This window comes from Collinsella sp. AF14-35 (assembly GCF_003464565.1).
Classification (GTDB): domain Bacteria; phylum Actinomycetota; class Coriobacteriia; order Coriobacteriales; family Coriobacteriaceae; genus Collinsella.
Genome location: NZ_QRZD01000006.1, coordinates 1 through 57,671, shown reverse-complemented (window position 1 = coordinate 57,671; position 57,671 = coordinate 1). Strand labels below are relative to the sequence as shown.

51 protein-coding genes, 1 other RNA gene and 1 riboswitch (1 of these 53 running past the window's edge) are annotated in these 57,671 nt (G+C 59.7%); of the genes, 10 read left to right on the top strand and 42 right to left on the bottom strand.

The window, feature by feature from the left end:
- Positions 1–196: RNase P RNA component class A (rnpB, locus tag DWW12_RS03400), an RNA gene on the bottom strand; it reaches 166 nt to the left of the window's first position.
- A 326-nt stretch (positions 197–522) separates the two neighbouring features.
- On the bottom strand, positions 523–1,689 hold the full coding sequence (rpsA, locus tag DWW12_RS03395) for a 30S ribosomal protein S1 (protein ID WP_117854986.1): 1,167 nt from the start codon (positions 1,687–1,689) through the stop codon (positions 523–525).
- Between the two features lie 315 nt (positions 1,690–2,004).
- Here rpsA and DWW12_RS03390 point away from each other — a divergent pair, with 315 nt between their 5' ends.
- Positions 2,005–2,763 (top strand): HAD family hydrolase, encoded by a 759-nt coding sequence (locus DWW12_RS03390; RefSeq protein WP_117854984.1) that lies wholly within the window; start codon positions 2,005–2,007, stop codon positions 2,761–2,763.
- On the opposite strand, the gene DWW12_RS03385 is transcribed toward DWW12_RS03390, so the two are convergent.
- Positions 2,760–4,079: a serine dehydratase subunit alpha family protein gene (locus DWW12_RS03385; RefSeq protein ID WP_117854983.1), complete on the bottom strand. Its 1,320-nt coding sequence runs from the start codon at positions 4,077–4,079 to the stop codon at positions 2,760–2,762. The two genes, DWW12_RS03390 and DWW12_RS03385, sit on opposite strands and share 4 nt — an antisense overlap.
- 268 nt (positions 4,080–4,347) lie before the next feature.
- On the opposite strand from DWW12_RS03385, the gene rpiB reads away from it, so the two are divergent.
- On the top strand, positions 4,348–4,815 hold the full coding sequence (rpiB, locus tag DWW12_RS03380; RefSeq protein ID WP_035138007.1) for a ribose 5-phosphate isomerase B: 468 nt from the start codon (positions 4,348–4,350) through the stop codon (positions 4,813–4,815).
- A gap of 153 nt (positions 4,816–4,968) precedes the next feature.
- Here the strand turns inward: rpiB and ndk are convergent, their stop codons facing one another.
- The 4 genes from ndk to DWW12_RS03365 form a co-directional block, all read right to left on the bottom strand.
- On the bottom strand, positions 4,969–5,373 hold the full coding sequence (ndk, locus tag DWW12_RS03375; RefSeq protein WP_117854981.1) for a nucleoside-diphosphate kinase: 405 nt from the start codon (positions 5,371–5,373) through the stop codon (positions 4,969–4,971).
- Between the two features lie 384 nt (positions 5,374–5,757).
- Positions 5,758–7,188: an argininosuccinate lyase gene (argH, locus tag DWW12_RS03370; RefSeq protein WP_117854979.1), complete on the bottom strand. Its 1,431-nt coding sequence runs from the start codon at positions 7,186–7,188 to the stop codon at positions 5,758–5,760.
- A gap of 118 nt (positions 7,189–7,306) precedes the next feature.
- On the bottom strand, positions 7,307–7,477 hold the full coding sequence (locus DWW12_RS09815) for a hypothetical protein (protein ID WP_158564366.1): 171 nt from the start codon (positions 7,475–7,477) through the stop codon (positions 7,307–7,309).
- A 232-nt stretch (positions 7,478–7,709) separates the two neighbouring features.
- Entirely contained in the window at positions 7,710–8,936 is a 1,227-nt protein-coding gene (locus DWW12_RS03365) for an argininosuccinate synthase (RefSeq protein ID WP_117854978.1), read from the bottom strand.
- Between the two features lie 553 nt (positions 8,937–9,489).
- On the opposite strand from DWW12_RS03365, the gene DWW12_RS03360 reads away from it, so the two are divergent.
- Positions 9,490–10,317 (top strand): Cof-type HAD-IIB family hydrolase, encoded by an 828-nt coding sequence (locus tag DWW12_RS03360; protein WP_117854976.1) that lies wholly within the window; start codon positions 9,490–9,492, stop codon positions 10,315–10,317.
- Between the two features lie 275 nt (positions 10,318–10,592).
- Here DWW12_RS03360 and polA read toward each other — a convergent pair whose 3' ends face one another.
- Complete coding sequence (polA, locus tag DWW12_RS03355; protein ID WP_117854975.1) at positions 10,593–13,343, bottom strand: DNA polymerase I; 2,751 nt, start codon at positions 13,341–13,343, stop codon at positions 10,593–10,595.
- 166 nt (positions 13,344–13,509) lie between these two features.
- Here polA and DWW12_RS03350 point away from each other — a divergent pair, with 166 nt between their 5' ends.
- Both DWW12_RS03350 and DWW12_RS03345 read left to right on the top strand, forming a co-directional pair.
- On the top strand, positions 13,510–14,907 hold the full coding sequence (locus DWW12_RS03350) for an aminopeptidase (protein WP_117854973.1): 1,398 nt from the start codon (positions 13,510–13,512) through the stop codon (positions 14,905–14,907).
- A gap of 127 nt (positions 14,908–15,034) precedes the next feature.
- On the top strand, positions 15,035–15,844 hold the full coding sequence (locus DWW12_RS03345; RefSeq protein WP_117854971.1) for a YaaA family protein: 810 nt from the start codon (positions 15,035–15,037) through the stop codon (positions 15,842–15,844).
- A 40-nt stretch (positions 15,845–15,884) separates the two neighbouring features.
- On the opposite strand, the gene DWW12_RS03340 is transcribed toward DWW12_RS03345, so the two are convergent.
- A complete protein-coding gene (locus DWW12_RS03340) occupies positions 15,885–16,406 on the bottom strand; it encodes a hypothetical protein (protein WP_117854970.1) in 522 nt (173 codons plus the stop codon).
- 63 nt (positions 16,407–16,469) lie between these two features.
- Positions 16,470–16,585, top strand: a riboswitch (TPP riboswitch).
- Here DWW12_RS03340 and thiC point away from each other — a divergent pair.
- Both thiC and thiD read left to right on the top strand, forming a co-directional pair.
- A complete protein-coding gene (gene thiC / locus DWW12_RS03335; protein WP_117854968.1) occupies positions 16,578–17,912 on the top strand; it encodes a phosphomethylpyrimidine synthase ThiC in 1,335 nt (444 codons plus the stop codon). Its footprint overlaps the riboswitch before it by 8 nt.
- Positions 17,913–18,090: 178 nt before the next feature.
- A complete protein-coding gene (gene thiD / locus DWW12_RS03330; RefSeq protein ID WP_117854966.1) occupies positions 18,091–18,921 on the top strand; it encodes a bifunctional hydroxymethylpyrimidine kinase/phosphomethylpyrimidine kinase in 831 nt (276 codons plus the stop codon).
- A gap of 340 nt (positions 18,922–19,261) precedes the next feature.
- Here thiD and DWW12_RS03325 read toward each other — a convergent pair whose 3' ends face one another.
- The 4 genes from DWW12_RS03325 to DWW12_RS03310 form a co-directional block, all read right to left on the bottom strand.
- The gene (locus DWW12_RS03325; RefSeq protein ID WP_117584214.1) at positions 19,262–19,921 is read right to left on the bottom strand and encodes an SGNH/GDSL hydrolase family protein; all 660 of its coding nucleotides are present in this window, start codon (positions 19,919–19,921) and stop codon (positions 19,262–19,264) included.
- Between the two features lie 78 nt (positions 19,922–19,999).
- Positions 20,000–21,133, bottom strand: coding sequence for a TIGR02452 family protein (locus DWW12_RS03320; RefSeq protein ID WP_117854965.1), 1,134 nt, complete (start codon positions 21,131–21,133; stop codon positions 20,000–20,002).
- A 140-nt stretch (positions 21,134–21,273) separates the two neighbouring features.
- Positions 21,274–21,969: a Bax inhibitor-1 family protein gene (locus tag DWW12_RS03315; RefSeq protein WP_117854963.1), complete on the bottom strand. Its 696-nt coding sequence runs from the start codon at positions 21,967–21,969 to the stop codon at positions 21,274–21,276.
- An 80-nt stretch (positions 21,970–22,049) separates the two neighbouring features.
- On the bottom strand, positions 22,050–22,388 hold the full coding sequence (locus DWW12_RS03310; RefSeq protein WP_117854961.1) for a hypothetical protein: 339 nt from the start codon (positions 22,386–22,388) through the stop codon (positions 22,050–22,052).
- A 250-nt stretch (positions 22,389–22,638) separates the two neighbouring features.
- Between DWW12_RS03310 and DWW12_RS03305 the strand changes: the two genes are divergently transcribed.
- The 3 genes from DWW12_RS03305 to DWW12_RS03295 all read left to right on the top strand — a co-directional run bounded on the left by DWW12_RS03305 (position 22,639) and on the right by DWW12_RS03295 (position 25,193).
- Positions 22,639–23,688, top strand: a complete 1,050-nt coding sequence (locus DWW12_RS03305; protein WP_055251696.1) for an inorganic phosphate transporter — start codon at positions 22,639–22,641, stop codon at positions 23,686–23,688.
- A gap of 67 nt (positions 23,689–23,755) precedes the next feature.
- Positions 23,756–24,379 (top strand): DUF47 domain-containing protein, encoded by a 624-nt coding sequence (locus tag DWW12_RS03300; protein WP_055251695.1) that lies wholly within the window; start codon positions 23,756–23,758, stop codon positions 24,377–24,379.
- Positions 24,380–24,662: 283 nt separating this feature from the next.
- The gene (locus DWW12_RS03295) at positions 24,663–25,193 is read left to right on the top strand and encodes a nitroreductase family protein (protein ID WP_117854960.1); all 531 of its coding nucleotides are present in this window, start codon (positions 24,663–24,665) and stop codon (positions 25,191–25,193) included.
- Between the two features lie 165 nt (positions 25,194–25,358).
- Here the strand turns inward: DWW12_RS03295 and DWW12_RS03290 are convergent, their stop codons facing one another.
- From DWW12_RS03290 to argF, 29 genes are all read right to left on the bottom strand, one after another.
- Positions 25,359–26,033, bottom strand: a complete 675-nt coding sequence (locus DWW12_RS03290; protein WP_117854958.1) for a DivIVA domain-containing protein — start codon at positions 26,031–26,033, stop codon at positions 25,359–25,361.
- 61 nt (positions 26,034–26,094) lie between these two features.
- Positions 26,095–26,340, bottom strand: coding sequence for a YggT family protein (locus DWW12_RS03285; RefSeq protein WP_227790178.1), 246 nt, complete (start codon positions 26,338–26,340; stop codon positions 26,095–26,097).
- A gap of 57 nt (positions 26,341–26,397) precedes the next feature.
- Entirely contained in the window at positions 26,398–27,120 is a 723-nt protein-coding gene (locus tag DWW12_RS03280) for a cell division protein SepF (protein ID WP_117786667.1), read from the bottom strand.
- 60 nt (positions 27,121–27,180) lie between these two features.
- Positions 27,181–27,918 (bottom strand): YggS family pyridoxal phosphate-dependent enzyme, encoded by a 738-nt coding sequence (locus DWW12_RS03275; RefSeq protein ID WP_117786668.1) that lies wholly within the window; start codon positions 27,916–27,918, stop codon positions 27,181–27,183.
- A gap of 119 nt (positions 27,919–28,037) precedes the next feature.
- Positions 28,038–28,895, bottom strand: a complete 858-nt coding sequence (locus DWW12_RS03270; RefSeq protein WP_117786669.1) for a PhoU domain-containing protein — start codon at positions 28,893–28,895, stop codon at positions 28,038–28,040.
- Between the two features lie 92 nt (positions 28,896–28,987).
- Positions 28,988–29,791, bottom strand: coding sequence for a phosphate ABC transporter ATP-binding protein PstB (pstB, locus tag DWW12_RS03265; protein WP_117786670.1), 804 nt, complete (start codon positions 29,789–29,791; stop codon positions 28,988–28,990).
- 12 nt (positions 29,792–29,803) lie between these two features.
- Entirely contained in the window at positions 29,804–30,709 is a 906-nt protein-coding gene (gene pstA, locus DWW12_RS03260; protein WP_055251684.1) for a phosphate ABC transporter permease PstA, read from the bottom strand.
- Positions 30,710–30,712: 3 nt separating this feature from the next.
- Positions 30,713–31,639, bottom strand: a complete 927-nt coding sequence (gene pstC / locus DWW12_RS03255; protein ID WP_117757006.1) for a phosphate ABC transporter permease subunit PstC — start codon at positions 31,637–31,639, stop codon at positions 30,713–30,715.
- A 1-nt stretch (position 31,640) separates the two neighbouring features.
- Complete coding sequence (locus tag DWW12_RS03250; RefSeq protein WP_117854956.1) at positions 31,641–32,477, bottom strand: phosphate ABC transporter substrate-binding protein; 837 nt, start codon at positions 32,475–32,477, stop codon at positions 31,641–31,643.
- Positions 32,474–33,274, bottom strand: a complete 801-nt coding sequence (locus DWW12_RS03245; RefSeq protein ID WP_117854955.1) for a polyphenol oxidase family protein — start codon at positions 33,272–33,274, stop codon at positions 32,474–32,476. Before DWW12_RS03245 ends, DWW12_RS03250 begins: the two co-directional genes overlap by 4 nt.
- Positions 33,275–33,484: 210 nt before the next feature.
- Positions 33,485–34,639, bottom strand: a complete 1,155-nt coding sequence (gene ftsZ, locus DWW12_RS03240; RefSeq protein WP_055251674.1) for a cell division protein FtsZ — start codon at positions 34,637–34,639, stop codon at positions 33,485–33,487.
- Between the two features lie 199 nt (positions 34,640–34,838).
- Positions 34,839–35,681: a cell division protein FtsQ/DivIB gene (locus DWW12_RS03235; RefSeq protein WP_055251672.1), complete on the bottom strand. Its 843-nt coding sequence runs from the start codon at positions 35,679–35,681 to the stop codon at positions 34,839–34,841.
- A 370-nt stretch (positions 35,682–36,051) separates the two neighbouring features.
- A complete protein-coding gene (gene murB / locus DWW12_RS03230) occupies positions 36,052–36,963 on the bottom strand; it encodes a UDP-N-acetylmuramate dehydrogenase (protein WP_117636007.1) in 912 nt (303 codons plus the stop codon).
- A gap of 5 nt (positions 36,964–36,968) precedes the next feature.
- Positions 36,969–38,387, bottom strand: coding sequence for a UDP-N-acetylmuramate--L-alanine ligase (gene murC, locus DWW12_RS03225; protein ID WP_099431529.1), 1,419 nt, complete (start codon positions 38,385–38,387; stop codon positions 36,969–36,971).
- Between the two features lie 97 nt (positions 38,388–38,484).
- Positions 38,485–39,600 (bottom strand): undecaprenyldiphospho-muramoylpentapeptide beta-N-acetylglucosaminyltransferase, encoded by a 1,116-nt coding sequence (murG, locus tag DWW12_RS03220; protein WP_117854953.1) that lies wholly within the window; start codon positions 39,598–39,600, stop codon positions 38,485–38,487.
- Positions 39,590–41,083: a putative lipid II flippase FtsW gene (ftsW, locus tag DWW12_RS03215; protein WP_117854952.1), complete on the bottom strand. Its 1,494-nt coding sequence runs from the start codon at positions 41,081–41,083 to the stop codon at positions 39,590–39,592. Before ftsW ends, murG begins: the two co-directional genes overlap by 11 nt.
- 35 nt (positions 41,084–41,118) lie before the next feature.
- Positions 41,119–42,525, bottom strand: a complete 1,407-nt coding sequence (gene murD, locus DWW12_RS03210) for a UDP-N-acetylmuramoyl-L-alanine--D-glutamate ligase (RefSeq protein ID WP_117854950.1) — start codon at positions 42,523–42,525, stop codon at positions 41,119–41,121.
- Positions 42,526–42,534: 9 nt separating this feature from the next.
- On the bottom strand, positions 42,535–43,554 hold the full coding sequence (mraY, locus tag DWW12_RS03205) for a phospho-N-acetylmuramoyl-pentapeptide-transferase (protein ID WP_089571579.1): 1,020 nt from the start codon (positions 43,552–43,554) through the stop codon (positions 42,535–42,537).
- A gap of 3 nt (positions 43,555–43,557) precedes the next feature.
- Positions 43,558–44,982: a UDP-N-acetylmuramoyl-tripeptide--D-alanyl-D-alanine ligase gene (gene murF, locus DWW12_RS03200; protein ID WP_117854949.1), complete on the bottom strand. Its 1,425-nt coding sequence runs from the start codon at positions 44,980–44,982 to the stop codon at positions 43,558–43,560.
- 128 nt (positions 44,983–45,110) lie between these two features.
- Positions 45,111–46,811, bottom strand: a complete 1,701-nt coding sequence (locus DWW12_RS03195; protein WP_369832410.1) for a peptidoglycan D,D-transpeptidase FtsI family protein — start codon at positions 46,809–46,811, stop codon at positions 45,111–45,113.
- A gap of 182 nt (positions 46,812–46,993) precedes the next feature.
- Positions 46,994–47,464, bottom strand: coding sequence for a hypothetical protein (locus DWW12_RS03190; RefSeq protein ID WP_022094483.1), 471 nt, complete (start codon positions 47,462–47,464; stop codon positions 46,994–46,996).
- 90 nt (positions 47,465–47,554) lie between these two features.
- Complete coding sequence (rsmH, locus tag DWW12_RS03185) at positions 47,555–48,520, bottom strand: 16S rRNA (cytosine(1402)-N(4))-methyltransferase RsmH (protein WP_006234266.1); 966 nt, start codon at positions 48,518–48,520, stop codon at positions 47,555–47,557.
- A 20-nt stretch (positions 48,521–48,540) separates the two neighbouring features.
- Positions 48,541–48,975 (bottom strand): division/cell wall cluster transcriptional repressor MraZ, encoded by a 435-nt coding sequence (locus tag DWW12_RS03180; RefSeq protein WP_006234269.1) that lies wholly within the window; start codon positions 48,973–48,975, stop codon positions 48,541–48,543.
- A 463-nt stretch (positions 48,976–49,438) separates the two neighbouring features.
- Positions 49,439–50,380, bottom strand: coding sequence for a site-specific tyrosine recombinase XerD (gene xerD, locus DWW12_RS03175; protein WP_187361891.1), 942 nt, complete (start codon positions 50,378–50,380; stop codon positions 49,439–49,441).
- Positions 50,381–50,382: 2 nt separating this feature from the next.
- On the bottom strand, positions 50,383–52,044 hold the full coding sequence (locus tag DWW12_RS03170) for a CTP synthase (protein WP_117854947.1): 1,662 nt from the start codon (positions 52,042–52,044) through the stop codon (positions 50,383–50,385).
- 178 nt (positions 52,045–52,222) lie between these two features.
- Positions 52,223–52,561 carry a hypothetical protein gene (locus DWW12_RS03165; protein WP_040358312.1) on the bottom strand — a complete coding sequence of 113 codons (339 nt, stop codon included), beginning with the start codon at positions 52,559–52,561 and terminating at the stop codon, positions 52,223–52,225.
- Between the two features lie 256 nt (positions 52,562–52,817).
- Positions 52,818–54,299, bottom strand: coding sequence for a DUF1846 domain-containing protein (locus DWW12_RS03160; protein WP_006234276.1), 1,482 nt, complete (start codon positions 54,297–54,299; stop codon positions 52,818–52,820).
- Positions 54,300–54,904: 605 nt separating this feature from the next.
- Positions 54,905–56,392 (bottom strand): YfcC family protein, encoded by a 1,488-nt coding sequence (locus tag DWW12_RS03155; RefSeq protein WP_369832000.1) that lies wholly within the window; start codon positions 56,390–56,392, stop codon positions 54,905–54,907.
- 138 nt (positions 56,393–56,530) lie between these two features.
- Positions 56,531–57,526, bottom strand: a complete 996-nt coding sequence (gene argF / locus DWW12_RS03150) for an ornithine carbamoyltransferase (RefSeq protein ID WP_117854945.1) — start codon at positions 57,524–57,526, stop codon at positions 56,531–56,533.
- Positions 57,527–57,671 lie beyond the last annotated feature (145 nt).

Sequence of the window (57,671 nt, the reverse complement as noted above, 5' to 3'; positions counted from 1 at the left end):
CGACGCTGGTGGTCTCTTACACCACCGTTTCAGCTTTTCCCTTTACGCCTTGCGGCGCAGGTGGGAGTCTTCTTTTCTGCGGCGCTTTCCGTCGGATCACTCCGCCCGGCCGTTAGCCGGCATCCCGCCCTCTGGAGCCCGGACTTTCCTCACGCGTGCTGCAAGCAGCACATCGCGCGACCGTCTGGCCCACTCAGCAGTGCAAGAGTGTAGCACACAGTTGCCGCAAGCAATGGCACAACACAAGCGTTCGACACGATAAACCAAGAACCACGCTATACAGTACAATAGGGTCGTCGATGGGCAACGTCGTCAGTCGAGACGCGACCGCGCTCCGCACCCCTCCGTCTACTCGGTGCGTTCCCGTCTCCTCCCCGAGGCGGGATGTCGGCATTTTTCATGCACCGACAACCCACTAGCCTGTGGACAGCCCGAGAAGCATTGCGCATTTCGGCGCCAAATGCAAAAAGGGACCCGTCCATTGCGGACGGATCCCTTAAAACAAGTGATCGTCAAACCGATTTACTCGGCGTCGGTCTCCTCGTCCTTCTTCTCGGAAGGCAGCGGGGTAACCTCGATCTCGACGCCCAGAGTCTCAGCAGCAGACTTCATGGACAGAGAGATACGACGACGGTCGAGGTCGATCTCCATGACCTTGACCTGAACCTTGTCGCCCACGTGGGTGACCTGAGAAGGCTGGTCGACGTGCTTGTTAGCCATCTCGGAGATGTGCACCAGGCCCTCGATGCCCTCGCCCAGGTCGACGAAAGCGCCGAACGGGACAAGCTTGGTCACAGTGCCCTCGACGATAGCGCCGACGGGGTACTTCTTGACCAGCGCGCGCCACGGATCCTCGGTGGTCTGCTTGAGACCCAGGGAGATGCGCTCGCGGTTGAGATCGACGTCGAGAACCTCGACCTCGACCTCCTGGCCGACCTTGACAACCTCGGAAGGATGGTTGACGTGGTTCCAGGAGAGCTCGGAGATGTGGATGAGGCCGTCGATGCCGCCGAGGTCGACGAAGGCGCCAAAGTCGACGATGGAGGAAACGGTGCCCTGGAGACGCATGCCAGACTTGAGCTTGGACAGGATCTCGGAGCGCTCGGCCTTACGGGACTCCTCGAGCACGACGCGACGGGAGAGGACGACGTTGTTGCGGTTGCGGTCCATCTCGATGACGCGGGCCTCGATGCGGGTGCCCATGTAGGAGGTGAGGTCCTTGACGCGACGGAGGTCGACGAGGGAAGCGGGCAGGAAGCCACGCAGGCCGATGTCGAGGATCAGGCCGCCCTTGACAACCTCGATAACCTCGCCCTCGACGTTCTCACCGGAGTTGAACTTCTCCTCGATGCGGTTCCAAGCACGCTCGTACTCGGCACGCTTCTTGGACAGGACCAGACGACCGTCCTTGTCCTCCTTCTGGAGAACCAGAGCCTCGATGGGATCACCGAGTGCAACGATGTCTGCAGGGTTAGCGTCCTTGCGGATGGACAGCTCGCGGACCGGGATAACGCCCTCGGACTTGAATCCGATGTCAACGAGCACCTCGTCATGCTCGATCTTAACGACAGTGCCGTTAACGAGATCGCCCTCATCAAAGTCGGTAATCGTACCGTCGATGAGGCTGTTCATCTCCTCCTCGTTGACATCGTCAAGAGAGAAAATGGACGAGTTCTGAATCTCACTCAAAGGTGGACCCCTTTCGAACTACGGGGCCCCGATTGCTAGGACCTACAGAAGGGTGCGACAAGCACACAACGTTTAGGAACACTCGGGAGCCGACAGATACTGATGTGACGCTTATGCAATCACGTTCGTATAGATTACGGGGAAATCACTTCGATTTCAAGCGTGAACTGCGATTTTTTACTCGTATGGAGACTTTTTCGCAATCTTGTGAACGACCGTCTCCACAAGTTGACGATAAGCAGCTAGGCATACTGCTTTGGGGTAAAGTATCCCAGACATACGATTCTGGAACGATTTTTCGAGAAAGGTGCCCGCGTGCTCAAAGCAGTCGTTTTCGATATGGACGAGACGCTTCTTAGCATTAACCTCAACGCGTTCATCCTTCGCTATTTTAAGGATGTCTCGTCGATGCTCGCGGATATCGGACGTCGCAGCCGCGGGGGCACTATGGCGCGCCTCGGCACCATCTTGGTCGACCTCAACGCCAATCGCCGCAGCGGCACGGACAATCGCACCAATCTTGAGTTTTACCAGACCGAGGTTGAGCGCCGATGCGGGATTTGCCTCTCCGACCCCCTCATCTACGAGGCCTTTACCTACTACGACCGCGAAGTTCTTCCGCACAAGAATGACGACGCCATCAACGCCCATGCCATGCCGGGCGCACACGACGCGCTCCAGGCCGTACAGGACGCAGGACTGCGTTGCGCGCTCTTTACCAACCCCAGCTTTCCGCAAGGGGCCATCGAGTGCCGCATGGGTTGGGGCGACCTGGCCGACGCCCCCTTTGAGCTCGTCACGCACATGGGTAACGCCACCCGCTGCAAGCCCGATGCCGCCTACTATCTAGAGCAGCTTCAGGTGATGGGGCTCGAGCCACACGAGGTCCTTATGGTGGGCAACGACCCCAAGCGCGACTTCCCCAGCCCCGCCTGCGGCATTCAAACCGCCTATGTTGGCCAGGGAAAACCGGGACGCGCCACCTGGCACGGAACCATGGAAGACTTCGCCCGCGAATTTAACGCCGTAATCGAGGCCTTCTACGAACACCAAGTAGCCGACGAACTGTCCTAACAGACCTGTGTTTTGCCGATCATGATGTTGAGGATCTCGACGTCGGTGTCCTTCATACCCACACGGCCCACGTAGCCCATGCTGGCGATCGTCTGCTCGACAGTATCCTGGATCAGGCCCTCACCGGCGCGGAAACCGCGGCCCTGCATGGCCATATCGTGACCCAGAATTGCCGCATCAACGGCCGCGGAAATCTTGGCGGCGCAGCTCGCCTTGGCGCCGTCGCACACGATGCCGCCCACGTTGCCAAGCGTGTTCGAGACCGTCGCGCCAATCTGCTCGCGCGTGCCACCGCACAGCCAGGTAATCGCAGCGCCGGCACCACACGCGGCGCAAATAGCACCGCAAAACGCCGAGAGCGCACCAATATAGCTCTTGATATGCACGGCAATAAGATCAGACAGCATCACGGCACGCACCAGGCGCTCGTGGTCGCAACGCAGGTACTCGGCATACTCCATGACGGGCAATGCGCAGGTAATGCCCTGATTGCCCGAGCCGCACACAATGGCGACCGGCAGCGCGCAACCGTTCATGCGGGCGTCGGACCCGGCGGCCGCACGGGCACGGGCACGGCAGGCGACGTCATCGGCACGAGCGCCCAGCAGCGTACGGCCCACCTCGGCGCCCCAAGCGTGTGCAAGGCCCTCGGCACTGATTGCGCCATTCAGCTCAATCTGACGCTCAACGGCAGCGCGGGCGTCCTCGATGTCGCCGTCCTCGATAAAGTCGATGATGGACTCAATCGACATGGGCGTGTCGGCGTTATCTGCCGCCCGCTCGGCCACGACGCGCTCGGCGCAGGAGGCGCACTCCCCCGCCGACTTGCCGCACACCGGAATACCGTCGAGCGTATGGCACGTGACGTTCGTGTGGTGGTCGGTAATCTCGACGACCGCGGTATGGCCCCCGGCCGTGGCAGTCACCTTGATATAGAGGTTGGGCACACCCTCGACAAGCGACACATCGCAGTAACCGGCATCGGCGAGGAGCTCGGTCACGCGAGCACGATCTTCGTCGTTAACGCTCTCGAGCACCTCGAGCGCGCTCTTGGCGTCACCGCCCACGGCACCCAGCACGGCCGCCGCTTCAATACCGTGCATACCGCCCGAGTTGGGCACGGTCACGCTCTTAACGTTCTTGATGATGTTGCCCGAACAGGCAACATCCATATGATCGGGTTCGCAACCGAGTGTCTGGCTCGCCAACGCCGCTGCATAGGCAACGGCAATAGGCTCGGTGCAGCCGAGCGCACAGACAAGCTCGCGGTTCAAGACATCGCAAAACGCGGCGTCGCGGATGGAATCGGTGGGCATGGCCATCTCCTACATACATAACGGGTTGCTCTTGCAAGTAATCAACTTCTCTATTTGATAACAAGGCGCCAAAAACCGCAAGACGAGTTCCGGCAGACGGCCGCCAGAAGAAAATTGACGGCATTTTAGTGATGAGTTGATGCTTGTTGTTGCTAAAGCGTTTGACCAAAAAACGCCCGAGTGTTTACGCAAAAGTCGCGCTATCATGCAGTCGAACGCGGTAAACACCTTTAGCAATTCCGCCGCACGGACCAGAGAGGAACCACTCATGAAGATCGGTATCGGTAACGACCACGCCGCCGTCGAGCTCAAGAACATCATTTCCGAGCACCTGAAGGAGCGCGGCTGTGAGGTCGTGAACTTTGGAACCGACACCTCCGAGAGCTTTGATTACCCCATCGCCGGCTACAAGGTGGGTAAGGCCGTTGCCAACGGCGACGTCGACTTGGGCATCCTCATCTGCGGCACCGGCGTCGGGATCAGCCTGGCCGCCAATAAGGTCGAGGGCGTTCGCGCCGTCGTGTGCTCCGAGCCCTTCAGCGCCAAGCTCTCCCGCATGCACAACAACACCAACGTGCTCGCCTTCGGCGCCCGCGTCGTGGGCTCCGAGCTTGCCAAGATGATTGTCGACGAGTGGCTCGACGCCGAGTTTGAGGGCGGTCGTCATGAGCGTCGTGTTAACCTCCTCAACGAGATCGACCACACGCGCGGCCTTAAGATCGTCGACGAGGCCTAAACCACTCAGCGCCACAAGCTAACAGCAGGGGCCCGCTCGGAACACATGTCCGAGCGGGCCCCTTAATAGATTTTGGAATAAAAAAGAGCGCCGCGGATGGAGTTCCGCGGCGCCCAAGCCACACGCTAACAGCTTTAAGGAGTCAAAGCTGGTTTAGCCAAAGAAGCGCTTGATCTCGATCTCGGCGTTCTCCAAGCAGTCGGAGCCGTGAATCACGTTGGCGTTAACATCGACAGCGAAGTCGCCGCGGATGGTGCCGGGGGCAGCATCAAGCGGGTTGGTAGCGCCCATAAGGGTGCGCATCTTGGAGACAGCGGAAAGACCGGAAACGACCATCTTGACGACCGGACCGCTCGTCATAAAGTCGCAGAGACCGCCAAAGAAGGGCTTGTCTGCCAAGTGGGCGTAGTGCTCCTCGACGGTAGCGCGCTCGAGCGTGGTCATCTCCATGCGATCGATGACAAGGCCGCTGCGCTCAATGCGAGCAACAATCTCGCCGATCTTGCGGTCGCGCACGGCGTCGGGCTTAATCATGATGAAGGTCTTCTCGATAGCCATAAGGTAGCCTTTCAAGTAGGTTCGCGCGTGCCCAAGTCCCATTCCGGCACCCGCCTGGACTGCATCGTAACAGAGTTTTAGCTGCAGTTAAACAAAAAGCTGTATATTGAAACGCTACAATTTATTAAAGCGCTCCATATGTGTCACTTCTGTTTCGAAGCCCGATTAGAGTACCATCCGACCGCCCATCAACCGCATCGAACAGAGCAGACGGTCGGTTGCCACCCGCGAACGTACCCCCTTCACAACCTGCCCAAAGGTCCTACAGAAGTTCTCGACAAGCCTCTCCCCCATAGCAACAAAATACGGACGCCCACATCAGCAGACGTCCGTAAAGCAAAACCGATTTATCAATACATGGCCAAAACGGCTTCAGCCAAACCCCTACTTTGCCCCGTGACCCATCTCGACGACCTTGGTCAGCGATCCAAACACGCCCTCGTCGGCCACGAGCTGTGCCTCGGCACGCTGCAGCTGCACGGCAACGGCGGCAGGAGCAGTGCCGCCCTCGGTCGTGCGCGCGGCGACAATCGACGGAATGTCGAGCGCCTCGGTAATGTCGCGCTCAAAGAGCGGGCTTGCCTCTTGGAACACCTCAAACGGCAGGTCCTCAAGATTGCAGCCGCGCTTCTCGCACATCAGGACCAGATGCCCCACCACGGCATGCGCCTCACGGAACGGCAGACCACGCTTGGCCAGGTAATCGGCAACATCGGTGGCGGCAAGATGCCCCACACCACACTCGCGCGCCATGGCATCCTCGTTGACGGTCCAGGTCGAAATCATACCGGCCATAACGGACAGGCACTGCATGAGCGTATGGACAGTATCGAGAACGCCCTCCTTGTCCTCCTGCAAGTCCTTGTTATAAGCAAGCGGCAGGCCCTTCATGGTCACGAGCAGCTGAACCAGGTTGCCATAGACTCGGCCGCTTTTGCCGCGGATAAGCTCGGCAAAGTCGGGATTCTTCTTCTGCGGCATGATGGACGAGCCGGTGGAGTAGGAGTCGGAAAGCGTGATAAAGCCAAATTCAGAGCTCGACCACAGCACGATCTCCTCGGAAAGACGCGACAGGTGCATGGCCATGACGGAGCCGGCGTAATGCAGATCGAGCAGGAAATCACGGTCGGAAACCGCATCGAGCGAGTTGGGAATCACACCCGCAAAGCCAAGTTCGGCAGCCGTCATCTGACGATCGAGCGGATAGCTCGTACCGGCAAGCGCGGCAGCACCCAGCGGACAGTTATCGGCAGCATCAAAGGCGGCCTTCAGGCGTGTAAAGTCGCGCGCGAACATCCAGGAATACGCCAGCAGATGATGCGACAGCAGCACGGGCTGAGCATGCTGCATGTGCGTGTAGCCCGGCAGAATCACCTTTTCGTACTTCTTGGCCGCATCCACCAGCACATGACGCAGCTCAAGATTAGCCTCCATGAGCTCCTTGGCCAGCGCCTTGACGCCCAGACGCGTATCGGTCGCCACCTGGTCGTTGCGCGAACGCCCGGTATGCAAGCGCTTACCGGCCTCGCCGATGCGGCGCGTCAGCTCGCTCTCGATGGACATATGAATGTCCTCATCGTTGATATCGAAGGTGAAGTTGCCGGCATCGATATCCTGTTCGATTCCGGTCAGGCCCTCGGCAATCGCCTGCTCGTCCTCGGCACTGATGATGCCCTGGGCGGCCAGCATCTTGGCATGCGCCTTAGAGCCGGCGATATCCTGCCTATAGAGATGTTTGTCGACCGGCAGCGACGCACCAAACTCCTGCGTGACCTCGGCCACGCCCGCCTCAAAACGACCGCCCCAAAGAGCCATGGAACCGTCTCCTTTCATCAAATTCCAAAACAAGCGCCCAAAGCAATGCGCCCTGTCGCCAAAGCGATTTATCAACCGCTAGTTTTACACATTCCCCACCGTGCGCGGGGCCATGTAGCTAATTTGCAAAGAAGTGACGCGCCAAGCACTTGGCGCCCAACGTCTCCCTCCGGATGTTGCCCTGCGAACCATCGATCCAGGCCTTCAGGCTCATGGGAACGTCCTCGACCTTTGCAGCATCGAACTCGGGTGCAAGGGCAAGTAAAGCATGCGCGATAGCATTGAGCATAATGGATACTCCTCATATATATAGGCACAGAGCCGCCAAATTGATAGAAGGAGCCCCGCCGGACAACCCCGGCGGGGCTCGGACTCAGCCGCAGACGCGGCATCATATATGCGGGCGGTACGTAGGGGCCACCGATGTTAAGAAGTGTCAGCAAGCATAACGAAAGGTAGGGACCCCGTGCGCCCGTTATGTATCACGCGGATGGGCCGCGCGGATACCAAAGAAAGGGCCTTTAAGCCTGGGCGGCAGCAGAGCTGGGACCCTGGACCTTAGCCCACGTCTTGAGCGACAGCGTATCGATCTCGATAAAGCCGGCGCTGGCCTTCTCGTCAAACGTGGTGTCGCGGTCGTAGGTAGCCAGACCGTAGTCGTAGAGGCTGAAGGGGCTCTTGCGGCCGACGACATGGCAGTTGCCCTTAAAGAACTTCAGACGGACGGTACCGGTCACGAACTTCTGGGTATCGGCCATAAAGGCGTCGAGCGCGTTTTTGAGTGGGCTGTACCACTGGCCGTTGTACACGGCGGTAGCCCAATCCTGTTCGAGCTTAATCTTAGTCTTGAGCAGGTCGCCCTCGACACAGATGTCCTCAAGCGCCTTGTGGGCGGTGATGAGCGTCAGGGCGCCGGGAACCTCGTAGCACTCGCGGCTCTTGAGGCCCACCAGACGATCCTCGACCAGGTCCAGACGACCAAAGCCGTTGTCGCCGGAGATCTTGTTGAGGGCGATGACGATCTCAGAGAGCTTCATCTTCTTGCCGTCGACGGCGACGGGCTTGCCGGCCTCAAACTCAATCTCGGTATACGTCGGGGTGTCGGGCGTGTCCTCGGGATTCTTGGTCATAACCCAGGCGTCGTCGAGCGGCTCGTTCCAGGGATCCTCCAGGTGGCCGCACTCAATGGCACGACCCCACAGGTTGTCGTCGATGGAATAGGGGTTGTCGTTGGCACCCTCGGGAACCGGCACGTTGTGGGCGTGGGCATAGGCGACCTCGTCGGGACGGCACTTCAAATCCCACTCGCGAACCGGGGCGATAACCTTCAGCTCGGGGTCGAGGGCCTTGACGGCAGCCTCAAAACGAACCTGGTCGTTACCCTTGCCGGTGCAGCCGTGGGCGACGTAGGTCGCGCCAAACTCATGAGCGGCCTCGACAAGCTTCTTGGCGAGCAGCGGGCGAGACAGGGCGGAGAGCAGCGGGTACTTGTTCTCGTACATGGAGTTGGCAGCGATGGCCTTGGTCAGGAACTCATCGGAGAACTCGTCGCGCAGGTCGAGCACCTGACAATCGAGAACGCCCAGGTCGAGAGCCTTCTGCTTCTTGGCATCCAGGCTGGTCTCCTCCTGGCCCACATTGCCGCAGACACAAACGACATCGAGATTCTTCTCGTCCTGGAGCCACTTGACACATACGGATGTATCAAGACCACCGGAATATGCGAGAACGACTTTTTCCTTGCTCATGGCTGTTTCCTTTCGCCCTTGGTAGCTAGTTAGAACATCGGTCAGTTGCAAGTCATTTCGAGGTCAAAACCGTGCAATATCAGGTTAAAAAGCAAAAATCAGCACATACATGCCCTAGAAACATGCAGCAATGTCGTGCTAAAACCCAACGACCTCAAAATGACTCTGTTGAGGCAATTCGCCCCATGCGAACAGAGACGATTGTTATCGTCGTCGGGAAATTGCGCGCTGGCGTCGGATGGCATTGTCTGCAGTGATGATAATCTTTACGAACTGCATCTGCCTCTCCTTTCACGTATCGCCGGGCGCAATTCAAATATCGCAAACGGTACCTTTTGCTCGGTAAGCGGCTGTTTTCCCGTCTCCGTTTTCGATGGTCGCTATATTACGCTAAAGTGCACACGGCACAAGCGACAAATCCAAATTTCTGAAAAGTTTTTTCATTACTTTGTGAATCATGCTGCAATTACGCGTCAACCCTGCGAAAATACGCTCGATTACCAACCGGAGGGTTATTCCGCCCGAAACAATTTAGAAACGGAAAGGCGCTTTTATGCAAACTTACGAATCGGACGCCGCTATCGGCAACATCAAGATCCTTGCCGTCGACATGGACAAAACGTTGCTGACCGACGAGCGTGTGCTGCCCCAGGGCCTCGATGAGCGCCTGGAAAAGCTCGCCGAGGCTGGCATCGTGTTCTGCCCCGCCAGCGGACGCCCCGCTCCCAAGCTCGAGGAGATGTTCGAGGACATCAAGGGCCGCATCGCCTTTTGCCCCGATAACGGAGCCTGCGTTATCTACCGTGGCAACTATATCTATAAGAGCACTATCGATGTGGCACTGTATCAGCAGGTGCTTGCGCGCGCCTCGGAGGATTCGCGCGCTGTCCCCGTGCTGTGCTGCTTCGACGAGTTTTACGTGCTTGCCCGCGACCATCAATACCACGACGAGATCAGCGTGTACTACAACACGATCAACTACGTCGATACCTTTGAAGGCCTTGACGCCGAGTCCAACAAGATCTCGATCTTCTTCCCCGACTATGATGCTGAGCCCGCATTTCGCGAGGACTATAACCCCGCATTCTCGGACCAACTCTATGTCACCAATGCCGGCCGCGAGTGGATCGACTTTATGAACCTGGGCGTCGACAAGGGTTCGGGCGTCGCGCACCTGTGCGAGCAGCTCGACATCGACATTGCAGACGCCGCAGCCGTGGGCGATACCTACAACGACATCCCCATGCTCGAGCGCGTCGGGCATAGCTATATCGTGGACAATGCCGAGGAGCATATGAACGCGCACGCCAAGTGGCGCATTCCGAGCAACAACGACGGGGGCGTACTGACGCTCATCGACGCCATCTTGGCAGCTCGTTAGCCGTCCCATCGGGCCTGGCCGGGCGGCACGGGTTAACTTTTCGCTCGGTCAAGTCCTGCGCAAGACGAAAGCCACATTAAGTGGCTTTCTTTGCGTGCGGAATCTACGAAAAGTTAGCCCGTGCCGCCCGGCCAGGCCCTAGGTTTACTTACCTGCCGCCAAGATGGCGTCTTGAGTGTCTAGATACTTAGCTGAATATATTTGGATGAAGGGGGCTCCTTGTTGGCAAGGAGCCCCCTTCTGGTTTTGGTTACTTTGGAGTTGTGGGTGTAACCTTACTTGGCGTCGGCCCAGGTTACTCCGGTTGAAGCTTCGGCGATGAGGGGTACGCGTAGGTCTACGACGTGTTCCATGACGTCGCGTACCATCGCGGTCAAGCGCTCTACCTCGTCCACCGGGCACTCAAAGTCTAGTTCGTCGTGCACTTGCAAGATCATGTGGGCGGCAAAGCCTTCTTCTTCCAAACGACGGCTCACGCGGGCCATCGCAATTTTGATGATGTCGGCGGCGGTACCCTGCATGGGGTGGTTCATGGCCGTGCGCTCACCAAAGCCGCGAAGCTGTGGGTTTTTGGCCTTGAGCTCCGGAATATGGCGACGGCGGCCGTACATGGTCTCGGCGTAGCCCGTCTGCTTGGCGCGCGCCACCACGTTGTCGAGGAACGTGCGCACGCCCGGGTAGGCCTCGTAGTAACGGTCGATCATGCCACGCGCCTCGGCCATCGAGATATGCAGCGACTGCGACAGGCCATAGGCCTGCTGGCCGTACACAATGCCAAAGTTCACGGCCTTGGCGCGGCTGCGCAGGTCGGGTGTCACCTCGGACACCGGCACGCCAAATACGCGCGCGGCCGTCTCGGCATGGAAGTCCTCGCCCTCGTTAAAGGCGCGCACCAGGTGCTCGTCACCCGAAAGATGCGCCAGCAGACGCAGCTCGATCTGCGAGTAGTCCACCGCCAAAAAGACGCTGCCCTCGCCTGCCGAAAACGCCGTCTTGACGGTGCGACCCAGCTCAGAGCGCGTCGGGATGTTCTGCAGGTTCGGGTCGCTCGAGGACAGACGACCCGTCGCCGTGATGGTCTGATTGTACGTGGTGTGCACGCGGCCGTCACCACGGCGCAGCGGGCCCAGCGTGTCCAGATAGGTGGACTTGATCTTGGACTTCTCACGCCAGTCCAAGATCAAACGCACGATTTCGTGGTCGCGGGCAAGATCACTCAGTACCTTGGCATTGGTCGAATAGTAGCCGCGCTTGGTCTTTTTGAGACCCTTGGTCGGAAGGCCCATCACATCAAAGAGCACATGCGAGAGCTGCATGGGGCTGCCGATGTTAAAGGTCTCGTCACCGGCAAGGTTGCGAATGCTTCGCTCGACCTCGGTGATCTGGGTCGCCAGGCCCTCGGACAGGCTGCGCAGCCGATCGGGATCCACGAGCATGCCCGCGCGCTCCATCTTGGCAAGCACCGGCACAAGCGGCATCTCGATGCCGTCGAACACGTTGGCGGCGTTCTCACGGGCCATGCGATCGCGCAGCGGCGACACGAGCGTCAGCGTCAAGGCAGCCGTGCGAGCGGCGGGCACAGGAGCGTCCTCGCCGGCACCCTCTGCACCGCGCGCCGCAGGCAGCGCCATCTGCAGATAGGTATCGGCCAAATACGCCTCATCAAACTCGGAGCGGTCGGAATCCAGCAGGTAGGCGGCGACCACGGTATCGAAGATGCACGTAGAATCGACGGCCAGCGGATCCATGAGCTCGGGCTCAGAAGAATCAATGGGCGAAAGCTCATGCAGCAGCGCCTTCATATCCGGGCTCGCCACGCGGCCCTCCATAAACAAGCGCGCGAGCACACCGGCGATCACGCCGTGGGCAAAGTTGAACCCATCAACGGCAGCGGCCACGCCACCGTCGCCCTCCTCAAGCGCAAGCAGCCCCTTGGACGTCGCCAGCCACAGCGTGCGTGTCAGGCCAAAAAGCGCGCCCTCCTCCTTGTCGTCGTCCACCACGGTGGCAATCCACTCGCCTGCCTCGATCGCGCGAGCGATCTCGGCAGCAGCGGCAGCGAGCGCCTCGGCATCGCCGGCGACAACGCGCATAACGGGGGGAATCTCAAACGTGCTGGCAGTGGCCGCAGCCCCACCCTCATCACCGATCAGCGACAAGAAACGGTTCTGCATGGCCGTAATGCCCAGCCCGCCCAGTGCCGCGGACACCTCATAGGCAGAAAACGCCGGGAAAGACGTTTCGTCAAAGTCGAGCTCGACAGGCGCATCGGTGCGAATGGTTGCGACCTTGCGGCTCAGCAGCGCATCGTCGATATGCGCACGCAGGTTCTCGCCCATCTTGCCCTTGACCTCGTCGGCATGCGCGATGACCTCGTCCAGGCTGCCGTACTGCGCGATAAGCGCGCTCGCCTTTTTGGGACCGATGCCCGGCACGCCGGGAATGTTATCCGACGTATCGCCCTTCAGGCCGTAAAAATCGGGCACGAGCGCTGGCGTGATGCCGTGATACAGATCGTCCACGCTCTCGGGCGTCATAATCGCCACGTCGGACAGGCCCTTGCGGGTCGAGACCACGTTGACGTGCTCGGTCACGAGCTGATACATGTCGCGGTCGCCGGTCACCAGCAGCATGTCGCAGCCGGCTTCCTCGCCCAGACGAGCCATGGTACCCAGGATATCGTCGCCTTCCCAGCCCTCGGACTGCAGAATCGGCACGTTGAGCGCCGTGAGCAGCTCCTTAATCATCGGAAACTGCGCGTGCAGATCGGGGTCCATGGGCGGGCGCTGCGCCTTATACTGCGGCAGCATCTCCATGCGCACGCGCGGCTTGCCCTTGTCAAACGCCACGACCACACCGTCGGGGTTAAAGGCGTCGATCATCTTGAGAAACATGTTCAGGAAGCCAAAGATCGCGTTGGTGGGGCGACCGTCCGGCGCGTTCATGGTGGGCGGCACGGCGTGGAAGGCGCGGTGCATGAGCGAGTTGCCGTCAATAACGGCAAAGGTGCGGCGCTTGTCAGACATATTGAATACCTCGCTTTGGGCTGGGCACGGTTTGCTTCCACCAGTTTACACGCTCCCCGCCCCGCGACCACCGCACATCAAGCTCCCCCGCCACCACGCGCCTGCGCGTGATACGATGGCTCACGGTACATCAACCAGCACGATCGATCCGAAAGGAGCCTGCGTCATGGAGCGTCCCTGCGCATGGAAAAAGTACACGCCACAGCAAATCGAGGAGCTCGAGGAGCTTTGCCGCGGCTATAAGCAGTTTTTGAGCGAGAACAAGACCGAGCGCCTGTGCGTCAAGACCGGGATCAAGATGGCCGAGGAGGCGGGATACGTCGACCTGGAGACCGTGATCGCCGAGGGCCGCGCGCTCAAGGCCGGCGACAAGGTGTACGCCGCCAATCACGGCAAGGACCTTATGCTCGTCAACCTTGGCACCGCCCCGCTCGAGCAGGGCTTTAACATCCTGGGCGCCCACGTTGACTCGCCGCGTCTGGACCTCAAGCAGAATCCCGCCTTCGAGGCCGGCGACATGGCCTACCTCGACACGCACTACTATGGCGGCGTCAAGAGCTACCACTGGGTGGCCTCCCCGCTTGCACTCGTGGGCGTCATCTGCAAAAAGGATGGCACCACCGTCGACATCAACATCGGCGACAAGGCAGACGATCCGGTCTTTACCATCTCCGACCTGCTGATTCACCTCTCGAGCGAGCAGATGTCCAAGCCCGCCAAGGACGCCGTCGACGCCGAGATCCTCGACGTGATCGTGGGCGGCCGCCCCGTCAAGTTTGACGAGGACGACAAAGACGCTCCCAAGGAGCCCGTCAAGCAGATGTTCCTGGACATCCTCAAAGAGCAGTACGACGTCGAGGAGGAGGACTTCCTCTCCGCCGAAATCGAGGTCGTGCCCGCCGGCCCCGCCCGCGACATGGGCCTCGACCGCTCCATGATTCTGGGCTATGGCCACGACGATCGCGTCTGCGCTTACCCCTCCATGCTCGCCCAGATCGACGTTGCCAACGTGGAGCGCACGAGCATCACGCTCATCGTCGACAAGGAGGAGATCGGCTCCGTGGGCGCCACCGGCATGACGAGCCGCTTCTTCGAGAACGCCGTCGCCGAGATCATGACGCTTGCCGGCGAGGACAGCCCGCTGGCCCTGCGCCGTGCACTCGCCCACAGCCGCATGCTTTCCTCCGACGTGTCCGCCGGCTTCGACCCGGGCTATGCCGGCAAGTTCGAGACCAAGAACGCAGCCTTTATGGGTCGCGGCCTGTGCTTTAACAAGTACACGGGTAGCCGCGGCAAGGGCGGCTCTAACGACGCCGACGCCGAGTATGTGGCCCTCATCCGCGACATCATGGACGAGGCGGGCGTGGACTTCCAGACCTGCGAGCTCGGCCGCGTCAATGCAGGCGGCGGCGGCACCATCGCCTACATCATGGCCAAGTACGGCATGAACGTCATCGACTCCGGCGTTGCCGTCCTGTCCATGCACGCCCTGTGGGAGGTCGCCAACAAGGCCGACATCTACGAGGCATATCGCGGCTACAAGGCCTTCCTCGAGCGCGCCTAACCAACCCTCGTAAAACGAGCCCAACCAGCCCTTCATAACTTGCGGTGAAATAGTTCCCAAACACGCCTTTTAACAGACGAAACAGGAATTATTCCACCGCAACTTCCTTTTTGGCAGAGGAGAGTCCATGCTGCAGATCATCATTTCGCCCGCCAAGCAGATGCGCGCGGCCCAAGATGCTTTTGAAGTCCTGGGCATTCCACCTTTTGCGCACGAGACGGCTCGCCTCCACCGCGCACTGCTAGATATCGAACGAAATGAAGGCAGCGGCGGCCTGCAAGCGCTATGGAACGTGAGTGACAAACTGCTGGGGCTTTGCCTCAACACCCTGCATGAGTTCGGGTCCATCCTGAAAAACGGCGATCTCGACAATCCCGAACTCGCCCGTCACCTCTCCCCTGCCGTCATGTCCTATCACGGCATTCAATACCAGAGCATGGCGCCCGAGGTCATGGATGCCGCACAGCTCGACTGGCTGCAAGACCATCTATGGATCCTCTCGGGCCTTTACGGATGCGTACGCCCCTTTCATGCCGTTGAACCGTATCGGCTGGAGATGGGCGCGAAGCTTGCCGTCGACGATGCCCAAGACCTCTACGCGTTTTGGGGCGACAAGCTCGCACGGGCCATCGCTCCAGCGGACTCCAACGCTACGATCGTCAACCTCGCCAGTGCGGAATACGCCAAAGCCGTTCTGCCCCGCCTCACCACCGATGTCACGGTCGTCACATGCCTCTTTGGCGAAGGCATCCGCAACGGCAAGCCCATCCAGCGCTCGACCGCCAGCAAAAAGGCGCGCGGCTCCATGGTGCGCTGGATGGCAGAAAACAAGCTCGAAGATGCAAGCGGGCTCACCGCGTTCGACGTTGGCTATCGCCACTTTCCCGAGCTTTCAAATAAAAACACTTTGGTCTTCCTGAACGAACAGGCCTTGTAGGATCACCGTTACTTTTAAATGTGCTGCCTAGGCACGGCGCCTATTCCGCCAAGCCATCGGCCTTTGCAATCTCGCTCGTCGAGCCATCTTGATAGGTAATCTTAACATGCTCCACGTCGGATACCGTAACGCCCGACGGGGGCTCCAGGCGCCATTCCGTCAGCGCGATATCCATCGTCGTGGGCACATCTCCTTGATCTTTGAGCTTCACCGTGAGCGTTTTGAGCGCTGCGTCAAACGTCACGCGTTCGATTTCTTCACCTGGAATGGACCCACCACTCAGCTGCAACTGCACAAACTCATCGCGCGGGTACCAATAATCGCCCGGAACGGCGAGCGTATTGGCATTACCGCCAGTACTCCTCACCGTCATAATCGGTAGGCTATCATCAGCCTCAAATTCCCAGGCAGCGCCGCCGCGACCGCCAAACGTCCAAATACAAAAGGCAATCACCAGCACGGCAAGCACCGCAAAGCCAATCGCGACCAACCCATGGTGCGCACGGCCCTCCTCGGCCGATATGTCCCATTGTGTCTCTCGATATAGATGCTTGTCTTCCATGTTCGCCTCCCCACAGGCACGCTCGTTAGGCCAATCGTACCCATTCGAGCTATACTTGAGCCCATTACATAAACGGGGAGCTTGCAGGACAAGACGGCAGGCTGAGACTGGGCGCGCCCGCCCTGACCCGCAAACCTGATATGGGTAATGCCAACGAAGGGAGCCGTGCCAATGAGCACACAGACCGAGCCCAAGCTCGTCACGCAAATCGACTTCGCCCGCGCCGGGCAGATCACGCCGCAGATGAAGGAAGTCGCCGAGCGAGAGCATCGCGACCCCGAGTACATCCGCGAGCGCGTGGCAGACGGCCGCATCGCCATTCCCGCCAATATCGAGCACATCAAAAAGGGCATGCGCGCCTTTGGCGTCGGTGAGGGCCTGTCCACCAAGGTCAACGTGAACTTGGGCATCTCGGGCGACAAGGCCGATGCCACCGAGGAATGGAAGAAGGTTAAGATTGCCGAGGACTTTGGCGCCGACGCCATCATGGACCTCTCCAACTCGGGCAAGACACGCCAGTTCCGCCAGCAGCTCATCGACGAGACGCCGCTCATGGTGGGCACGGTGCCGATGTACGACGCCATCGGCTACATGGAAAAGCCGCTGGTCAAGCTTACCAAGGACGACCTGCTCGAGGTCGTGCGCGCACATGCCGAGGACGGCGTGGACTTTATGACCATCCACTGCGGCATTAACAAGTCGGTCATCAAGACCTTTAAGGAGACAGGCCGCCTCATGAACATCGTCAGCCGCGGCGGCTCGCTGCTGTTTGGCTGGATGGAGGTCACCGGCAACGAGAACCCCTTCTACGAGTTCTACGACGAGGTGCTCGAGATCTGCCACGAGTACGACGTGACGATCTCGCTCGGCGACTCCTGCCGCCCGGGCTGCCTCTACGACTCCAACGACGCCACCGAGACCGCCGAGATGATCGAGCTGGGCAAGCTGTGCAAGCGCGCCTGGGCAGCCGGCGTCCAAGTCATGGTCGAGGGCCCGGGTCACATGGCGCTCGACGAGATCGCCGCCAACATGAAACTGCAGAAGCGCCTGTGCCACAACGCCCCGTTCTATGTGCTCGGGCCGCTGGTGACCGATATCGGCGTGGGCTACGACCACATCACCGCTGCCATCGGCGGCGCTATCTCCGCCAGCTCCGGTGCCGACTTCCTGTGCTACGTGACACCGGCCGAGCACCTATGCCTGCCTAACGCCCAGGATGTGCTCGACGGCCTCATGGCCACCAAGATCGCCGCACACGCCGCCGATATCGCCAAAAAGGTGCCGCACGCCCGCGACATGGACGACAAGATGGGCCAGGCACGCCGCAAGCTCGACTGGGATGCCATGTGGGAGTGTGCTCTCGACCCGGTCACCGGTAAGAAGCGCTACGAGGAGTCCCCCGCCGCCACCGAGGGCACCTGCACCATGTGTGGCAAGATGTGCGCCGTCCGCACCGTTAACAAGGTGTTCGAAGGCACGACGATCGACCTCGGCATGGAGGACTAACTCGTCACCGGAGCCACAATCGGTAACATGGTGTTCGTCAATTGTTGACGTGTGAACATTTGCTTACATTTGCGTAAAGATTGCATCGCCCGCCCGGGTTCGACATAGAGTCGGCCCGGGCATCTTTATAATGCTGGCTTAAAGACCCATTTGATTCCGACCGAACAAGGGAGCAAACATGGATCGCAGTAAGGTACCTGCCGTTCTATCCATCGCAGGATCCGATTCCAGCGGTGGCGCCGGCATTCAGGCCGACATCAAGACCATCACGGCGCACCGCCTGTATGCCGAGACGGCCATCACCGCCATCACCGCACAAAACACGCTCGGTGTCACCGCCGTGCAGAATATCTCCCCTGATATCGTCGCTGCGCAGATCGACGCCGTATTTGACGATATCCGCCCCAGCGCCGTCAAGATCGGCATGGTTTCCTCTGCCGAGATTATCGAGGTTATCGCCGACCGCCTGAGCGCCTGGAACGCGACAAACGTGGTCGTCGACCCCGTCATGGTAGCCACCTCGGGCGCACGGCTGATTGCCGAAGATGCCGCCGAGGCGCTCACCCGCCGCCTGTTCCCACTAGCAACCGTCATCACGCCCAATATTCCCGAGGCCATGGCCCTGCTTGACTACGAGGTCGACTCCGAGCGCACACAGCAAAATGCTGCCATGCTCCTCACCCGCCGCTTTGGTTGCGCATCCCTCGTTAAGGGTGGGCATCTTGTCAACGAGGCTAACGATGTATTGGCCGAACCCGCGCCACTCGATGACGAGGGCAACCATCTGGGCGATCCGCTCACCACGTGGTTCCGCCACAAGCGCATCGAGACCGACAACACACACGGCACCGGCTGCACGCTTTCGTCCGCCATCGCCTGCGCGCTGGCCCAGGGCATGGAACTTGCCGACGCCATCAACGCCGGCAAGGCCTACCTGACCGGCGCTCTCGCCGCTGGCTTTGACATGGGCAAAGGTTCCGGCCCCGTCAACCACATGTGGCAGTATTAAGATTCACAGCCCAGAGCCACCGCAAAGGGGGCAGGCACCTTTGCGGTGGCTCCCACAAACATCTCGATCTGTAACAGTTAGAGCCCATTTTTCGGCCCACCTGTTACAGATCGAGACATTCAAATTCCGCTGAGAAGATAATCTCAATCTGTAACAGTAACTCGGCAAAATCGACCCTAGATGTTACAGATCGAGACAAACGACCGATATCGACCTAAATAATCTCAATCTGTAACATCTAGCCCGTTTTCGACCTTACAACTGTTACAGATCAAGACAAACAAACGATCCAAAGCCACCGCAAAGGTGCCTGTCCCCTTTGCGGTGGCTTGGGGTCGCGCTACTCACCGAGCATCTCTTGGAGCTTGGCTGCCACGGCATGTCCCAAGCTCTCGTGGCTTTCGGGCATCATATGCAGATAGTCAATATCGCCCGGCTCGGCAAACTCGGCGGCATTCAAAAAGTCGCAGCCAAACTGCTCGGCCACGTGCGCATAGTACTCGCCAAAATGTTCAGATGCCTCGACGGAACGCTCGTCAAAATCGGTCATATATACATCGGCGATCTGCGGCTTGATCTTGATAGGAGCCATCAGCAGGATGCGCGGGCAAGGCGCGGCGTCGGTCCACGGAAACGCGCGGACGGCGCGAATCAGCGCCATGGCGCCACGGGCGATATCGGAAGCTGTCACGTTAAAGACCGTCTTACAGTCGTTGGTGCCCAGCATGATCACAATGGCGTCCAGCGGCTTATGAGCCTCGAGCAGCATCGGAAGCGCGCGAATGCCGTTGAGGTTAGTGTCCAGATGGCACATGTCGTCGCGTACCGTCGTGCGGCCGTTGAGGCCTTCTTCAATTACATGCCAGCCCTCGCCTAAGTCACGTTGGACCACGCCACACCAGCGCACATCCTGCGCATAGCGCACCGCGGTACCGTCGCGCATGCCCGCCGGATCGTAACCATAGGTGTTGCTGTCACCAAAGCACAGAACGTTTTTCATCGTAAGCTCCCCACTCAATAAAAAGCCGACAGGAGCAGCCTCTCCCGTCGGCTCGGTATATCGCATCACGAGCACCGTTTACAGGTACTTGCGCCAGTCGTCGTCATCCTCGTCATCCTCGGCAGCGGCCTGAGCCTGCTCGGCGGCACGGGCGGCTGCGGCGCGGGCGGCAACCTGAGCATAGGACTCCTCGTTTCGCTCGGGGAAGTTTGCCAGCACGTGCTCGAATTTGGCGAAGTCCTCGTCCCAGCGCGTAGAGGGCACGGCAAAGAAGACCTGCTTGACCTTGAAGTCGCCCGATGCGAGCTCCTTGCGGAAGAGCTCGGCCACGGCCTCTGCGTCAAAGCCGTTGTTCTCGCAGCCCCAAGCACCCACTACGAGCTTCTCGCGGCCAAGCTCATCGCAGATAGCAAGCACAAAGCGAATGCGGTCGCGCAGGGCGTCAAGCAAGGCATCGTCGCTCACGCGGTACTCCTGGCGAGCACGCTTGGCGTTGGGTGCAGCGGCGACGATCACGTCGGCATAGGCGTGCACATGCTTGCGCTCGAAGCGCACCGCGGGCACCACCAGCGCACGGTTGCGGTACAGCTCACAGTTGATGTTGCGGCGACGGTTCTCGCCGTACCATTTACGCTGCTTATCGAGGACGTTGTACAGATACGAATCGGCGCACAACGTGGCCTCCTGGCCCAGATAACCCTGAATATATCCACCGCCCGGATTGGTAAACGAGGCAAAGGCGAGCACGGCCATGTCGCAGAACTGCGCATAGCCGCGACCGTTATCGAGGATTGCCTGCGTGGCGGAGGCATCAAGCACAGTGACCTCGGGCAGGACCGGAGCGGGCTCCTCAGCAGGCGCGGACTCAACTTCGGCGATTTCCTCGGCAGGCTCCTCGACGGGCTCGGGCGCCGCCTCGGTCTCGGGCGCTGCCTCGACCTCGGCAGTCTCCGCGTTCTCGACGTCCTCGGCGACCTGCTCTTCGGGGGCCACAGCAGTCTGAACCTTGGCCTTCATCGCCGCGACAAAGCCGGTGGGCATGCCGTCAAACTCGCGAACACCGGCAAGCGAACGCTCGATATCCTTGGCGCAGGCCTCGGACACAGTCATCACATGGCGCTCGGCGGCCTTGGCACGGGCCTCGCGCTTGGGATTGGGCTGACCCGCTCGGTTGGACCTGTGGTTACGGTTCCTGTTGTCGACGTCTGCCATAAGTGGTCACCTTTCCTGTCGCTGCCGCTATCGGCTTTTCTCATCCATGATACCCCGCCGCGCACAAAAAAGACGGCCCCGAAGGACCGCCTTTCGCATCGTTTTACCGTGTCCGGCAGGAAGCATCGCAATGCCGCGCTTTAATCGCGACGGCCGAGGATGTTCAGAATGCGCAAGAACACGTTGATGATGTCCACGAACAGGTTGGATGCCATGAGCACGGCGTTGGGCAGCGTGGGCGGCACCGTCGTGGCAACATAGGTGTCGTAACCGATGAAGCCGGCGAACACCACGATCACGATCAGGTCGGTGATGGACTGCGAAACGCCCATGAACATCAGCACGATCTCGACCAGAATCGTGGCAAACAGGATGCCAAAACCAATGCCATACACACGCTGGAAGAACTTGGGGAAGGTCACGCCCAGCGCACCAAAGACAAAGGTGATGGCGGCCGTGGCGATAAAGGCGGTGTTAATGGTAGGCAGGTCGTAGTTGGCAAGACCAAACGACGCCGTCAGGCCAAAGGTGCTCGCAAAGACCACGTAGCCCACGAGTGACAGGCCCACGGACTGTTTGCTGGCAGCAGCCGACATCATGACCATGCCGACGATGGTCAAAATAAATGAGCCAAAGACCAGCGGCAAAGCGGCGCCGCTCATCATCATGCGCGCAAACGACATGGTGCTCGTAAAGTAAGCACCGGCGCCCATGGCGCAAAAGCCCAAAAAGATGAGAGCAGACATGACAAGGTTGTACGCGCGCGGCGACATCTCCTTGGCACGGCTTGCGCCGGTCTCGATGGGGCCATTCTGATAGCCCTGGATATCGTTCATAATTTCGTCCTTTCAAAAAGCACCGCGACGGCGCCGTAGCTGACAAGTTTCCTGCCATTGTACCCGAACGCCACGCGTTCTTACCTGCGGCGCTCGCCCTCGAGCGTACGATCAAACGCCCAAACCCACCAACGCATCACGTGTGCCTGCGAGCCGTCCGCCCGCTCGCGCGTCTGGTCCTCCAGATACAACTCGGTCGCATGTCCGCCAAAACGAACCTTATAAGTCGCCGTACGAATGCCGTGAACCGTCAGGCCAAAACCGGTGGACGAGACAATCTCGTCAATCGTAAAGCAACGACCGTCGACCCAGCAGACGGTGACCGGCACGACCTGTCCGCCCGCGAGGATGCGAGCCACGACGTCCACATACTGCTTGTGCACGCGCCGAGTTTTGCCATCTGTCTGTCGATATTCCATGTCTCCTATTATCGAACGCATGTTTGCATATTGTAAAGCGAACAGACTGTGGTTTTGGGGTGTTGGGGCGCGCGCATGTGTCCGCATGGCGTGTTAGCAAAAAGAACACCCGCGGTCAACAGGGATAATATTCAATTTTAGTGCCAAAAAATTCACTGCTCCCATCAGAACTCGGTAAAGAAACCCGCAGGAGGTGATACGATTTATCATGTTTCTGTAACGTGCCTGCAAACTTCGAGAAAGCCCATATATGGACGTAACGTTCTCAACCTTCCTCGGCCAACTTGTGTCGAACCCAGTCCTTGCCGTCACCGTGATCCTCGCGCTCGGCGCCATCTTCGTCAATGGATGGACCGACGCACCCAACGCCATCGCGACCTGCGTCACTACGCGTTGCATGCCCGCCCGCGCCGCCATTCTCATGAGTGCCGCATTCAACTTCCTCGGCGTGCTCATCATGACGCACTTTAACGCGAGCGTCGCCAACACCATCTCCCATATTGTCGACTTTGGCGGAAACAGTACCATGGCGCTCGCCTGCCTGTGCGCGGCGCTGTTCTCCATCGTCGTCTACGGCGCCACAGCGTCGCGTTTTGGCATCCCCACCTCGCAAAGCCACAGCCTTATCGCCGGCCTGACCGGTGCCGCTATCGCCCTCGGCGGTGCGAGCAGCGTCAACGTCCACGAGTGGATGAAGGTCATCTACGGCCTGGCGCTCTCCATCGGCCTGGGCTTTGTCATGGGCTGGGTCCTGTGCAAGCTCGTCTCGATTCTTTTCGCCGCCGCCAACAGGCGACGTGCCAATGTCTTCTTTAAATACGCTCAGATCGCGAGCGCTGCGGCCATGAGCTTTATGCACGGCGCGCAGGATGGACAGAAGTTCATCGGCGTGCTCTTTTTAGGCGTGGCCTTTGCCAGCGGCCAGACGAGCGTCGGCGATGCCGGCATCCCCATCTGGATTATGCTGCTATGCTCGGCCACCATGGGCATCGGCACCAGCGTGGGCGGCGAGCGCATCATCAAGTCCGTTGGCCAGAGCATGGTCAAGCTCGAAAAGTACCAGGGCTTCTCCGCCGACCTGGCGGGCGCCGCGAACCTGCTGCTTGCCACCCTTACCGGTATCCCTGTGTCCTCCACCCACATCAAGACCTGCGCCATCATGGGCGTCGGCGCCGTCAAGCGCCTTTCGGCCATCAACTTCGGCGTCGTCAAGGACATGATGTTCACCTGGTTCTTCACCTTCCCCGCCTGCGGACTCATCAGCTTTGTCATGGCCAAGCTGTTCATGATGTTCATCTAGTCAAAACGAGCGTCCATCCGGACCGCAAAACTTCGCCCACCCGTCTTCGCCTCGAAAGGACCCACTCATGGCAAAGAAACCCGATTCGTTCTACTTTGACAACTACGTCGCCTGCGCCGACCTTGCCGTCCAGGCCGCCGAGCTGCTTACCAAGATTTTCGAGAACTTCGATCCCGCGAAGATTCACGATATGCTCGACAAGATGCACGCGATCGAGCATGCGGCCGACAAGAAGCACCATGAGCTTGAGGACGCCCTGCTCACGGCCTTTATCACCCCGCTTGAGCGCGAGGACCTGGATCTGATGAGCTGCTCGCTCGACACCGTGCTCGACCGTATCGAGGGCGTCGTGCAGCGCGTCTACTTCACCAACATCCAGAGCATCCATCCCGACGCCATCGTCATCGCCCACAAGGTGACCGACGCCTGCCGCGCCATGAAGGACCTGATGGTCGAGCTGCCTAACTACCGCAAGTCCAAGACGCTGCGCGAGCTCGTCATCCAGATCAACACCATCGAGTCCGAGGCCGACGAGCTCTATATCAACGCCATGCGTAACCTGCACGTTAACGGCAAGGACCCGCTCGAGGTCATCGCTTGGCGTGACGTGTACGCCTTCCTGGAGTACTGCGCCGACTGCTGCGAGAATGTGGCCGATGTCGTGGATTCGATTGTCATGAAGAACAGTTAATTGGGGGTACGTGTCCCGGCGGCGAAGGGCCGGCCACGGTTTGCTTTCTCACTCCGGCTGCTTTGCAGAGTCGTTCGAAAGTAAACCGTGGCCGGCCCTTCGCCTTACGTACCACCATTGGGAACTTTGGCTGATAGATTTAGCGCGATGGGGGTTTGCCTGAAGGGACCTATGGTACCCGTTCGGACACTTTGGCCCTTGATGAGCGTTTGGCTGATTGCTGCTTTGGGTACTGTTTGGGTTACTTTGGGTTTGTTTGATTTTTAATTGTTGGAGGGCTTGTATGTCTTATTTTGATCTGGCTCGGTCTCGGTATTCTTGTCGCGAGTTTGAGAATCGTTCTGTTGAGCAAGCTGTGGTGGATGCCATTGTTGAGGCTGGGCGTATTGCTCCTTCTGCTTGTAATAATCATCCAGCCCGTGTGATGGTGCTGGATACGCCTGAGCTGTTGGAGAAGGCTGCTGCTTGTCAGCCTCGGTTTGCTCGTGATGGGTCTATCTTTGGAGCTCCGCTTGTCTTCCTTATTTGCAGCGTTACCGATGATGCTTGGGTACGCCCGTATGACCAGATGAATTCCAGTGAAATCGATACGTCCATCGTGTGCGACCAGATGATGATGGAGGCCACCGAGCAGGGCCTGGGAACGTGCTGGGTATGCCATTTTAAGCCTGAGGTGGCACAGGAGCAGTTCAATCTGCCCAAGGGCGTCTATCCCTATCACATGCTCGTCTGTGGCTATCCCGCCGACCACATCGCCGATCCCGAGCATCGCGAGGCCCGCACTATTCCCCTCTCCAACTTCCTCCTCAAGTAGTTTTTAGACATACCTTAAAATCTACCTTTTACCACGCGCCCTTCGCCGAGTTCTGTCCTATCGCATGCAGAGCTCGGCGTTTTGTTTCCCAACCCGTATACAGCCACAAAAAAGGAGCCCGCAGGTGCGAGCTCCTCTTAAGGACACTAGATTGTAGCTCTGATGCTAGTCCAGGTCGTCGGCAGCAAAGTTGTCGATCGGGGCAAAGGGATCGGCCACGGGGACAACCGGGTCAGCGACGGGCAGCGGCTCGGCGGGAACAGTCACCGCAGGAGAAGCGGCAGAACCGACCGGCGTGGAGGCCATGAGGTCGCCCGGGAAGGAGTTCTGGGCATCGTCCATGAAGTGCTGGATGAGCTTGAGATACTCGGCCTTGAACTCCTCACGGGAAGCCTTGAGACGATCGATCTCCTCGAGCTCGGCCTGCTTTTCGGTCAGAGCCTGGCGGATAACCTCGCGGGCCTTGGCGTCAGCCTCGTTGCGGATACGCTCAGCATTCTCGTTGGCATCGTTGACGATGGTCTCAGCGGTCTGCTGGGCAGCGATCAGGGCAGCGGAAATCTGGCGCTCCTGAGCGGAGAAGTCAGGGGCGGGAGCAGCCACGGGGGCGGCAGGAACGGCTTGGGCGGTGGCATCCTGAGCCTGGGCAAGCTGAGCCTGCGCATCGGCAAGCTGCTGCTCGGTAGCAGTCAGACGACCCTTAAGGTCGACGATCTTAGCGAGCATAGCGTCAACCTCGGAGGACAGTGTCTCCAAGAAGACGTCGACCTCGGCAGGATCGTAGCCACGCTTGGCCTCAGAGAAAGTCTGAGCCTGGATGTCTGCAGGGGTAATAGCCATAACAAGTCTCCTTTTTCATCGCCTCGGCGCTACACGCCCGACGTAAGTTACTAAGTCAGTTCTACACGAGTATACCTATAAGAAGCTGCAGAACCAGCCTCTGCACCAACTGTAACGCAATAATCGCAACGACCGGCGAAAAATCGATACCGCCCATCGGCGGGATGAAACGACGGAACAGGTTGAGCCACGGACCGCACACGCTATCAAGCACCGCGGCAATATCCTGAAGCAAACCACCCTGCTTCATGGGAATCCACGTCATAAAGCAGTAGACGACAATGAGCGTGGAATAGAAGTTGAACAGCGTGTTGACCAGCTGGACGATAGTGTAGATGTTGATGGGAATCTCCTCGTCTTGTCTTTACTTAAGGTAGCCGTCGGCACGAAGCTTCTTGAGATCGGAATCTTTGACCTCGCAACCGGCGGGCAGCACCATGAACACGCGGTCGCCTACCTCCTTGACCGTGGCGCCCAGACCGCAGGCAAAGCCGTAAGAGAAGTCCAAGACGCGCTTGGCAACTTCGGTGCGTACGCCCACAAAAATCAGTGCGACAGGCTGCTTGGTGCGAACGCGGCGCACCACGGTCTCCACGTCGTCATAGCTCTCGGGGCGCAGAACATAGGCCGGCAGCTGCGGCGTGGCGTTGATGATATTGCTCGCATAGGCCGAGGCATCGCTCGGTGCAGGCGTGGGCGCAGCGGCGGCACGGGCGCGGGTGTTCTCGGCGTAGCTCGACGGCGTGTCATAGGCACCAGGACGATAACCGCTCGCAACGCTGTCCTGCGAGCGCGAAGGCGGGTTATACGTCGTGGCATGGCGAGAGTCATCGCCGACCAGCTGACCGGAGCGCGTATACACGGCAACCGACTCAGCTTCACCACGGCGCGTCTGACCAAGCAGGCCGTTGCTCGGCTCATCTTGGGTGTAGAAGCCCTCGCCCGAAGCACCGCTGTAGCCGTTGTCCTGATAACCATCGTCATAGCCGTCATCGTAGCCGTAGTCGTCGTCCTGGCCATAACCCTGGTCGTAACCCTGCTGGCCGCCCAGGTGCATCTTATTTTTAATCTCGTCAAGGAAGCCCATGGTTGTGTCCTCTCGCGGTTTAGTGCAGGCGCCCCGATAATCAGTGCGCACTTCAGAGCCTTATTTTACTGCAAACTCCGGGCTAAATACTACCCTGCCCAGGCGAACGAGCGTAGAGCCCTCCTCAAGGGCAGGCTCAAAGTCCTCGCTCATGCCGCAGGAAAGCTCAGGCAGGTTCAAATCGGGATGTGCCGCCTCCAGCTCATCCCTCAGCTCACGAAGCCCCGCAAAGGTGCGGCGTGCCACATCCTTATTCCCCCGGGGCGCCATAGTCATAAGCCCCTGCACGCAAATTCCCTCAAGCTCCGCAAGCTCACCCGCGGCGGCGCGAATCTCATCGGGCGAAAAGCCTCCCTTCGACTCCTCACCACTCACATTGACCTCAATGAGCACACGCTGGGGGCCGGCGAGCTCGCCTGCCTTAATCTTGCGGACAGCACGGCTCGAGATCGCCTGCGCCAGATGCAGCGAACCCACCGAGTGAATCAGCTCGGCTGAGCCCAGCACCGCATTGATCTTATTGGTCTGCAGGTTGCCGATCATATCGAAGCGCACCTCGGGCAACTCCGGATGCTCCGCCAGACCCGTGAGCTTGCGAACCAGCTCCTGCGGGCGGTTCTCGGCAAAATGGCGATACCCCGCCTGGATGGCAGCAACAGTCTCATCGACACCAACGGTCTTGGACACGGCAATGAGGCGCGCGTCGTCGTGGGGGCGGCCCGCGTGATCGAGCGCCGCATAAAAACGTTCCAGAATCTGCTCGCGGCGAGCGCGCATCAAGTCCAAATAGTTATCCATTGCCAATCGCCTCCGCTGACAGCCAAACAAGTAGTCCCATGCTAACGCAAGAGCGCGGCCCCGCATGTGCAAGGCCGCGCTCACTTAGGTATTTACAATCTTTCGACGAACGGGGCTAGTTACTCCTCGTCGTCCTCGCCATCGTCCTCGTCCTCAAGATGATCGAGCAGGTAGCGAAGACCCTCGCTGAGCTCGTTGGCGGGCACCTTGGCAACGTAGTGCGCGTCGACGGCGGGCCTCATGATAACACCCTCGCCCGAAGGCACGCGCATGCTCTCGAGCTCATCCTCGTCCACACGGGCGATATCGCCGGCGTTCATGCGCTGACCAGTCAACAGGAAGGTCAGACGGCAAGCGGCATCGATGGAAATCGAAGCGATGCGATCGAGATAGCGCGAAACCATGATGGCGCGGCGCAGGTCGTCATAGTTGCCGTCGTCGTCCATAAAGTCGCCCGTATCCATACGGTTAAAGGTGCGGAAGAACTTCTCGTAGGCGGCGTGCACTGGCTCGTCCTCGACGGCCAGGTTGCAGATGATGGACATGTCATTGGTAACGAGCGCAGAAAGCGAAGAGCCCAGCACCTGGTAAACAGCTTCGGCCTCGGCCTCAACCGTACCGACGAGCTCCTGGGGCAGCGAGATGTCGGCCTTGACCATGTGACGCGTGGCGCGGCAGATCTGGCGAACCTTATCGGTCATGCGCTGCAGGTTAAAGTCGACGTAGATAATCGTCTGCAGCAAGCGGAAGTCGGAGGCGACCGGCGACTGCGTGGCGATCAGGTTGTAGCACACGGCCTCCAAGTTGGCGCAGCGCGCGTCAATCGAAAGCGTGCGCTTCTTGGTCTTGGTGGCGAGCTTGCGGTCGTCGGTCACATAGGCCTTAACGGCATCGTGGAGGGCCAGATCGACGGCCTCGTAGATGCTCAGCATCTCGTGGCGGGCCTCGATGAGCTGACGGGAAAACAGTTTACGCATGGTTCACTCCAATCAGTTGGGTGCGGTCATGCCGCCCGCACAGTGAATACGCACCGGACCAGGTCCGATCGGCTTGGGACTAGTCGCACCGATCAGCCAAAGCGGCCGGTGATATAGTCTTCCGTCCGCGAGTCCACCGGGCTGGTGAAGATCGCGTCGGTTTGACCATACTCGATGAGCGTGGCAGGCTCACCGGCAACTTCCTGCAAGAAGAATGCGGTGTAGTCGCTGATACGAGCTGCCTGCTGCATTGAATGCGTGACGATGATGATCGTCATCTCGGGCGCCAGCTCGGCCATCAAATCCTCGACCTTAGAGACGGACGTGGGGTCGATGGCGGAGCAGGGCTCGTCCATCAGGAGGACATCGGGTTGCACCGCAAGCACGCGCGCGATGCACAGACGCTGCTGCTGACCGCCCGAGAGCGCCAAACCATCCTTGTTGAGCTGATTAGATACCTCTTTCCAGAGGTTGGCGCGCTTGAGCGATTCTTCCACGATGTCATCGAGGTCGCTTTTGCTAGTCACGCCCTGCAGACGAGGGCCAAAGGCGACATTATCGTAGATGGATTTGGGAAACGGGTTGGGCTGCTGAAAAATCATGCCCACGCGGCGACGGAGGTCGACCGGGTCGACGCCCTCGGCATAGATATCGTTGCCGTCGAGCGTCATGGTGCCCTCGACGCGCGTACCCTCGATCAGGTCATTCATGCGGTTGATGCAGCGCAAAAACGTCGACTTACCGCAGCCCGAAGGGCCAATGAAGGAGGTGATGGCGTTTTTGGCGATGTTGAGGTCGAGCCCCGTTAGCGCATGAAAGTCACCGTACCAAAAGTTGAAATCCTTGGCCGTAATGGCCGCTTGCTCCAGCGTGGGAGCGGACTGATAAACGGACATGGGACTCCTTAACTAGCGACGCTTGCGCGACAGGAAGCGCGCAAACAGGTTGAAGGCCAGAATGATCACCATCAGCAAGAGCGCGGTGCCGTAGGCTGCGTTCATGTTGATGCCGTCGTTGGCAAGCAGGTACAGGTGAACGGTCATGGGGCGGCCGGAATCGAGCGGCGAGATAGGTAGATTGATGGCCTGGCCCATGGTGTAGAGCACCACGGCGGTCTCGCCAATGGCACGGCCGATGGCAAGGACAATGCCCGTGGCAATACGGCCAAAGGCAGAAGGAAGCACGATCTTGGAGACAACCTGCCACTTGGTGGCGCCCAGGCCATACGCGCCCCAACGGATATAGCGCGGAACGGCGCGAATGGCCTCTTCGGTGGTGCGCATGACGATGGGAAGCATCAAGAGCGCGAGCGCCAGAGCGGCCGAGACCATCGAAAGGCCCAGACCCATAGCCTCGACAAACAAGGCGTAGCCAAACAGGCCCATAACGATGGAGGGCACCGAGGCCAAAGCGTCAGCAGCGTAGCGAATGAGCTCGACGATCTTGCCCTGCTTGGCGTACTCGGCCAGATAGACGGCTGCCAGCACAGCGATCGGCGTGCAGATAAGCATGGCGAGCGCCGTCACATAGACGGTCGAGACGATCGTGGGCCAAATACCGCCCTCGGCGTTGACGCCCTGGGGCCAACCGAAGATAAAGTCGAGCGAGATGTGTGGCAGGCCGTTGATGACCACGTAGGCGATGATAGCGACCAGCACCAGCGTGGTGATGTATGCCGCGGCACGGAACACGCCAAGCATGATCTTGTTGGACAGGTCCTTGTTGATGCGGCCCTTCTTGCCGTGGGAAAGGGCACGCTTGATGCGCTCGCGCGACGAGGTCGTATCGACCGTCGTGTCAACGGAATCGGACATAGCCTACCCCCTCTTCTTCTTGGAAATCAGACGGACGATGCCCACCAGCGTGGCGGAAATGATAAACAGGACCACGCCCATGCCGAACAGCGCCGAGCGATGCAGACCCGAGGAATAGCTCATGTCGAGCGCAATCTGGCTCGTGAGCGTCGAGATGGGGCTCGCAATGCTGTCGGGAATAACCGGGGCGTTACCCACGACCATGAGCACGGCCATGGTCTCGCCGATGGCACGGCCCATACCCAGCACGATGGCATCCACGATACCCAGCTTGGCGGCAGGTAACACGACCTTATAGATGGTCTGCCACTTGGTGGCGCCCATGGCATACGATGCCTCGCGAATGCCCATGGGAATGGAATTGAGGGCATCGATGGTGAGCGTGGTGATGGTAGGGACGATCATGATGGCAAGCACGAACCACGCCGTCAGCGCACCAAAACCAAGACCACCGGTCAGCTGCGCGATAAATGGACGGATGATGATCATGCCAAAGAAGCCATAGATGATAGAAGGGATGCCGGCCAACAGGTCAACGGCAGGGCTGATGAGCTTGCGCACGCGCTTGCTGGCGATCTCGACCAGATACACGGCCGTGCCCACGCCTAGGGGCACACCCATGGCGAGCGCACCGACGGTCACCAGACCCGAGCCGGCAAGCAGCGACACGATGCCGTAGTGACCCTCAGAGGGCGCCCACGTAAAGCTAAAGAAGTCCGCCAGACCGATGTCGGTAAAGACGGGCAGCGCCGAGTACGTGGTAAAGACAAAAATCAGGATGACGGTAACGACCGCCAAGAACGCGCAGGCAAAGAAGATCCACTGCAGCGCCTTCTCCTTGATATAGGTACTGCGCGATACGAGCGCCAGCTCGCGCTTCTTGGGCGTCTGAACATTCCGCTCAGTCTGGGAGTTTTCCTGTGCTTCCATGCTACTCACTCCCCTTCTCGTCGTTGGTGACGGGGATAAAGCCCGCCTCGCGAATCTGCTTGTCCATCTTTTCGGACGTCACGTAGTCGATGTAATCCTGCGCCTGCTGCGAAGGCGCACCCTTCACAAAGAAGTAAAGGTCGCGTGAGATGGGATAGCCGCCGCTCGCGACCGTCTTCTCGGACGCCTCAACATGATTGACCGAGACGGCCTTGACCGAGGTCTTGGCGTTGAGGCTATCGACGAAGCCCAGCGAAATGTAGCCAATGGCACCGCGCGAACGAGATACCACGTCGCGCACCTGGCCCGTGCCCGAAAGAACGGCGGAGCGGCGATCGAACGGGGTGCCGTCCATCACGATGGTGCGAAAGGCCTCACGCGTGCCGGACGCCTCATCTCGGTTGATGACCTGAATCCCCAGGTCCTCGCCACCGACTTCTTTCCAGTTGGTGATCTTGCCGGCGTAAATATCGCGGAGCTGCTCGGTCGAGAGGTTATCGACCGGGTTATCGTCGTTCACGATGACCGCGATACCGTCGTGGGCAATGACGATGGGAGTCAGGCCCAAATCCTGTTCGTCGGCATTGAGTCCACGGGAGGAGCTGGCGATATCGGCCGTGCCAGCGCTGACGGCTTCGATGCCAGCGGAAGAACCCAAACCGGAAACGAGCACGTCGATGCCGGTCTCCTCCTTAAAGCCCTCTGCCGCAATCTCGGCGATAGGAAGGCAGGTCGTGGAGCCGGCCACAGTAATGGAAGAGGTAGAAGATCCCGAAGAACAGGCGCACAGCGTAAGCGTAAGCACAGCGGCGCTCAGGACCGATACGATCTTTCTCATAGCATCACGCCGATCGCGGCATGGCGCCCACAGGTGCCGTCCTCGTTACGGTAGGAATAAAAGCGGTCGTTCTGACGCACGGTCGAAAGCTGGGTATCCACGATATTATCCGCGTCGACACCGACATCTACCAGCGCCTCGCAAATGGCAGCGGAAAGATCGAGCATGCGAGAGGTACTCGCATCGATCCAAGAGAACTCGGCGGCAAAGCGATCCATGAGCTCCTGGGAAACCTCGTACTCGTCACCCAGGATATGGGGCCCGATATAGGCGGAAACGTCGCTCGCATCGCAGCCGGCAGCATCGCAAAGCGCCTGGCACGCCTTGGCAGAAATACGTGCAATCGTGCCCTTCCAACCGGAGTGCACCACGGCAAATCCGCTGGGGGCCACCAGCACCACGGGAACGCAGTCGGCAAAGCAGAGCAGCACGGGCACGTCATGGGCCGTACAGACGATGGCGTCGCAGCCCTCGGCAATCTGCTCGCGAACAGCCTCAAGATCGTCGGCGCCGTTCGAAGTCACCGTAACGATATGGTCACCATGTACCTGATTGGGCACGAGCAGATTATGCTCGCACTCAGTGGCGCCCATAGCTTCGAGCGCTCGACGACGATTTTCTTGAACAGCAAAGGGGTCATCGCCTACATGCGAGCCCAGGTTGAGCGAGGAGTACGCATCTTCAGAAACGCCACCGGCGCGCTCGGTAAAGGCAAAGCGGACATCGGATGTCGCGCCCTCCACCAACGTAACTCCATCATGGTCGACACGCGAAACGTTGTCCGCACGTGCTGCCATACTAAAGCCTCCTAATAACACAAGTACCGCGGCGTCGCCGCGCAGTCCGCGTTTATACGGCTGTCATACTTCCTTAAAAGGATACCCGCAGCGGTAGGGACCAAACGTAAAGGGAACGTAAGGAGATTGGAGGCTTTCGTTTACAAACGAGAAACAAAACGGGGTGCATCCGAATGGACACACCCCGTGCAGGTCGTTGAGAAAAACGAACTAGAAGCTACCGCGCTTTAGGAAGTCGGGAAGCTCGAACTGGTCGTTGCCAAAGTTGGGCAGCTCGGTACCACCGACGTTGCGGGTCGGAGCGGCCTGAGCCGGGCTGGCAGCCGGAGCGGTGCGCTGCGGCTCAGCGGAGGCAGCGGCCTTGCTCTGAGACTGCTGAGCAGCAAAAAGCTCATCCTGACGGTTGACGTTGGAGTCGGAGAAGCCCGTAGCGATGACGGTGATACGCACCTGATCGCCCAGGGACTCGTCGACAACGGTACCGAAGATGATGTTGGCCTCGGGGTCGACGGCGTTGGCGACAACGTCGGCGGCGTCGCTGATCTCCTGGATGCCCAGGTCCTTGGAACCGGCGATGGAGAGCAGCACGCGCGTGGCACCATCGATGGAGCTCTCGAGCAGCGGGCTGGAGATGGCCTGCTGGGCAGCGTCGACGGCACGAGTATCCCCAGAAGAGGTACCGATACCCATCATGGCGGTACCGGCCTGCTTCATGATGGTCTTAACATCGGCGAAGTCCAGGTTGATGATACCGGGGACGGTGATGAGGTCGGTGATGCCCTGGGTGCCCTGGGAAAGGACGCCATCGGCAATCGCGAAGGCCTCGAGCATGGTGGTCTTCTTCTCGGCGATGTCGAGCAGCTTATCGTTAGGAATGACGATCATGGTGTCGACGCAATCGGAGAGGGTCTTGATGCCCTCCTCGGCGCTCTTCTTACGCTTGCGGCCCTCGAAGGTGAAGGGCTTGGTCACGACGGCGACGGTCAGTGCGCCGACCTCGTTCATCGCGATATCGGCAACGATGGGAGCAGCGCCGGTACCGGTGCCGCCGCCCTCGCCGCAGGTGATAAACACCATGTCGGCGCCAGCGAGCGCCTCGGCGATGTCGTCGCGGGACTCATCGGCAGCCTTGCGGCCAACCTCGGGATTGGCGCCGGCGCCCAGGCCGCGGGTAAGGTCGGTGCCGATGTGCACCTTGATATCGGCATCAGAGATCGCGAGTGCCTGAGCATCGGTGTTGATGGCAACAAACTCGACGCCGCGGATGCCCTCTTCGATCATTCGATTGACCGCGTTGGTACCGCCGCCGCCGACGCCGACCACCTTAATGACGGCAAGGTAGTTGTTGATCTCTGTCTCGTGCATGTCGGTCCTCCGAACAAAGGTTATAGCCATAGCATGGGTCGACCCCTGCGCACATTAACCTTCAGGTTGAAAGTAAATGCAAAGGTAAACCGTATTATGTTTGCACATTATGAACGTATCAGTCAAATAATTGACCGTGAAAACCAAACAAACCAGATAAACGGCGTGGTATGGCCCCTCAACAAAGCATCAACCAGCGCTACGAGGTCGGAGCATTCCTAAATGTGTAGTTGCCCGGAGAGCGCACATTGATATACGTTACGCCCTCTACCTGCGAAAGCAACTTGGTGACTACGCGTTCCTTCTTGGCGATATCGTCCGAATCGCCCAGCGACACCTCAATGCCGTTATTGAGGTTTGCCGAGATGGCTTCGACCGAAGGCGTGGAAATATCCTTGACTTGTCCCAAGAACTCGCTCGAAAAACCACGCACATAATCCAGGCCGGCCTTAACGGCTTTGGAGTTCACCGCCTGGCCGGAAACCGGAGCGACATCCGCCGAGACATCAGTCAATAACACCGCGCCATAATGCTTGGCGAGCGCCAGCGCGGCATCGATTCCGGTCAAGGTATTTGAGCCCTGCCCTGTCGTGATGACGTTGCCCTGGTCGTCCACTTCGACCGACGTCGACAGCGGGGCGATCCAGGTGTCATCGTCTCCGATAGCCCAGGCAAGGTCGTCGGAGCTGATATACGCAATGGCGATAACTTTACGCTCCGTCGGCGTGATGATAAGCGTATGGGGAAACTGGCGCTGGACATCCACGCCCGAAACCCACGGGTTCTGCTTGAGATCCTCGGTAATCTGGTCGGGATCGACGTTAAAAAGCGACGTTCCCTCGGGCAAGTCGATCAGCTGGATAGCATCGTGCTTCGTCACATGCTCGCTGCCTTGAATCTGAATATCAGTGGCAGTAAACAGTCCAGAGTTGATCACCACGATGGCCACGACGACGAGCACGGCCAAGACGGCCAGAACGCCGCCCACGATTTTGCCTTTGCCTGTAACGACAGAAGCGGCATCTGATGTTTTATTTGCCATCGCTCCAAGTGAAGATAACGGGTTGAAACCTTTTTTACTCGAAGGCTTCTTGGCGGTAGCCGGCACCGATGTCAGCGAGCGCGGTTTCGATGCGCCCAGCGTGAGACCTGGACGCGCCGCTTTAGTTCCCGTCGAGGGCTTGGGAGCTGCCATGGGACGGGCAGGCTTGGCGCCCATAACAGGCTTTGACGTCACCGAGGGACGCGAGGACTTTTTTGCGGCCGGACGATTACCGAGCTGCGAGCCGACGACCGGACGACTGGTCTGTCGAGCATGCCCGACAGACTTAGAGTGCGCGACGGTATTGCGTTGAGGTTTGGCAGGCGCGCCGGAACGCCCTCCGGCGCGGCGGAAGGTGGGTTTCGATGCTCTAGAAGCCGAGGAATTTAACTTCCGGTCTGAGCTCGATGCCATACGCCTCCCTCACCTTTCCGTGCACATGTCTGATAACCGCGGCAACGTCATCGGCCGAGGCAGTTCCGTTATTAACGATAAAATTAGCGTGAACGGGCGAAACTTCCGCGCCGCCAATCGAAAAACCCTTTAATCCACAATCCTCGATAAGCTTGCCCACACTCGCATCGGGCGGGTTGCGAAAGACAGACCCGCAGGATGCGCGACCCATGGGCTGCGTACGCTTGCGCCTTGTAAGGTACCGCTCCATGCGCTCGCGAATGTCGGCCTTGGGCGCCGGTTTAAGCTTGAGCACGCACTCGAGGATGATCTCATTGCGGGGAAGGCTACATTCGCGGTAGCCCCAAGAGATCTCGGACCCCGCATAATGCTTGATACCGGATGCCGGGTCAAACGTTACGACATCCTCAACCAGCGAGCCAATCCACTCGGTCCGCGTGCCGGCATTCATAGATATCGCACCGCCGACCGAACCAGGAATGCCAACGGCAAACTCAAGGCCCGAGAGGCTACGCGACAGGGCATCGTTGACCAGGCGCGCAAACATCACGCCCGCACCGACCGTCAGCGTACAACCGTCATCGGCAACAACCGTGCGCTGGAACTCACGTCCGAGCGAAATGACGGCACCGCGATAACCGCCATCGGCAACCAGCAGATTGGAGCCCTTGCCGATGATGACCCACGGCACCTGCTCGCGATCGAGCACCGCCACGGCGCGGCGGAGGGCATGATAGCTATGGCACGTCACAAAGAGGTCGGCCTTGCCGCCGATACGATAGCTCGTATGACGCGCAAGGCGCTCGTCCTCGATCACATCCGTGTCGATCATGCCCGAGAGCGCCATGACGGCGTTAAACAGACCCATTAGACTTAAGCGTCTTTCTTGGCAGTCAGATACTCAATGAACTCGGGACCGACGGTCGTAACGTCGCCGGCACCCATGGTGAGCAGCAGGTCGCCCTCGCCCACCATCTGCTCGAGCTCCTGATTGAGCTCAAGACGGCTGGAGCAGTACACGACCTCCTTGCCAGGATGCTTGGCGCGCACGGTATCGGCAAGCATCTTAGAGGTGACACCCGGAATGGGCATCTCGCCAGCCGAGAACACATCAATCAGCAGCAGTTTATCGGCATTGGCAAATGCATCGGCAAAGTCGTCGCACAGGGCCTGCAGGCGCGAATAGCGGTGCGGCTGGAACACGACATCGACGTGCTTGTAGCCCAGCGAAGAAGCGGCAGCAAGCGTCGCCTTGATCTCGGTGGGGTGATGGCCGTAATCATCGACCACGGTGATGCCATCGATATCGCCCACGTGGGTAAAGCGACGGCGGACGCCCTCAAAGCTCGAGAGCGCCTTGGCGGCGGCGTCGATGTCAAGGCCCAGGACATGGGCGACGGTGAGCACCGCCGTGGCGTTGAGCATGTTGTGGCGACCGGGGTTGCTCTTGATCTCCACAGCGTGCTCAGTGCCGTCCTCAAAGCGAACGATAAAGTCACTCTGGATGCCCTTGACATCCGGGTGCACGCAGACGATGTCGTTGCTCTCGGCAAAGCCGTAGGAAAGCACGTGACGGCCCGTCGACTTGGCGAGCTCGACCAGATGCGGGTCCTCACCACAGACGATGACGGTGCCGTCCTCGCCCACCAGGCTCATGAATTTGGCGAAAGTTGCCTCGATCTCCTCGATACCCGAGTAGTGATCGAGGTGGTCGGCCTCGACGTTGGTCACAATGACTACGTTGGGGTTCAGGAACAGGAAGGAGCTGTCGGACTCGTCGGCCTCGGCGACAAAGTAGTCGCCCGAGCCGTTCTTGCCGTTCGTGTCATAGCCCTCGACGATGCCGCCGATCAAGAAGCTCGGATCCAGACCCATGCGGTCGAGCATGGTGGCGCACATCGAAGACGTGGTGGTCTTGCCATGCGTGCCGGCAACAGCGACGGTAGTGTAGCCGTGGCCCAAAGCAGAGAGCATCTTGGCACGGGGCCACACGGGAATGCCCAGCTCGCGAGCGCGCACGAGCTCAGGGTTGGACTCCGGAATAGCGGTGGAGACAACAACCACGTCGGGCTTGACCTCGTCGATCGTGGCTGCCTCATGGCCCACATGCACCTTCACACCAGCGCGTGTAAGCTGGCGGATATAACGTGATGTCTTAAGGTCGGAGCCGGTAACGGCATAACCGCGCTCGTGCAGAACGAGGGCGATGCCGCTCATGCCGGCGCCGCCGATACCGATAAAGTGGGCGCTCTTAAACTCGGGCGCGGAGGTTGCAGTCTGGGAATCAGCCATGTGCTCGTGTACTCCTTGCGTAAACACTGCCTGTAACCCGTTAACTGTACCGCACCTACCGCATCAGCGCGAGGGCGACCGACGATATCCCGTCTAACTAACGCAAACCCTCTACCGCATCGGCCAGAAGAGCGGCGGCCCTATCCTGAGCCAGACCACGCGCCGCCTGACGCATGACGTCGCGCTCTGCCGCGTCATCGACCAGGTGCAGCAGCTCATCGGCAAAGGCAGAACCGTCGATATCGGCATCGGCACAGAGCACGCCGGCCCCGGCGTCGACCAGATAACGGGCATTGGTGGTTTGGTGGTCGGCCGTCGCATGCGGATACGGCACGAGTATCGAGGGCACGGCGAGCGCAGCGATCTCGGCCACGCTCGATGCACCCGAACGCGAGAGCACCAAATCGGCAGCAGCCAGCATATCGCCCATGTTGTCGATGTAAGGCTGGACGCGGTAACGCTTCGCCTCCTCGGGCGTCAGCGCCAAAGCGCGCTCGGTCTCCTCAAAGCCGTCGGCACCCGTCGAATGCAACACATAGAGGTTCTTGCGCGAAAGCAGCTCGTTTTTGAGCGAAACCGCGCGCTCGTTGAGGTGCTGGGCGCCAAGTGAACCGCCAAAGACGAGCAGCAGCGTAGCGTCCTTGGGAACGCCAAGTGCCTTGCGGCCGCGAGCGCGATCGCCCTCGATCACCGAGCGACGTACGGGGTTGCCAGTCATGAGCACGTGGTCAGGGTCACCTTCGCGCTCAAAGACCGAGCGCGCTGCCGGCACCGAGATGCACACGCGAGCGGCGTGGGAGTTCATCATCTTGTTGGCCAGGCCCGGAACAGAGTTCTGCTCATGTAGCAGATACGGAACGCCTGCGCCCTTGCACCACCCCAGCAGCGGAACCTCGACATAGGCACCAAAACCGATGGCAGCATCGGGCTTGCCGACCTTTGAGAAATGGCTGGCGAGCGCACGCTTGGCCTTGTTGACACGCCACAGCGAGGTCAGCGCCGTCCAGGGACGGGAGCGGTCGAAGCCCGTGACCGTAATGGGCACAAAATCAAACCCAGCCTCGGGGACCAGACGACCCTCGAGCTTGCGCGACTGGCCCACGAACACAACGTGGTGGCCACGGTCATGCAGCTCCTCGGCCAAAGCGAGCGCGGGGTTAATGTGTCCTGCCGTGCCGCCGGCTGCAATAGCAACGGTCATCTTATCGGTCATGGTAGTCCCTTCGTACACGCGGTCCCTGGTCGTCGGTGCGCAAACGCGCCGACGGGTCCGAGTTCAAATCGATTCGATTATATCCGCCGCCCGCGCTGCGAGGGCTGGGGCGCTGCGGACGACCTTGCGGCGCCGTCCGCGGACGTGGACGAGCTGCCGGCTCGGTCGCAGAGCCATCCAGAACGGTAAAGCCGTTACGCGAAGATCGCTCGCCGCGTACGTGGGGCACGCCGGCGGTACTCTCATCCATAACGGCAAAGCTCTCGCGGCGACGGTCGTACTCATCGCGACGGGCGCTCTCGTACGAAACGCGCAGGATCAGACCGGCAAGCATGAGCGACACGATAATCGACGAACCGCCGTAGCTAATAAACGGCAACGGTTTGCCCGTCATGGGAAACACGTTGAGGATGCCAAGCGCGTTAATGAAAAACTGCACCGCGAGAATGACCGCGGAGCCAGACGCCATGAGCGCGCCCCGACGATCGGTCGCCTGCTCGGCAATGCGAAACGCCGAGTAGATCAGCATCGCAAACACCAAGAAGAACAGCACGGTTCCGACAAAACCGACTTCCTCGCCAATGATGGCCAGGATGTAGTCATTGTGCGCCTCGGGCAGATACGAGTACTTCATGGTTGAGTTGCCGATGCCACGGCCGAACAGACCGCCCGAGGCAAAGGCCATGATGGCAAGCGTGGCCTGATAGCCGTCACCATACTCGTCGGCCCAAGGGTTCAAGGCAACCTGAATACGCACCATACGGTACGGCTCTGCGACAAGCGCAATCACGATCACGAGAATGCCGAAGATTAGCACGCCGATGATAAATCTGGGGTCGAGACCCGCAAACAACGCCATGCACATAAGGGTCAACAGGATGATCAGGACAGTACCGAAATCGGGCTGGATAAAGATCAGAAAGAGCGAAATACCCAGGTAGATGCCCATCTTGCGAAGGAATTCGTTGATGTTGCCACCGGGCGAAAAGAAGCGATCAAGCATGATGGCCGAATACGCAATGGCAAATGGCTTTAAAAACTCGGAAGGCTGGAACTGAATACCGGCGATGTTGAGCCAGCGCGTGGCGCCACGGCTGCCGCTGCCCACCAAGAACACCAGAAGCAGTAGCCCTATCATGCCGATAAGGAAGATCCTGAGCACATCCTCCCCAAACCAGCTGTCCGGCAAAACGCGCACGATGGCAATCAGCGCCAGAACACCGACCACGGCAAACGCGGCCTGTCGACCCAGAAAAAACGTCGCCGAGCCATTCTCGTGCAGCGCCTCGACCGAAGACGCCGAGTACACCATCAGCAGGCCAAAGCACACCAAAGTAAACAGGCAGGCCATGAATATCAAACGGGGGCGCATGATACGGGCGGGAACGCCGGCAATATAGCGTTCGCTAAACGACTGCCCGCCGCGGCCGGAACGCGGTGTTATGCGCCGCGAGGAAGCACGGTCCGAGTCGGGCCTCCTCATACCTTGTCGGGGGCTCTCCTCTCTCACCGCAACCCCTATTCCATTTGTGATTTCGCTGCAGCGGCAAGCTGGGCCACGTAGTCCTTAAACACGCGGCCGCGCTCCTCATAGCCCGAGAACTCATCGAACGAAGAGCAGGCAGGAGAAAGTAAGATCACGTCACCACGGCTCGACAGCGAACGGGCGACGTCCACGGCGTCGCGTAGGTCATCCGCCTGGGCGATATCCACATCGCCATCGACATCGGCCTCGTCCATAGCGGCGGTGAAGCGCTCACGCGCATCGCCAAAGCAGACGACCGAGCGCACGTTGTCCATAACGAAGCGCGCGAAGTCCGTGAGCGGCGTGCCCTTATCGTGGCCGCCGAGCAGCAAGATCACATCGTCATCGGGAAATGCCGTCAGTGCCTTCTCGACCGCATCGGTGTTGGTCGCCTTGGAATCGTTGACGTAGCGCACGCCGTCAATCTCGCCACACGGCTCCACGCGGTGCTCGAGCGGCTGGAACGAGGCCAGACCGCGGCAGACGCCATCGACATCGGCACCGACTGCCAGGGCAGCCGTGGCAGCGCACAGGGCATTGATAACATTGTGATGGCCCGAGATCTTGAGCTCGGATGCAGCGATGAGCGGGGTCTCGACGCCCTTCAGGCGCACGACCATCTTGCCGTCGCGCACAAAGGCGGCATCCTCGCCCTCGGGCTCGTCAAAAGCGACCTTGCAGATGCGACGACCCGGCGTGTAGATGTACTCATCGAACTCGTGAATGCCGGCGTCTTCGACGTCGACAACCGCCAGATCGTCATCGACCATATTGTCAAACAGTTTGACCTTGGCAAGCGCGTAGTTCTTATGGCTCTTATGCCAGCCCAAGTGGTCGGGAGTGATGTTGAGCAGCACCGCCACGCGCGGGTGGAGCTCGGTGGTCGTAGCAATCTGATAGCTCGAGAGCTCAGCCACAAACCACTCGTTGTGGGCTCGGCCGTCAATCTCGTTGACCGGCGGCTCGCCGATGTTGCCGACAGCAACGCTGGCCTCGCCGGCAGCCTTGAGCAGATAATCGGTCAGCGACGTGGTGGTCGTTTTGCCGTTGGTGCCCGTGATGGCAATCCAGTTATCGGGCGACAGGCGATAGGCAAACTCGGGCTCACCCATAATCTGGGCGGCATGCTCGCGCCCGGCCTTAAAGAAGCCCGAGAACTCCGAGATGCCCGGGCACGTCACGCATACGTCATAGGCGCCCTCGACCTGTTCGGTCCCATAGACAAACGACGCACCAGCAGCCTCGAGCGCACGCGTGGCGTCATTGGGCTCAGAGGTGCCGCCGCCACACACGGTAACGGCACTTACGCGCTCGGGATGTGCCAGCGCCCAGCGGGCGACATCGAGACCGGATTTGCCCTGACCCAAAACGAGCAGGCTAAAGACATCAGCAAGAGGCATGAAAGACCACTATCCCAACTGGAAGAACAGGGCAAGGCCAACGGCACCAAAGGCCGCAGCGATAATCCAAAAACGGATGACGACCTTGGTCTCGGCCCAACCCTTCTTTTCGAAATGATGATGGATGGGCGCCATAAGGAAGACGCGCTTGTGCGTAAAGTGGAAGTAGACAACCTGAATCATGACCGAAAGGGTCTCAACGATAAACAGGCCGCCGATGATAAGGGAGACGACCTCGGTGTTGGTCATGATGGACGTGCAGGCAAACGCGGCGCCCAGGGCAAGCGAGCCGGTATCGCCCATAAAGATGCTCGCCGGATAGCAGTTGAACCACAGAAAGCCCAAGCAGGCACCGGCACACGCGGTGCAGAAGATGGACAGGTTCACGTCTCCGTGCAAAAACGCCATGGCAGCCATGGCGAGCATGGCGATCATGGAGGTGCCGCCAGCAAGACCGTCAAGGCCATCGGTCAGGTTCACGGCATTAGAAAGACCGGCAATCATCAGCCAGCAAAAGACAATATAGAGCCACGGGAACGAATAGCCGCAGATGGTGGTCGAAAGCACGCCAAGGTCGATCGTCAACCCACCGGGAAAACGAATCTCGGGGGCGACACCGCACCAGTTGACGGCAAGTACCGTAAAGGTGACACAGATAATGGTTAGGCCGATCATCTTGGCATGGGGCGTCAGACCGAGCGAGCGCCCATGCGTAACGGAGGTCAGGTCGTCGATCAGGCCCAGCACGCCGGTCGCCAGCGTGGCGAGCAGCACGAGTACGAGCTCGGTGGTGAGCTTGCCCATCAGCAGGCAGGTCAGCGAGATCGCGACGAGGATGACAACGCCACCCATGGTGGGCGTTCCCTGCTTAACCAAATGACGCTTGGGGCCGTCGGCACGAACCTGCTGGCCGATACCCTCGACCTTGAGCAGCTTGATCCACCACGGCATGAGCAGCAGCGCAATGGCTGCGGCGATGCCAAGCCCCAAAAAAGCCTGATACGTTGGATACGAGGGATTGCCGAACATGGGCTAGCACACACCTTCCACAAAGCGGTCGAGCTCAACAAAGCGGGAACCCTTGACCAGTACAACATCATGTTTTTCAAGCGCGCCGCCCATGCGTTCGAGCACCTGCTGATAATCGGAGAACACCTGGATGCGGTCCTCGTCCATACCCATCATGCGCGCGGCATCGGCCATAAGCTGGGCCAGCTCACCACCCACGCACGCCAGCATGTCGAGCTTCTTGGCGGCGGCATAGGCGCCCACGAGCTCATGCATGCGAGGAGCCTCATCGCCCATCTCGCCCATCTCGCCCAGAATCGCCATGCGAGACCCCGTGCACGAAAGCGAGCACAGCAGATCGAGGCCGGCTGCCATCGATTCGGCGCTGGCGTTATAGGAATCGTCGATGATGCGTGCACCGCTCTTGGCGCGCTTGATCTCCTGGCGGTGCCCGGTGATCGTGAGGCCCCTAAAGGCAGCATCGATCTGCTCGGGCGTCACGCCCAGGCGATAGGCAACCGCGGCGGCCTTAACGGCATTAGGAACGGACTGCACGCCGGGGATGGCAAGCATGGTATCGATTGTCTCGCCCTGACCAAAATCGAGCGTAAAGACCGGACGGCCCTCGTCATCAACGCGAACGTCGCGGGCGCGGACCTCATCATCGTCAGAGACACCGGCCAGCATCACGTCGATACCAGCAGGCTGGGCGAACGTATCGCGAATGAACGGCGTAAAATCGTCCTCGCCGCCCAAAACCAGCAGCGGCAAATAGTCGCCGGCGGCGCACATGCCCTGGACAATCTCGGCTTTAGCGCGGGCGATGTTCTCGCGGCTGCCCAAAATGCCGATATGAGAGGTGCCGATCTTGCTCACGATGGCAAGGTTGGGATTGGCGGACTGGGACAGGCGCTCGATCTCGTGGAAATGGTTCATGCCCATCTCGAGCACCAGGACCTCGGTATCGGCCGGAGCGGAAAGCACCGTGAGCGGCATGCCGATCAGGTTATTGAAATTGCCCTTGGTGGCCCAGACACGATAGCGCTTGGCGAGCACAGCGGCGAGAACGTCCTTGGTCGTCGTCTTGCCGATGGAACCGGTAATGCCAACGACCAGGCAGCCAAGCTCCAGGCGATACACGTGCGCCAAACGCAGCAGAAACTCCTCGGGATCATCGGTCAGCAAGATGGCACAGCCCTTGTCCTGCGCCAGCGAGACCAGCTCGGCCTCGGGCTCACGCGTCATCACGACGGCGCCGGCACCCGACTGGACGGCACGGGAAGCAAAATCATTGCCGTCGACGTTTTCACCGGGAAAGGCGACGAAAATCGTCCCTTCCTCGACCTGGCGCGAGTCGATAACGCACCCGCGGCATACCCGATCGACTTCTCCCGTCACGGTTCGGGCCCCTGTTGCGGCCGCGAGGTTGTTGACGGCGATCTCTATCATTGCAGCTCCCCTGTAAACCTAAATAATGCTATCGGCGTATTGTATCCCAGCGCCGCGCATGCGTGGTGCAGGGCATGTGAACACCCCTCATATGGGACAACAAACCACGCCCCAAAGATTGTAACCCCCTACTTCGTGTGCGGGATACCCAGCACGTCGAGCGCGTTGGCCATAATGGACTGGAACGGCACCGCAGCGGCATCTGAGCCGCTCGGCGTTCCGTCGAGCGTGATATAGCACAGCACCTTGGGCGATTGTGCCGGTGCAAAGCCCATAAAGGACGACATGTAGTTCTCCTTGAGGTAGCCGCCGTTCTCGTCGGCACGTTCGGCCGTACCGGTCTTACCCGCCACGTCATAGCCGTCAACCGCGCCGCCAACGCCCGTTCCCTCCGACACGACCGTCTGCATGCACGATGTCACCTGGGATGCGGCGTCCTCCGAAATCGCGCGCTCGCCTTCGCCCCAGTCCTTCTCGTCGCCTTTGCTGGACTTATAGAAGTGCGGGGTCATCATCACGCCGCCGTTGGCGATGCCGCCCACGGCACGTGCGATCTCAATCGACGAGACAGACAGCGCCTGTCCAAAGCTCATCGAGCCCAGCGTGGCGCCGTCATACTGGTCACGCTCCTTGACGATGCCCAGACTCTCGCCCGGAAAATCGACACCCGAGCTGTGACCGATGCCCCACTTGTCCACATAGGCGGCAAAGTCGTCGGCACCGATCTTGCGCCCCACCAGGACAAATCCCACGTTGGACGAACGGCGCATCATCTCGCGCACATCCATGGTCATGGCGTAGTCGCGCTTGTCGGCATCGGTGACGGTATCGTCGCCCACCTTGATGCTCGCCGGCACCTCAAACGACGTACTCGACCGCACGACGCCCAAGTCGAAGCCGGCGCCCGCCACGAGCGTCTTAAAGACCGAGCCGGGCTCGTAGGCGTCGGTGACCAGGCGCAGGTTCATATCCTCGGTCTTGGCGTTTTCCAAATTGGTCTGGTCGTAGGTCGGATACGAGCAGGCTGCCAAGATCTCGCCTGTCGTAGGATCGGTGACCAGCGCCGAGCCGTTCTTGGCCTTTGTCTTCTCGACAGCCTCTGCCAGGGCATCCTCGGCCGCACGCTGGATATTGACGTCGAGCGTCGTCACGATATCAACGCCGTCGACCGCAGCCACCTTTTTATAGGCACCGCCCGCGATATAGCTGCCGTCCCTCGCGCGCTCGCGTACGAGAGAACCGTTCGTGCCGGTCAGAAGCTTGTTGTATTGCTTTTCGAGACCCGTCAAGCCGTCGTTGTCTACATTCACTACACCCAGCACCTGCGATGCCAGATTGCCGTATGGATATACGCGCTTCATGGCCTGCTCAAAAAGCACGCCGGGCAGGTTCTTCTTCTCCAGCGCCGCAGCGTCGTCTTCGTCCACCTGGCGCTTGATATACACCCAGGTTCCATCGGACTCAACGAGCTTACGGCAGGTCTTTTTATCGATTCCAGTTGCCTTGACCAGCGCCGACACCGTCTTGTCAACATCCTCGACAAGCTGGGGGTTCACGGCGATGTTGCGACATTCGACCGACGACGCCAGCACGTTACCGTTGCGGTCGTAGATGGTGCCACGTTTGGCATAGAGGGTCTGCGCAAGCAGGCGGCGCGCATCGGCACGCTCGCGCAGTTTATCGGCTTCGACAATTTGATAGTCGGCAAGGCGAAAGACGCCCAAGCCCAAGCCAAGCCCAATGAAGCCCATGACGGCTTTGCGGCGAGGCAGAGGCGTGCCCGTGAGCCATTCGGTCGACGAACTCTTGCGCGACCTGGTGTTATGCACTTGAGGGCCGCCCGAGCCGCGAAGTCGCGACGCCGGGTCGTTGCCACGGGACTGCCCGGCGTTGTAAGATTGCCGACCCGTTCCTTGATAACCAGAACGTCCCCGCGACGAGGGACGTCCAGAACCGCGGCCCCCATCGGAACCGCGGCGATAGTCATTTGTCATACTCAGCTACCGTCTTGCTACTGAGCGGTCGCGGTCGCGTTGGCGCCCGCGGCTGCATCCTGCGAAAAGTCAAGTGTAACGCTCTCGCTGGGCTCCACCATGCCATAAGCGCCCGCAAGGTCGCGAATACGCGTGTCGGCGCCATAGACCGAATGCATGACCTCCAGGTCGGAGCTCTCATCGGTCGCCTTTTCGAGCGTGTTGGTAAGCTCGGCGTTGCTGTTGAGCACCTGGGCCGTAACGCCGGCGAGCGCCACGCGGGCGACGCCGATCGTCATGAAGATGGCCGCAATGATGCAAAACGTTTTAAGAACGCTCATGAAAACCGGGCTTACCGCCTGGTTTGCCTGACGGCCCGCGCCCGTGTAGACATCAAAGCGCGGCGTGCGCTGCTCACGGGGAGCAACGGGGGCCTGCGGCGTCTCACGATAGGCGGGCATGGCGTTCATATCATAGGCGAGTGCTGCGCTTGAAGTGTTGTAGCCCATGATATGCCGCCTCCCATCCCGAGTACGTTGGTAGTGTGTTTAAGCTTCGTTTATGGTGCGAGCGGGAGGTCCAATATCGCGCGGTCGTGCCTACAGACGCTGCGCCACGCGGATTTTGGCTGATCTCGCCCGAGGGTTGCGCTCAACCTCATCAGGCTGGGCAACCAAGGGTTTGCGGGTGATGACCTTGAGTATCGGCACGTTGCCGCACACGCACACCGGAATCTCCGGCGGACACGTGCACCCCTGGCTCATCTCCTTAAAGTGGTTCTTTACGATACGGTCCTCGAGCGAGTGATACGAGATGACGCAGATACGTCCGCCCGGGTTGAGCCACCTGGTGGCGGCATCAAGCCCTCGTTCGAGCACATCGAGCTCGTGATTGACCTCGATGCGAATGGCCTGGAAACTTTTCTTGGCCGGGTGTCCGCCATGCCGACGAGCGGCAGCCGGGATACCTGCCTTGATGATCTCGACAAATTGGCCGGTGGTTTCGATCGGTTCTTGCTCGCGGCGGCGCACGATCTCGCGCGCGATCTGCGAGGCGAACTTCTCTTCGCCGTAGACGCGTAGAATCCGGGCGAGGTCGTGTTCGTTATAGGTGTTGATGACCTCAGCTGCGTTTAAGGTGTTATTACCCGGATCCATCCGCATGTCCAATGGGGCGTCCTCGTTATACGAAAAGCCCCTGCCAGGGATATCGAGTTGCGGCGACGAAACGCCCAAATCGAACAGGAAGCCATCGACCCCGGGCACCTCGGCCGAGCAAAGCAGCTCGTCCAAGTCGCCGAAGTTGCCCTTCAGCAGCTGGTGCGGAACGCCGGGAACCTCGCGGTCCAGACGGGCGCCAGCGGCCTCGAGGGCCATGTCGTCCTGGTCGACGCCGAGCAAAAGGCCCGTCTCCCCCACCTGCGCGGCCATCTTTACCGAATGGCCGGCACCGCCAAGGGTGCAATCGCAGACAACGGAGCCGCTCTTTAGCCGCAGCGACTCAAGCACTTCGCCGAGCATGACAGGTTCATGCCGATATTCTTGTGTCAAGATCCCACGCTCCATCCGTTACCCGTGCCTTGCCCTTACGAGAAGAAGAGGTCCAGCAGGGCCTCATCGTCATCGTCCTCATCGGCCGCGGCGCGATCCCAAACCTCAAGGTGGTCGTAGTTGCCCACAACCGTGACCTCGCGGTCGAGGTTCGCCTGCTTGCGGAGAGACTCGGAAAGACCGATACGACCGGCGCTGTCCACGTCCATCGACGTGGTGCGCTTGTTGATCGCCCTCATGAGCTTCTGGTCATTAATGTCACGCGGGTTAAAACCCTCGTGGCCCTCACGACCCGCGAAGAGTCCTTCGACCCACTTATCGAAGGCCTCGGCAGAGAACACGTACAGAGCATCGACATCCAGGGCTTTGAACACGCGAACGTGCTCTCCAAGCTCCTCGCGAAGGGGTGCAGGCAGGGACAGACGACCTTTTGCATCGAGATTGCGCTCGTATGCACCAGTCATTCCCATGTGCGCCCTCCCCTCGGTTACTCAGATGGCACGTACGCGGGGAACCACCCCGCCTGTCGACGTCATTAATAATATGGGGAACCGCCCCATTTTTCAACACCTTTCCCCACGCCTTCCCCCACCCCGCCCCACCACTCCACCCACCATATATTGCAAAACACCCCCCAATCATATGTTCGAAAACACAATATGTTGTGTTTACAGCAACGGCGGGATGCCACCTGTGGCACCCCGCCTTTCAACCTCAACCTTCAAGTTGACCTTGAGGCGATTTTTGCGTCCCTTTACATGCCGTTCACATCGCCCCCAAACTCCCCCACCCAAGGCACATGCGGCCCACCACCGCGACGACAAGTGGCAAAAAATGGGACGGGCCCCAGATTGCCCATGCGCGCGCAAAAGCACGCCGCGGCAATCTGGGGCCCGTCCCCAAATACCTATAGATATGCAGGCCAGCGATGTGTTAACGATGTGCCAGCGGGTGCGCCGCCAGATAGACCTCGGTCAGTTGCGTACGATCGACATGCGTGTAGACCTGCGTGGTCGATATATCGGCATGTCCCAAGATCTCCTGTAGCACACGGAGGTCTGCACCGCCCGCAAGCATATGGGTGGCAAAGGAGTGACGCAGCGTATGGGGATGGAGTCCCACCAGCCCCACCTGGCGCCCGTAGCGCTCACAGATGGCATGGATGCCCTGGCGCGACAGACGGCGGCCGTTCTTATTTAAAAAGACCGCCGAGGTCTCGGTTCCGTGGGCATGGGCCGCCAAGCGAGAACGCCCCTCAGTTAAATAGAGCGTCAGAGCTCGCGCCGCGCTTCCCACCAGCGGGGACAGGCGTTCCTTTGAGCCCTTACCGCGAACGAGCACAAAGCCATCGTCGATATGGATATCGCCCACATCGAGCCCCACCAACTCGCTCACACGCAAGCCGCATCCGTAGAGCACTTCCAAGATGGCATGGTCGCGCAAGCCCATCTCGCCCTCGGGGAAGTCTTGATCGAGCAGCGCCGAGACATCCTCCACCGATAGATACTCCGGCAAACGCTCAGCCTTTTTAGGCAGGCGCAACGCCGCCGTTGGATTTTGGGCCACAGCCCCATCGCGCACCAAAAAGGCATGCAGACCCTTCACGGCCGCAAGCGCACGCTCCACCGAGGCATCGGAATAGCCCCCATCCCGACGGTCGGCGACAAAGCCCTCCACGACCTGACGGGTCACCTCTTCAAAAGACACAATACCCGCCCGCTCCAGATAGGCGCAGTACGTCGTCAGGTCACGTCGATAGGCCGCAATCGTGTTGCGCGCCAAACCCCGCTCGACCGCGAGGTAATCGAGATACTCCCCCGCCGCCACGGCGAGCGACGAGGGAGTAGCTTCGGTATGTTCTTTGTTCGCCGGCACCCTTAGTCCGTAGCGAGGTTCATGGGCGTCACCTGTAGGCGATCGACACCCTCGTGCTGACCGATCGAGGCACGCACGAACTCTCGGAACAGCGGCTGCGGGTTGGTCGGACGGCTCTTGAACTCGGGGTGAGCCTGGGTTGCCACATACCACGGATGCACGTCGCGCGGCAGCTCGACCATCTCGACCAGGCGCTCGTCGGGTGAGAGGCCAGAGATAACCAAGCCGGCGTCCTCGAGCTGGTCGCGGAAGGCGTTGTTAAACTCAAAGCGGTGACGGTGACGCTCGTAGACGAGATCCTCGCCATATGCCTCGCGAGCAAGGGTATCGGCGGCGAGCTTGCACGGATAGGCGCCCAGGCGCATGGTGCCGCCCTTCTCGGTCACGTCCTCCTGCGAGCTCATCAGATCGATGACGCTAAACGGGCCGTCCGGATCGAACTCAGAGGAGCTGGCGCCGGCAAGGCCGACGACGTTGCGGGCAAATTCGCACACGGCCACCTGCATACCCAGGCAAATGCCCAGATACGGAATTTTGTGCTCGCGGGCGAACTCGGCCGCGAGGATCTTGCCCTCCAGGGCGCGCTTGCCAAAGCCGCCGGGGACCAGGATGCCCGAGGCGTCGCCCAGAACCTCGGAGACGTTCTGCTCGTCGAGGCTCTCGCCATCGACCAGCTGGACGTCCACATGGCGATCGTAGAAGACGCCCGCGTGGTGCAGGGCCTCGATAACCGACAGGTAGGCATCGGGCAGCTGCGTATACTTGCCCACGACGGCGATCTTCACCTTGTCGGCGTGCTGGTTGGCATGGTTCTGCTTGCGCAGGAACTCGTTCCACTCACTCATGTCGCGCTCACGCGGATCGAGACCCAGACGCTCGCAAATGCGCAGGTCAAAGTCCTGCTCGGCGAGTAGCTGCGGAACGTCGTAGATGCTCGCGCAGTCCTCATTGGTAAAGACGCAGTCGGTGTCGACGTCGCAGAAGCTTGCGATCTTGCCGCGGATGGCATCGTCGATATGGTGGTCGGAACGCAGAACGATAATATCGGGCTGGATACCAAAGCTGCGGAGCTCCTTGACGGAGTGTTGCGTCGGCTTGGTCTTGACCTCGTGGGCGGCGGCGATATAGGGAACGAGCGACACGTGGATGTAGCAGACGTTCTCGGGGCCGGCCTCCTTGCGGTACTGGCGAATGGCCTCGACAAACGGCTGCGATTCAATGTCGCCGATGGTGCCACCCAACTCAGTGATGACCACATCGGAGCCGGTCTGCTCCTCAATACGACGGAACTTATCCTTAATGGCGTTCGTGACGTGCGGAATCACCTGCACGGTGCCGCCCAAAAAGTCGCCGCGACGCTCACGGGCGATTAGGCTTTTGTAGATGGCACCGGTCGTAAAGTTGGAATCGCGGGTCAGGTTCTCATCAATAAAGCGCTCGTAATGACCCAAGTCCAGGTCGGACTCGTAACCATCCTCGGTAACGAAGACCTCACCATGCTGGAACGGGCTCATGGTACCGGGGTCGACGTTCAGATACGGGTCGGCCTTCTGCATCGTTACTTTGTAGCCACGCGACTTGAGCAGACGGCCCAGCGAGGCCGCGGTGATACCCTTGCCCAGGGACGAAACCACGCCGCCGGTTACGAACACATGCTTGGTCATATTGAGTTACCTGCGCTTCCCGTAGAAGTTGTTTATCCACATCTTACGGGTCTTCATTGTAATACTCGCGCCGCGGACCGTTCGCAATTTTTCTCGCGTGCGATTGCATTTCTCAATCTTGAAACAAAACGCCGCCCGGTTTCCCAGGCGGCGTCGCTATGGCAAGGGTTACATGCTGCTATCGATCAGCAACCTCGTCCTCAAGCATTTCCTGAACGAGCATGCCGGTACGGACGCCCTCAAGATACCACTCGCCACGTTCGGTGAGGCAAATGCCATTTGCAAGCTGACCGCCGTCGTCGCTATAACGCGAGACGACATCAATCATGCCTTCGGAATCCAAGCGATCGATTGCGGCGCGGGCACGATACGGCGAAACCCCCACGCGCTCGGCAAGCGTTTTGCGCGAGAAACCATACGGCCCGCCATTGTCTTCGGTTTGCTGGTCGATCTCCATCAACACCAGCACCTCGACACGCTTCATATCGTTGACACTCGCACGACCCTTGCCCGCCATAGCAGCCTCCTCAAACCGAGCACGAGCATCTAACGCGCCGTGCGCGACCGACACACCTCACGATGGCAGGTAATATCCATCATGCGGCATCCCGCTAAGGATGAAACAGTTACGGTTATTGTATACCGCTCAAATTGTTTCTAGGCAGGTAAACAGCTATTTTTCGCCGAAATAGACGCTTTATTGATCAAAAAGCCGTACCGGGCGCTAACCCGATACGGCCAAAATGCAATGCAATTACCGCGGTGCTTCAAACTTAGCGATGGAAGAAACCGCGGCGCTCAAACTTGGGCTCGCAGCACACGTTGATGCCCAACTTGCGCAGTACCGTCTCGTCCGTCGGCGAGATAATCACGCTAAAGAAGGCATCGCAACCGCGCAGCTGCTCCAGGCCCGAAAGGACGCGAGCGGCCGTCTCACTCGTGGCCGAGGTGATCGACAGCGCCATAAGCGTCTCGTCGGTGTGGAGGCGCGGGTTTTTGCTGCCCAGGAAATGCGTCTTGAGCTTGCTGATGGGCTCGATCGCCTCATCGCTAATGACCTCGAGCTCAAGGTCGACGCCCGAGACATGCTTGAGGGCGTTCATAATGAGCGAACTTGCGGCGCCCAGGCGCGTGGAGGTCTTACCGGTCACCACGGAGCCATCGGGCATGACCATGGCACCCACGGGACCACCCGTCAGCTGCTCCCTGGTGAGGGCCGCCGAGCGCGCCGGTGAGTAGTTCTTATCGATGCCGGCTTTCTTCATAATAATCTTGAGACGGTCGACTTGCTCATCGCCCACGCCGGTACGGCGCACATTTTCGACCGCGGTAAAGTAGCGGCGGACGATCTCCATCTTGGAAGCGTCGCGGCAGGCATCGTCATCGGTGATGGCAAAACCGACCATATTGACGCCCATGTCCGTAGGGCTCTGGTAGGGGCTCTTGCCCAGGATCTTTTCCATCAGGGCACGGACTACCGGGAAGGCCTCGACGTCGCGGTTGTAGTTGACCGTGGTCTTGTTGTAGGCCTCCAGGTGGAAGGAGTCGATGATGTTGGCGTCATCGAGGTCTGCCGTGGCGGCCTCGTAGGCAATATTGACCGGATGCGTAAGGGGCAGATTCCAAACCGGGAAGGTCTCGAATTTGGCATAGCCGGCGGCCGTGCCATGCTTGTGCTCGTGATAGAGCTGAGACAGGCAAGTGGCGAGCTTGCCCGAGCCAGGGCCGGGCGCCGTCACGACAACGAGCGGTCGGGTGGTCTCGACAAACTCGTTCTTGCCATAGCCGTCGTCGGACACGATCAGATCGACATCGTGCGGATACCCCTCGATGGGATAGTGCAGCTTGGCGGGAATACCGAGCGCGTTCAGGCGGTTGCGGAACACATCGGCAGCGGGCTGTCCAGCGTACTGGGTGATGACCACGGCCGCGACAGCAAAGCCGTTGCCGCGGAACAGGTCAACCAGGCGCAGCACATCCTCGTCATAGGTAATGCCAAGGTCACCACGAGCCTTGTTTTTCTCGATGTGGTTCGCGTTGATCGCGATGATAACCTCGACATCGTCGGCGATGCTTTTGAGCATGCGGAACTTGCTGTCCGGCTCAAAACCCGGTAGCACGCGGCTGGCATGATAGTCATCGAACAGCTTGCCGCCAAACTCCAAATACAGCTTGCCGCCAAACTGCGAGATGCGCTCCTTAATGTGAGCAGCCTGCAGCTCGATATACTTCGCGTTGTCGAAACCCTGGCGCATGTATGGCTCCCGTCCCGTTTCGTAAATTAAGTTCCTACGCGATTATAACGGAGCCTGCCCTCCCCGATGCCCAGGCCATCAACAGGCACCAACCAAACACGCCATCGATAAGTTGCGGTGAAATAGCTCCTGTTTAACCCCTCAAGACGGCCAAACGGGAACTATTCCACCGCAACTTCCCCTTTTGGCGCAAAGTAACCTGACCCCTTTGCACCAACAGCAGAAACGTCGCGGGCAGAGAACGGACAGCGAACAGACACCAGAGCGAGCAAGCCGCCCCCTGCGCCAACAATGGCAGCGCCGCAGGTTGAGCATAAGTCAGCGAAAGCCCACCAGAGCGAGCAAGGTGACGTGAAAGAGGAGGGCATAGGCCTTTTGGCCATGCCCGACGATTGAACGTCAGATTGCCGCTCTGGCGGGCTTGCAGCGTCGAGTGGTTCCGGCGTTTGGTAAAACGCCGGAACACAAGAGCGCCCCCTCCCGCGCACGGAACGGGAGGGGGCCAAAGGTAGGAGTCTACCGGTGGGGTTACCCCACCGGACAGACGATGACCAGGTGATCCGTTATAGGATCGTCATGGTTTCCGTGGGGTACCCAGGGGGTACTTAGATCATCACGCAAGCGATGGTCAGGATGATGGCGCAGACGACGGAGAGAGCGACGATGAGCTTAAGAGCAAACTTGAGCCAGGTCGTCCACTCGATCTTAGCCAGAGCGAGACCGCCCATGATGGCACCAGAGGTCGGGGTGAACAGATTCACGACGCCGATGGCGGCGGAGAAGATCATGACCATGACCTCGGGCGAGAAGCCGAGCTTAACAGCCAGCGGTCCCATGATGGGCATGGAGACAGTAGCCATACCGGAGGTCGAGGGGATCAGGAAGGACAGGCCAAAGTAGACCAGGAAGCTCATGGGAGCGAAGATCACGCCGGACAGGCCAGCCAGAGCATTGGCGGCAGCGTCGAGGACGTAGACGTCGAGGCCGGTGCTAGCCATGAGGACGGAGATACCACGGGCGAGAGCGATGACGAGGACAACGGACATCATGTCGGCAGCGCCGGTGATGAAGGTGTTGACGATCTGCTTCTCGGACAGGCCACCGATGATACCGATCAGGACAGCCATGAGGAAGAACCAGGTGGAAGCCTCGTCGAAGTACCACTGGCCAATGGGCAGGCCGGTGATCAGGGCAGACCAGCCCTGAACGATGGCGTTACCGTCGGCGTCATAGACAGCGCCAGCATCGAAGAAGTTGGCGACGCCCTCGTTGAGGTCGGCCAGCGGGATGAAGCCGACGATCATGACGACGAAGGTGAAGGCAAAGGCGATCAGAACACCCTTCTGACGACCGGTGAGCTTGACCTCCTTGTGAACCTCGGAAGCAGCCTTGCCGTGAGCCTCTTCGGCGTCCTTGAGCTCCTGCATCGAAAGGATGGTGGAACCCTTGTCAGCCTTGACCTTCTTGGCATAGCTCATGACGAAGAGGATGGACATAACAGTGGTAACAATCCACAGGACGGCACCGAGGCCGATGATGATGGACTGGTTGACCTCAATGCCAACGCCGGTCAGAGCGTCGACGGCAGCGCCGACGGCGAACGGGTTAACCGTGGAGCCCAGGCAGCCGCAGCCAGCGCCGAGCAGGACGGTGGCAGCACCGACCATAGGGTCGAAGCCAGCGGCCATCATGGTAGCGGCAAGCAGGGCGTAGAAGGGAACGGTCTCCTCGCACATACCATAGGTGGTACCACCGAGGGAGAAGATGAACATCAGCACGGGAATGAGCATGATCTCATTGCCCTTAAGCTTCTGCACCAGAACAGCAATGCCGTTGTCCAGGGCGCCGGTCTCGGTCATCATGCCGAGGAAGCCGCCGAGGATCATAACGAAGAGGCAGACGGGCAGAGCGTCAGCGAAGCCCTTGACCGGGGCGGTGCAGAAATCGCTCAGGCGGGCAGCGGTAACCTCGCCACCGGACGTACCGGAGACGATAACGGTAACAACCGCGACGATTGCCAGCAGAGCAAGAAGAATGGTGAACGATGAAGGCATACCGCGCTTTTTCTTAGCGGTCTCAGTCATAGTTCTCATCCCCCCTTCATAAATCATTTACTGATCTCGCCCGAAGCGGCTCTTCCGTGCCGTGCATGTCGCTCGGTGCGAGATTTTTACCAGACAAAAGCGCTCGGGGTGCGCAGCAATGCACCCCGAGCGAGATGCTAGATGCTCTTACTTGAGCGTGGCGTACATGACAGCCTTGATGGTGTGCATGCGGTTCTCGGCCTCGTCGAAGACCTTGGAAGCAGGGCTCTCGAAGACCTCGTCGGTGACCTCCTGCTCGGTGATGCCGAACTGCTCGCACTTCTCGGCGCCAATCGTGGTGTTGGTGTCGTGGAAGCTGGGCAGGCAGTGCAGGAAGATGGCACCCGGGTTGGCCATAGCCATGACCTCAGAAGTAACACGATACGGGGTGAGCTGAGCGATGCGCTCGGCCCAGACCTCGTCGGGCTCGCCCATGGAGACCCACACGTCGGTGTAGAGAACGTCGGCACCGGTGACGCCGTCCTTGACGTCGGTGGTCAGCTTGATGGTGCAGCCGTTGGCCTCGGCGATGGGCTTGCAGGCCTCGATGACGTCGTCAGCGGGCATGCACTCCTCGGGGCCGCAGGCCACAAAGTTCATGCCGAGCTTGGAGCAGACGACCATGAGGGAGCGAGCGACGTTGTTCTTGCAGTCGCCCATGAAGACGAGGGTCTTGCCCTTGATGTCGTAGTTGAAGTTCTCCTGGACGGTCAGGATGTCGGCGAGCATCTGGGTGGGGTGCCACTCGGTGGTCAGACCGTTCCACACGGGCACGCCGGACTTAGCGGCAAGCTCCTCGACGTCGTCCTGGGCAAAGCCACGGAACTCAATGCCGTCATACATGCGGCCGAGAACGCGGGCGGTGTCCTCGATGGACTCCTTCTTGCCCATCTGCGACGAACCCGGATCGAGGTAGGTGACGCCCATGCCCAGATCCACGCCGCCAACCTCGAAGGCGCAGCGGGTACGAGTGGAGGTCTTCTGGAAGAGCAGAACGATGTTCTTGCCCTCGAGATAACGGTGCGGAACGCCAGCGCGCTTCATGTCCTTGAAGTTCTTGGAGAGCTTGAGCAGGTACTCGATCTCCTCGGTGGTGAGGTCGAGGAGCTTGAGGAAGCTACGGCCGGAGAGGTTAACACCCATGGTTCGTTTCCTTTCGAAGAAATGAATTACGTAAGTATTAGTGTTGCCCGTTTGACGGGCGAAACCGGTGCGGTTGTAGGGGGACCGCACCGGAAACGGAAAACCTTAGAGGTCCTCGCGCCAGAAGGGCATGCTCATGCAGCGC

Coding starts and splice junctions, on each gene's coding strand:
- thiC (WP_117854968.1), top strand. CDS start 16,578: ATGAGCACACAGACCGAGCCCAAGCTCGTCACGCAAATCGACTTCGCC.
- DWW12_RS03325 (WP_117584214.1), bottom strand. CDS start 19,921: ATGAAAAACGTTCTGTGCTTTGGTGACAGCAACACCTATGGTTACGAT.
- rpiB (WP_035138007.1), top strand. CDS start 4,348: ATGAAGATCGGTATCGGTAACGACCACGCCGCCGTCGAGCTCAAGAAC.
- ftsZ (WP_055251674.1), bottom strand. CDS start 34,639: ATGCACGAGACAGAGATCAACAACTACCTTGCCGTCATTAAGGTGGTC.
- argF (WP_117854945.1), bottom strand. CDS start 57,526: ATGGGTGTTAACCTCTCCGGCCGTAGCTTCCTCAAGCTCCTCGACCTC.
- rsmH (WP_006234266.1), bottom strand. CDS start 48,520: ATGGAGCGTGGGATCTTGACACAAGAATATCGGCATGAACCTGTCATG.
- DWW12_RS03345 (WP_117854971.1), top strand. CDS start 15,035: ATGCTGCAGATCATCATTTCGCCCGCCAAGCAGATGCGCGCGGCCCAA.
- DWW12_RS03280 (WP_117786667.1), bottom strand. CDS start 27,120: ATGGGCTTCCTTGACGAGATTAAAAATAAGATGCACCTGGGCGGCCAG.
- DWW12_RS03340 (WP_117854970.1), bottom strand. CDS start 16,406: ATGGAAGACAAGCATCTATATCGAGAGACACAATGGGACATATCGGCC.
- DWW12_RS03365 (WP_117854978.1), bottom strand. CDS start 8,936: ATGAGCAAGGAAAAAGTCGTTCTCGCATATTCCGGTGGTCTTGATACA.
- murB (WP_117636007.1), bottom strand. CDS start 36,963: ATGGGTCTGTTTAACGCCGTCATGGCGCTCTCGGGCATGATCGACACG.
- DWW12_RS03360 (WP_117854976.1), top strand. CDS start 9,490: ATGCAAACTTACGAATCGGACGCCGCTATCGGCAACATCAAGATCCTT.
- ftsW (WP_117854952.1), bottom strand. CDS start 41,083: ATGAGGAGGCCCGACTCGGACCGTGCTTCCTCGCGGCGCATAACACCG.
- DWW12_RS03245 (WP_117854955.1), bottom strand. CDS start 33,274: ATGGCAGCACGTGCGGACAACGTTTCGCGTGTCGACCATGATGGAGTT.
- DWW12_RS03305 (WP_055251696.1), top strand. CDS start 22,639: ATGGACGTAACGTTCTCAACCTTCCTCGGCCAACTTGTGTCGAACCCA.
- DWW12_RS03310 (WP_117854961.1), bottom strand. CDS start 22,388: ATGGAATATCGACAGACAGATGGCAAAACTCGGCGCGTGCACAAGCAG.
- DWW12_RS03315 (WP_117854963.1), bottom strand. CDS start 21,969: ATGAACGATATCCAGGGCTATCAGAATGGCCCCATCGAGACCGGCGCA.
- DWW12_RS03250 (WP_117854956.1), bottom strand. CDS start 32,477: ATGAGAAAGATCGTATCGGTCCTGAGCGCCGCTGTGCTTACGCTTACG.
- argH (WP_117854979.1), bottom strand. CDS start 7,188: ATGGCTCTTTGGGGCGGTCGTTTTGAGGCGGGCGTGGCCGAGGTCACG.
- murC (WP_099431529.1), bottom strand. CDS start 38,387: ATGGCTGATTCCCAGACTGCAACCTCCGCGCCCGAGTTTAAGAGCGCC.
- DWW12_RS03290 (WP_117854958.1), bottom strand. CDS start 26,033: ATGGCTATTACCCCTGCAGACATCCAGGCTCAGACTTTCTCTGAGGCC.
- DWW12_RS03165 (WP_040358312.1), bottom strand. CDS start 52,561: ATGGCGGGCAAGGGTCGTGCGAGTGTCAACGATATGAAGCGTGTCGAG.
- murF (WP_117854949.1), bottom strand. CDS start 44,982: ATGATAGAGATCGCCGTCAACAACCTCGCGGCCGCAACAGGGGCCCGA.
- DWW12_RS03155 (WP_369832000.1), bottom strand. CDS start 56,392: ATGAGAACTATGACTGAGACCGCTAAGAAAAAGCGCGGTATGCCTTCA.
- pstB (WP_117786670.1), bottom strand. CDS start 29,791: ATGTCCGTTTATCAGTCCGCTCCCACGCTGGAGCAAGCGGCCATTACG.
- DWW12_RS03385 (WP_117854983.1), bottom strand. CDS start 4,079: ATGCCCACCGATTCCATCCGCGACGCCGCGTTTTGCGATGTCTTGAAC.
- DWW12_RS03170 (WP_117854947.1), bottom strand. CDS start 52,044: ATGACCAAGCATGTGTTCGTAACCGGCGGCGTGGTTTCGTCCCTGGGC.
- polA (WP_117854975.1), bottom strand. CDS start 13,343: ATGTCTGACAAGCGCCGCACCTTTGCCGTTATTGACGGCAACTCGCTC.
- pstC (WP_117757006.1), bottom strand. CDS start 31,639: ATGGAAGCACAGGAAAACTCCCAGACTGAGCGGAATGTTCAGACGCCC.
- murD (WP_117854950.1), bottom strand. CDS start 42,525: ATGCCTCTTGCTGATGTCTTTAGCCTGCTCGTTTTGGGTCAGGGCAAA.
- DWW12_RS03235 (WP_055251672.1), bottom strand. CDS start 35,681: ATGGCAAATAAAACATCAGATGCCGCTTCTGTCGTTACAGGCAAAGGC.
- DWW12_RS09815 (WP_158564366.1), bottom strand. CDS start 7,477: ATGCTCAATGCTATCGCGCATGCTTTACTTGCCCTTGCACCCGAGTTC.
- DWW12_RS03160 (WP_006234276.1), bottom strand. CDS start 54,299: ATGCGCCAGGGTTTCGACAACGCGAAGTATATCGAGCTGCAGGCTGCT.
- thiD (WP_117854966.1), top strand. CDS start 18,091: ATGGATCGCAGTAAGGTACCTGCCGTTCTATCCATCGCAGGATCCGAT.
- mraY (WP_089571579.1), bottom strand. CDS start 43,554: ATGTTCGGCAATCCCTCGTATCCAACGTATCAGGCTTTTTTGGGGCTT.
- pstA (WP_055251684.1), bottom strand. CDS start 30,709: ATGTCCGATTCCGTTGACACGACGGTCGATACGACCTCGTCGCGCGAG.
- DWW12_RS03295 (WP_117854960.1), top strand. CDS start 24,663: ATGTCTTATTTTGATCTGGCTCGGTCTCGGTATTCTTGTCGCGAGTTT.
- DWW12_RS03320 (WP_117854965.1), bottom strand. CDS start 21,133: ATGGCAGACGTCGACAACAGGAACCGTAACCACAGGTCCAACCGAGCG.
- murG (WP_117854953.1), bottom strand. CDS start 39,600: ATGACCGATAAGATGACCGTTGCTATTGCAGCCGGCGGCACGGCAGGA.
- DWW12_RS03190 (WP_022094483.1), bottom strand. CDS start 47,464: ATGGGCTACAACACTTCAAGCGCAGCACTCGCCTATGATATGAACGCC.
- DWW12_RS03270 (WP_117786669.1), bottom strand. CDS start 28,895: ATGCGTAAACTGTTTTCCCGTCAGCTCATCGAGGCCCGCCACGAGATG.
- DWW12_RS03275 (WP_117786668.1), bottom strand. CDS start 27,918: ATGGATAACTATTTGGACTTGATGCGCGCTCGCCGCGAGCAGATTCTG.
- DWW12_RS03180 (WP_006234269.1), bottom strand. CDS start 48,975: ATGGGAATGACTGGTGCATACGAGCGCAATCTCGATGCAAAAGGTCGT.
- DWW12_RS03300 (WP_055251695.1), top strand. CDS start 23,756: ATGGCAAAGAAACCCGATTCGTTCTACTTTGACAACTACGTCGCCTGC.
- DWW12_RS03350 (WP_117854973.1), top strand. CDS start 13,510: ATGGAGCGTCCCTGCGCATGGAAAAAGTACACGCCACAGCAAATCGAG.
- ndk (WP_117854981.1), bottom strand. CDS start 5,373: ATGGCTATCGAGAAGACCTTCATCATGATTAAGCCCGACGCCGTGCGC.